Consider the following 56,746-nt stretch of genomic DNA (forward strand, 5'->3'; position numbering starts at 1 on the left):
GTTCCGTATCCGGTACCGACCCCGTCTCCGGCCCCGACCGCTCCTCCGGCCCCGCACCCGATCCCAGTCCCGCCTCCGGCTCCAGCCGCCCCTCCGGCCCCGCACCCGACCCCAGTCCCGCCTCCGGCCCCAGCCGCCCCTCCGGCCCCGCACCCGACCCCAGTCCCGCCTCCGGCTCCAGCCGCTCCTCCGGTCCCGCTCCCGTCTCCCGCCCTGGCCGCTCCCCCAACCCCCCACCGCGCCCCGAAGTCTCCTCCTCCCCCACCACCCGCACCGTCGGCGTGGGCGCCGGATAGGCGACCGGCTGCAGGGCCGCCTCAAGGTCGTCCAGGCCGGGGCGCAGGGACGGGTCCTTGTGCAGGAGGGCGGCGAGGGTTTCGCGCAACGGGCCTGCGGTGGAGGGGAGTTCGGGCTCCTCGTACAGGACCGCGTGCAGGGTTGCCAGCGTCGTGTCGCGGGAGAAGGGGGAGCGGCCGGCGAGGGCCGCGCTCAGGGTGGCGCCGAGGGACCAGATGTCGGACGGTGGGCCCTGGGGGCGGCCGGAGACGCGTTCAGGGGCCATGTAGTCGGGGGAGCCGACCAGCATGCCGACCATGGTGAGGGCCTTCGCGTCCTGGATCGCCGCGATGCCGAAGTCGGTCAGGACCACCCGGCCCCGCCCGCGCGCCTGCTCCGTCTCGACGAGGACGTTGCCCGGCTTGATGTCCCGGTGCAGCACGCCGCGGTCGTGGACCTGGCGCAGCGCCGCCACCAGGCCCATGCCGATCCGGGCCGCCCGGCAGGGGCCCAGCGGGCCCTCCTCCGCCATGATGCGTTCCAGGGAGCGGCCGGCCACCAACTCCATGACGATCCACAGGCGTTCGCCCTCGTCGACCACGTCGTAGACCCGTACGACGTTGGGGTGGTCGATGCGTGCCGACGCTCTCGCCTCGCGCAGGGTGCGTTCACGGCGGGTGCGGGTGTCCTCCGCGTCCAGGCCGTCGATGCGCATTTCCTTGACGGCGACGAGCCGATCGAGCATTTCGTCGACCGCTCGCCACACCCGTCCCATTCCCCCCTGGCCGATACTCTCGACCAGGCGATAACGGCCGGTCACCAGTAACCCTGGAACCCCGCCGCTCCTCTTATTCCCAGCATCGCCCGCATTCCCCACGTTGCCCATATTCCCCGGCAATCCACCGCACCCCCCTCGATGCCGCGTCGGACATCAGCCATTGAAACACAATGGTCACACTTCACGCCGTACCAGCATAGTGCGGAGAAATCTTGTGGTAGCTCTTCAAGTACTGCGAATTCAGGCGCAGGCAAGGGGGGCGAACATGAGTTCTCGTCGCGCGACGGCCATCGCGGGATCGCTGGTCGCGACATCTTTCTCGGCAGTGTTGATCCTTTCCTTCACTGCCAGTGCGGACGACCAGGGACCCGGGAGCAGCAAGGGGGGAAAGGTCATCGACGAGGCACCGGCGGGGGTGAAGCTCACCACTGAACTACCCGAGAAAATCTCGGTGGACAACAGTTCGCAGGCGACCGACATCACCGCCACGGTCAAGAACGAAGGGACCAAGGACAGCGGAAAGATCCAGCTTTTGGTCGTCGGGTTCGACGGCCTGACGGTCAAGAATGTCGAAGGCTGTTCAGCGATCGAGAAAAACGGTCTGCCGGAGGGGTCGAACAGCGGTTTCGCCTGCCCTGTCGACAATCTCGCCGCCGGTGCGTCGAAGTCGTACGCCGTGGACGCGACGTACGACCTGAGCAAGACCGGAAAGATCTGTCTGCCGGTGCAGAGCGGCGACGGCAAGAAGACGTACTGGCAGCAGGGCCCGGTGCCGTTCGGTACGACGAACCCGTCGCCCGACGCCCCGGCCACCCCGCTGCTGCTCGGCACCGACAACACGCCGGTCGCGCCGGGCGCCGACGAGCTGCCCAAAACCGGCCTCGCCCGTGACGTCCTGCCGCTGGGCGCGGCCGGTGCGGCGCTGATCACGGTGGGCGCGGCCGGGCTGTGGTGGTCCCGGCTCGGGCGGCCGGGGCGGCCACAGGAGGGTTGAGCGCCGGCGATGGCCGCATTACCTGACAGTACGTGTCAGGTAATGCGGCCCACACTGTGCGGCATGAACAGCGAACGCGTCCTGAGTAGCGTCCTGAGTGACGAGAAGGAACTCGCCGGATTCCAGACGGGGTTCGTCCAGCGGCCCGACGTGGTCTTCGCCGTGTCCTCGGCGGAGGGCGTGGCGGCCGCCGTGCGCCACGCGGCCGACCGGGACCTGCCGATCGGCATCCACGCCACGGGGCACGGGCTGCCCGGACCGGTCGAGGGTGGTGTCGTGATCTCGACCCGGCGCATGGACGGGGTGACCGTCGACGCCGGGGCCCGTACCGCCCGCGTCGAGGCGGGTGTGCGCTGGGGGCAGGTCGTGGCGGCCGCCGAGCCGTACGGGCTCGCGCCGCTCAACGGGTCGGCGCCGTCCGTGGGCGCGGTGTCCTACACGCTGGGCGGCGGACTGGGCATCCTGGCCCGCGAGTTCGGGTACGCCGCCGACCACGTCCGCTCCCTCGACGTCGTCACCGCGGACGGCCGTGCCCACCACGTCACACCGGGGTCCGACCTGTACTGGGCCCTCCTCGGCGGCGGTCACGCCTTCGGCGTCGTCACCGCGATGGAGATCGGCCTCGTCCCCGTCCGCACGCTCTACGGCGGATCCCTCGCCTTCGACGGACGGGACGTCGAGCCGGCGGCCGTGCTGCGGGCGTACGAGGAGTGGACGCGGACCGTGCCGGACAGGGTGACGTCGTCCTTCGCCGCCGTACCGTATCCGGACCTCCCGGCGCTGCCGCCGCGGTTGCGCGGGCGGTACGTCGCCTCCGTGCGGGTCGCGCACACCGGGCCCGACGGCGACCGGCTCGTCGCCCCGCTGCGGGAGATCGGGCCGGTGCTGTCCGACTCGCTGCGGGAGATGCCGTACGCCGAGAGCCACACCATCCACAGCGACCCCGACTTCCCGCACACGTACTACGGGGACAGCGCGGTGCTCGGCGAACTCGACGTCGAGCTAGTGACCGGGGTGCTCGCCCGTACGGGGCCCGACGCCGGCGCCATGTGTGTCGTACAGGTCAATCATCTGGGCGGGGCGCTGGGCCGGGCCGCGCCGAACTCGGTGCCATATCGCGAAGGGCGCTTCCTGGTACGGCTGTTGACCATGGCGGACCGGGAGCGGGCCCGCGCGATCCTGGACCCCGCGTTCGGGCTGCTGGCTCCCGTCACCCTCGGCCGGGCGGTCAACTTCGCCTTCGGGGCCGGGGACCGGGGGGCGGGGCTGTACGACGCCGGGACGCGAAGGAGGCTCGCCGGGCTGAAGTCGCGGTACGACCCGGCGAACCTCTTCCGCAGGAACTACGGCGTCAGCGGTTGATCAGCTTCCAGGCGGTGGGCAGGGCGCCCATCGCCAGGGCCGCCTTCAGGGCGTCGCCGATCAGGAACGGGGTGAGGCCGGCCGCGATCGCGGCGGAGGCGGACATGCCGGTGGCGAGGGCCAGGTAGGGCACGCCGACGGCGTAGATGATCGCCTCGCCCAGCAGCATCGCGCCGGCCGTGCGCAGCGCGGTGCGGTCGGCGCCGCGGCGGGCCAGGGCGCCGACGACGGTGCAGGCGAGGATCATGCCGAGGATGTAGCCGAAGGACGGGGCAGCGGCGCCGGAGGTGCCCCCGGCGAACCACGGCACGCCCGCGATGCCCGCCAGCGCGTACAGCGCGAGCGAGAGGAAGCCGCGGCCGGCGCCGAGGGCCGTGCCGACCAGCAGCACCGCGAGGGTCTGGCCGGTCACCGGCACCGGGGAGCCGGGCACGGGCACCGCGATCTGGGCCGCGAGGCCGGTGAACGCGGCGCCGCCGACGACGAGCGCGAGGTCGCGGACGCGGGAGGCGGGGATCAGGTCGGCGAGGACCAGCCCGGTGCGGGCGGGGGCGGCGGCTGCGGCTGCGGCTGCGGTGCTCATGGGGACTCCGCGGGTCGGTTAGGGCAGATGGGGACGCGTTGACGCTATCCCAGGGGGTTCCGCCCGATCACCGTCAGTAGTCGACAAAGGGGGTGGCTCGCGCTTCGTGTGCTCCACACAAAGACTGCGGGTTACACCGAGTGCGGGGTGACACCGGTCACGGAGGCGAGGAGGCCTGACTCACGTCGGATCGTGCGGTCACTGAGGGTACACACGACGTCCGGATAGTGGACGCTCATCTCCCCTGAGCGGTGAGGGCACCCAGACTGTGGGCGTTTTTGCCCATCTCACGCATTGGACGAGCCGCGCCCATGCCCAGCACCACCACCACGGAGGAGACGCCCTCGCAGACGGGCGACGTCCCTCTCTCCCACGGTCTCAAGCAGCGCCACCTGTCGATGATCGCCCTCGGTGGCGTCATCGGTGCCGGACTCTTCGTCGGCTCCAAGGCCGGTATCGCCGCCGCAGGGCCCTCGATCGTCGTCGCCTACATCCTCTCCGGCCTCCTCGTGATGCTGGTGATGCGGATGCTCGGCGAGATGTCGGCCGCCCACCCCTCGTCGGGCTCCTTCTCCGCGCACGCCGAGCGGGCGATCGGCCCGTGGGCGGGGTTCACGGCCGGCTGGTCCTTCTGGGTGCTGCTGTGCACGGCTGTCGGCCTGGAGGGCATCGGCGCCGCGAAGATCGTCACGACCTGGCTGCCGCACACCCCCGAATGGGCCTGGGTGGCCCTGTTCATGGTCGTCTTCTGCGGCACGAACCTGGCCGCCGTGAAGAACTTCGGCGAGTTCGAGTTCTGGTTCGCGGCCCTGAAGGTCGGCGCGATCAGCCTGTTCCTCGTCCTGGGCGGGCTGGCCATCGCGGGCGTCCTGCCCGGCACGGACGCGCCGGGCACCGCGAACCTCACCGGTGAGGGGGGCTTCCTCCCCAACGGCAGCGAGGGCCTGATCATCGGCCTGCTGGCCTCCGTCTTCGCCTACGGCGGCATGGAGACGGTCACCATCGCGGCGGCCGAGTCGGAGAACCCGGTCAGCGGTGTGGCGAGCGCGGTGCGCACGGCGATGTGGCGCATCGCCCTCTTCTACGTCGGCTCGATGGCGGTCGTCGTCACCCTCGTCCCCTGGGACTCCCAGGAGATCGTGGACAAGGGCCCGTACGTCGCCGCCCTCGACCACCTCGGCATCCCCGGCGCCGGCCAGCTCATGAACGTGGTCGTGCTGGTCGCCCTGCTCTCCGCCATGAACGCCAACATCTACGGCTCCTCGCGCATCGCCTACTCGCTCGTCCAGCGCGGGCAGGGGCCGGCGGCGCTGGCCCGGGTGTCGGGCGGGGTGCCGCGGATCGCCGTTCTCGCGTCGTCGGTGTTCGGCTTCGGGTGCGTGGTGCTGAGCTACTGGCGGCCGGACGACGTCTTCCCCTGGCTGCTGAACATGATCGGCGCGGTGATCCTCGTCGTCTGGTTCTTCATCGCCGTCTCCCAGTTGCGCCTGCGCCGCCGCCTGGAGCGCGAGGCCCCCGAGAAGCTGGTCGTGCGGATGTGGGCGTTCCCGGTGCTGACCTGGGTGGCGCTGGCGGGCATGGCGGCGATCTTCGTGCTGATGGCCCGGGAGCCGGATACGCGGGTGCAGTTGTACTCGACCGGGGGGATGACCGTGTTCCTGGCGGTGGTCGGGTACGTGTGGCAGAAGGCCCGCGCCAAGGCCTGACGGCACGAAAGCCCCCGTGTGATCCACACGGGGGCTTTTTGCTGTTAGCTTGTTGTTGCAAGCTACTTGCAATAAAAGCTCTGAGGGGACCCTTCATGCCCGTCTACACACTCCCGGAACTGCCCTACGACTACTCCGCGCTCGCGCCCGTGATCAGCCCCGAGATCATCGAGCTGCACCACGACAAGCACCACGCGGCCTATGTGAAGGGCGCCAACGACACGCTGGAGCAGCTCGCGGAGGCGCGGGACAAGGAGCAGTGGGGCTCGATCAACGGCCTGGAGAAGAACCTGGCCTTTCATCTGTCCGGGCACATCCTGCACAGCATCTACTGGCACAACATGACCGGTGAGGGCGGTGGCGAGCCGCTCGCCGCCGACGGTGTGGGCGAGCTGGCGGACGCGATCGCCGAGTCGTTCGGGTCGTTCGCGAACTTCAAGGCGCAGCTGTCCAAGGCCGCCGCGACCACCCAGGGTTCGGGCTGGGGCGTGCTGGCGTACGAGCCGCTGAGCGGGCGGCTGATCGTCGAGCAGGTCTACGACCACCAGGGCAACGTCGGCCAGGGCGCCACACCGATCCTCGTCTTCGACGCCTGGGAGCACGCCTTCTACCTGCAGTACCGCAACCAGAAGGTCGACTTCATCGAGGCGATGTGGCAAGTCGTCAACTGGCAGGACGTGGCGCGGCGTTACGAGGCCGCCAAGTCGCGGGCGGATGTCCTGCTGCTCGCGCCCTGACCCCTGAGTCGTCCTGCCTCGTGATCGTCTTCTCACCCTTCACGAACGGCAGGCGGAATGAAGGAGGCCCCCGCGAGGACGTGACTCGCGGGGGCCTCTCATATGTGGCTACTCATACGGCTACGGCTTGCGGCCCAGTCCGCCGTGCTGGCCGATCGGCTGCGGCTCGGCGTCGCCGGGTTCGGGGCGCCACAGCGGGACGGAGACGACGCCGGGCTCCACCAGCTCAAGCCCCTCGAAGTACGCCTCGATCTTGTCGACCGGGCGCAGGAAGTACGGGACGGCGCCGGTCTCGTTGTAGGCGTCCTGGGCGTTTTCGTAGGCCGGATCGGTGCCCCGGGAGCCCTCGTTGAGGGAGAGGTAGCTCCCCGACGGCAGGCCCGCGAGCAGGCGGCGGACCAGGTCGCGGGCCTGGTCGTAGTCGGCGACATGGCCGAGGATGCCGCTGAGGATCAGGGCCGTGGGGCGGGAGAGGTCGAGAGTGCGGGAGGCCGCCTCGAGGATCTTCTCCGGCTCGTACAGGCTCATGTCCTCGTACGCCGTCGCGCCCTCGGGCGTCGAGGTGAGCAGGGCGCGGGCGTGGGCCAGGACCAGCGGGTCGTTGTCGACGTAGACGATCTTCGACTCGGGGGCGATGCGCTGGGCGACCTCGTGCGTGTTGTCGACGGTCGGCAGGCCCGTGCCGACGTCGAGGAACTGGCGGACGCCCGCCTCCGACACCAGGTACCGGATGCTGCGGCCCAGGAAGGCGCGGCTGCTGCGCGCGATGGTGACGATGCCGGGGAAGACGGCGGTGTAGGCGTCGCCCGCCGCCTCGTCCACGGGGTAGTTGTCCTTGCCGCCCAGCCAGTAGTTCCAGATCCTGGCCGAGTGCGGTACCGAGGTGTCGATCTCCGTCATGCGCCCATGGTGCTACGCCGGGTCGGGCTCGCAGGGCACATTGAGGGAGAGAAGTGCGGCGGATCCGTCGGATTTTACGAGGAGTTCGCTGATCGCCGCGTTGCGCAACCGGGGGAACACGCTGCGGTACCGCCCGGGCGGGATCGACAGCAGGGTGCACAGCACCAGCCGGAAGAGCGTGTTGTGGGCGACCACCAGGACGCGCTCGCCGGGGTGGGCGGCGGCGATGCGGCGCAGGGCGGCGGCACCGCGCTCGGCGGCGGCGGCCGGGTCCTCGGCCCCGGGGAACGGGTGCGCCACCGGGTCCGTGCGGAACGCCTCCGCGGCCTGCGGGTCCTCGGCCGCGAACTCCGCGAGCGTACGGCCCTCCAGTACGCCGAAGTCGCATTCACGCAGGTCGGGTTCGCGGTGCGGGGTGAGGCCGAGGGCGCGGCAGGCCGGGGCGGCGGTGACGACGGCCCGGGACACGGGGGACGTCCAGATCGCGTCGACCGGGTGCGCGGTGGCCCAGCGGGCGAGGGCGTCGGCCTGGGCGCGGCCGGTGTCGGTGAGGGGGATGTCGCTCACGCCGGCGTAGCGGTTCTCGGCGTGCCAGATGGTCTGGCCGTGGCGGGTCAGGAGGAGGGTCGTGGGTGTGCTCATGGGCGGTCCGGGATGCGAGGGTCGTCGGCGGTGCTGGGGCGTTGGCCAGTGCCCGGCGCAGGGGTTGTCCTCGAGGTGGGGACGCTCGCCCGCGCTTGCGGGGTGCCGCCTGCGCCCACCCGTGCCGCCCTAGGCGGCACGAATGCCCGCAGCTTGCGCGGGCCACGCAGGCTGGGGTGTTGCGGCAGCCGTGTGCTCATCACCCCGAAGTATCCCCGTCCAGGCGGGCATACGCGTGCGCCGCGACCGGGGCCGGGAGCCAGCCCCTCGTCGTCAGTTCGTCGATCAGGCGGGCGTAGGGCTCGGCGAAGCGGGCCGTGCGGTCGGGGCGGGGGGTGATGGTCGTGTCGATGTGGACCATGGCCTCCGCTGCTTCCGGCAGACCGGAGACGGCTCCAGTGCCGTACGCCGCCAGCGCGGCCATCCCCAGGGCCGGTTCCGTCTGCTGCGGTACGCGGGCCGGGCGGCCCAGGATGTCGGCGCGCAGTTGGTTCCAGTACGGGCTGCGGGCGCCGCCGCCGGTGAAGGTGAGGGGGCCGTCGAGGGGGGCGCCGAGGTGGTGCAGGTAGTCCAGGCAGAGGCGTTCGGTGAAGGCGACGCCCTGGAGGAGGGCGGCCCACAGGTCGGCGTCCGACTCCGGTTCGCCGAGGACGAGTGCGGAGGCCTCCGGGGCCAGGAAGGGGAAGCGCTCGCCCGGTGACACGAGGGGGTAGGTGATCGCGCCGGACGGCTCGTGCGCGGCGGCCAGCGCGTCCATCGCCGCCGGGTCGGCGCCCGCGAACGCCGCCGTGAGCACGCCCGCGCCCACGCTGGAGGCCCCGCCGGGCAGCCAACCGCCGTCCGGCGCACGGTGGTTGTAGACCACGCCGGCCGGGTCCCGGACGGGGCCGGCGGCCGCGCCCTTGAGGACGAGGGTCGTGCCGAGCACCGAGTTCCAGGAGCCGGGGCGCAGCGCGGCGGAGGCGATCTGGGCCGCGCAGCCGTCGGTCATGCCGGCGACGACGGGGGTGCCGGCGGGGATGCCGGTGGCGTCGGCTGCGGTCGCGGAGACCTCGCCGAGCGGGGTGCCGGGGCGGACGACGTCGGGGATCGCCGTGTCGGGCAGGCCCAGCCCGGTCAGCATGGCCGGCCAGGCGTCCTGCTCCAGGTCGTAGCCGGTCTTCAGGGCGTGGCTGGAGTCGGCCGGGGGCAGCTCGCCGGTGAGGAGGCAGACGGCCAGGTCCGGCTGGTGGGTGATCCGGCCGGCCCCGTAGTTCTCGGTCAGCCACATCGCCTTCGGCAGCGCCCAGGTGTCCTGCACCCCGAGCCCCGCCATCCGCGCCCGCGCGCCCTGGGCCGTAGCCCGCCCGTCGTCGTACATCAGCGCCGGGCTCATCGGCCGCCCCGCCCCGTCCGTCAGCAGCACGGTCCCGGACGTCCCGCACACCGCGAGCCCGCCGACCCGCACGCCCCTCGAGGCACCGAGCGCGGCCCGGGACGCCGCGCACAGACCGTCCCACCACGCCCCCGGCTCCTGCTCGTGCCGCACCCCGTCCCGCCGCCCGCCGAGCGGCGCCGAGCCGCTGCCGAGGACCGTGCCGTCCCCGGTGACCAGCAGGGCCCGGACGCTCTGGGTGCCCAGGTCGATCCCGAGCCAGGCGTCATGCTCGTCAGTCATCCGGACCTCCCGCACATCCCGATCCGTGAAGTTCTCACTCTGCACTGAGATTTTCCGTCGCGCGAGGGATTGACGCTCAACTTCCGCCGTTCCACCCTCTGTTAACGAGTCGACTCGCCGTGTTAACCCCAGCACTTGACCGAGCCCCACGTGGAGGTCACGGATGGACACGCACGCGCACGACCGCCGACGGTTCCTGGCGCTGAGCGCCGCCCTGGCCGCCACGCCCCTGCTGACCGCCTGCGGCGCCGGATTCGGCGGCGACGACGACAAGAGCGACGGCTCGGCGGCGGACGACGTCACCGGCTCCTTCGACTGGAAGCGCGAGCAGGGCACGACCGTCAAGGCGCTGCTCAACAAGCACCCGTACACGGACGCGCTGGTCGCCGACCTGAAGTCGTTCACCGAGAAGACCGGCATCGAGGTCGAGTACGACGTCTTCCCCGAGGACAACTACTTCGACAAGCTCACCGTGGACCTGTCGAGCGGTCGGGCCTCGTACGACGTCTTCATGCTCGGCGCGTACATGGTGTGGCAGTACGGGCCGCCCGGGTGGCTCGAAGACCTCGGCCCCTGGATGCGCAACGCCTCCGCCACCGGCGCCGAATGGGACCAGGCCGACTTCTTCCCGAACCTCCTCCAGGCCGACCAGTGGTCCCTGAAGGCGGGCGCGCCGCTCGGGCAGGGCGGGCAGTACGCGCTGCCGTGGGGCTGGGAGACCAACGTCGTCGCCTACAACACGGACGTGTTCGGCAAGCTCGGGCTCAAGCCCGCCGAGACCTTCGACGAGCTGCGCGAACTCGCCGGGACCATCAAGCGGAAGGCGCCGGGCGCAGGCTTCGACGGGATGTACGGGATCGCCGTACGGGGATCGAGGAGCTGGGCGACCATCCACCCCGGCTTCATGACCATGTACGCCCGCAATGGGCTCCGGGACTTCACAGTCGCCGACGGGAAGCTCACACCGGCCATGAACACCCCGGAGGCGATCGCCTTCACCGAGGACTGGGCCGGCATGGTCAAGCAGGGCGGGCCGCCGTCCTGGACGTCGTACACCTGGTACCAGTGCTCCAGCGACCTCGGCGCGAAGAAGGCCGGGATGCTGTTCGACGCGGACACGGCGGCCTACTTCCAGGCGGTGGAGGGGGCCAGTCCCGCCTCCGGGAAGATCGCCTTCCATCCCGGGCCGAAGGGGCCGGACGGGTCGCTCGCCACCAACATGTGGATCTGGTCGCTCGGCATGAACGCCAAGAGCAAGAAGAAGAGCGCGAGCTGGCTGTTCCTGCAGTGGGCCACCGGCAAGGAGCACCTGCTCAAGGGGGCCGTCACGCACAACCACATCGACCCGGTCCGCAAGTCCGTCGCCGACGCCGCCGCCTACAAGGACAAGATGAAGAACCTCCCCGGCTTCATCGAGACCTTCGAGACCGTCGTCGACCAGACGAAGATCCAGTTCACTCCGCAGGCCCAGTTCTTCGACGCGACGACGAGTTGGGCCGCGGCCCTTCAGGAGATCTACGGCGGCCAGAGCGCGAAGTCGGTCCTGAACGGCCTGGCGGGCGATCTCGCCGACAAGGTGGGCTAGCGCGATGGGATGGCGGCTCGCCCTTCGCCCGTACCTCCTGATCGTCCCCGCCCTGCTGCTGACCTGCGGCATCCTCTACCCCTTCGGGCTCGGCCTCTACTACACGCTGTTCGACTTCTCGGCGAGCAAGCCGCAGCCGGACATGGTGCGGTTCGAGAACTACGAGACCGTCTTCACGCAGGAGGCCTTCTGGAACTCGGCGTGGGTGACGGTGCTGTACGCGGTCGGGGCCGCCGCCGTCGAGACGGTCCTCGGGGTCGCCGTCGCCCTGCTGCTGCACCGCTCCACGCTCGTCGGGCGGGTGCTGGAGAAGATCCTCATCCTGCCGCTGATGATCGCGCCGGTGATCGCGGCGATCATCTGGAAGCTGATGCTCCAGCCGTCGGTCGGGGTGGTGAACCACCTCCTCAGACCCTTCGGGCTGGGCGGAGTCCAGTGGACGGACACCCCGACCGGCGCCCTGCTGTCGTCCATCGCCGTGGACGTGTGGGTCTACACGCCGTTCGTCGCGATCCTCGCCCTCGCCGGACTGCGGTCACTGCCCACCTCACCCTTCGAGGCGGCGGCCGTCGACGGGGCGGGCTGGTGGTACACGTTCCGGCGGCTGACGCTGCCGATGCTGTGGCCGTACGTCCTGGTCGCGGTGATCTTCCGGTTCATGGACTCGCTGAAGGTGTTCGACATCATCTACGCCCTGACGGAGGGCGGCCCGGGCGACTCGACGGTCGTGCTCCAGATCCGGGCCTATCTGGAGGCGATCCGCTTCCAGCGGTACTCGTTCGGCATCAGCTACACGATCGTGCTCTGGGCCGTCGTCTATCTCGCCGCGATGGTGCTGGTGAAGCACCTGGGGAAGATCCAGCGGAAGGCCGCGGAGGTGACTTCCAAGTGACCGTCAGGAAACGGCTGTTGGGGTGGCTGGCCGACGCCGCCCTCATCCTCTACTTCGTCTTCGCGCTGTTCCCGATCGCCTGGATGGTGATCCTGTCCCTGAAGCCGGCCAACGAACTCTTCTCCACCTACTTCTCCTTCTCCCCCACCCTCGACGGCTACCGCACGGTCCTCGGCGACAGCGAGGGCATCCCGTTCGTACGGTTCTTCGTCAACAGCCTGGTGGTGTCGCTGGGCGCTGTCGCGCTGTCCCTGCTCGTAGGCCTTCCGGCGGCGTACGCCTCGGCCCGCTGGCGGTTCAAGGGCTCGGAGAACCTGATGTTCACGCTGCTGTCGTTCCGGTTCGCGCCCGAACTCACCGTGATCATCCCGCTGTTCGTGCTGTACCAGAAGCTGGGGCTCTTCGACACGTACGTCGGCATGGTGTGGGTGCTCCAGCTCGTCACCCTGCCGCTGATCGTGTGGATCATGCGGTCCTACTTCGCCGATCTGACCCCCGAGCTGGAGCAGGCGGCGCTGCTGGACGGCTACACCCGCAAGCAGGCGTTCGTGAAGGTGGCCCTGCCGCTGGTGAAGCCGGGGGTCGCGGCCGTGTCCCTGCTGGCCTTCATCTTCGCCTGGAACAACTTCGTCTTCCCGCTCATCCTGACCTCCAACGAGGCCCAGACCGTGACCGTCGGCGCCCTGTCCTTCCTCGGCGGCGACCGGCCCAAGTACAACCTCACGGCCGCAGCGGCACTCATCTCCGTCGTACCGCCACTGCTGCTCGCGCTGCTGATCCAGCGGTATCTGGTGCGAGGGCTGTCCTTCGGGGCGGTGAAGTCATGATCCGCCTGACCGGTGTCCGCAAGACCTACGGCAAGGTCACCGCACTCGACGGCCTGGAACTGGACGTGAGGGAGGGCGAGTTCTTCTGCCTGCTCGGCCCCTCGGGCGCCGGCAAGACCACGACCCTGAAGACGGTCGCCGGCCTGGAGACCCCCGACGCCGGCACGGTCGAGCTCGGCGGCCGGGACATGCGCGGCGTCGAGCCGTACGACCGTGGCGTGGCGATGTGCTTCGAGAGCTACGCCCTCTACCCGCACAAGTCGGCCTACGACAACCTGGCCTCGCCCCTGCGCTCCCCACGCCACCGCCTCCCCGCCGCGCAGGCCCGGGAGCGGATCGGCGAGATCGCCGAACTCCTCGGCATCTCGGCGCTGCTGGACCGCCCCGTCGGCCGGCTCTCCAACGGTCAGCGCCAGCGGGTCGCCCTCGGCCGCGTCCTGGTCCGCCCGGCCCGGGCCTTCCTCCTCGACGAGCCCCTGTCCCACCTGGACGCCAAGCTGCGCCAGCAGATGCGGGCGGAGCTGAAGGCGATCGGGGCGGTACAGCGCACCACGACCCTCTACGTCACCCACGACTCCGTGGAGGCGCTGGCGCTGGGCGACCGGATCGGCGTCATCCGGGACGGGCGGATCGTGCAGACGGGGACGCGGGAGGAGATCTGGTACCGGCCCCATGACACGGAGGTCGCACGGGCCTTCGGCCGCCCCCGGATCAATCTGCTGCCGGGCGTCGTCGCGGCCGACGGGGGCTTCAGGTCGGCGGACGGCAAGGTCGAGCTGCCGATACCGGCCCCGGCCGCCGCCCCCGGCACGGAGGTGCTGATCGGCGTCCGCCCCCGCGATCTCACCCTCGGCGAGGGCCCCGGCCACGAGCTGACCGGCACCGTCTACGTCACCGAGGTGCTCGGCCGGTCCGTGGAGGTCACCGTCAGACTGGGCGAGCAGCAGGTGGCGCTGGTCGCCCCGCGCGGCGAGGCGGCCGGTCTGCGGCCCGACGTTCCGGTACGACTGTCGGTCCGGCCTGAGAACCTGCTGCTGTTCGAGGCCGACCGGCCGGAGCGTCCAGGACGAAGGATCGGACCATGAACCGGGGATTGACCAACGCACCACAGCAGGGCCCCGCCGCCCGCCAGGCCGCCATGGCCGAACGCGTCCTCGCCGACGGCTCGGCGACGGCCGCGGAGCTGGCCGAGCGGTTCGGGGTGAGCCTGATGACCATCCACCGGGACCTGGACGAGCTCGAACGGCAGGGCATCGTAAGGAAGTTCCGCGGCGGCGTGACGGCCCAGCCCTCCGGCGTCTTCGAGTCCAACGTCCAGTACCGCCTGAAGACCATGCGCGCCGAGAAGACCGCCGTCGCCGACCACGCCCTGAAGCTGATCGAGCCCGGCATGGCGATCATGCTGGACGACTCCACCTCCACCCTGGAGATAGCCCGCAGGCTGCGCCTCGGCGAGATCACCCCCCTCACGGTCGTCACCAACTTCCTGGAGGCCATCAACCTCCTGTCCGACCAGCGAGGCATCCACCTGATGGCCCTGGGCGGCGATTACGACCCACTCCACTCCTCCTTCCTCGGCGTCTCCTGCGTCGAGGCGATCGAGCAGCTGCGCGTGGACGTGTGCTTCGCGTCGACGTCGGCCGTGCGCGGCGGTTACGCCTACCACCAGGAGCAGCACATCGTGTCGGTGAAGCGGGCCATGCTCGACGCGGCCGCCCGCAACATCCTGCTGATCGACCACACCAAGCTCGCCCGGGTCGCCCTGCACCGGGTGGTCCCCCTGTCCCGCTTCGACCTGCTCCTCGTGGACGACGGGGCGTCGGCGGAGGCGCTGCGGGACCTGGACGAGCACAAGGTCCGTTACGAAGTCTGCGCGACGAAGGGCAGCGATGACCGAGCTGGAGCTACGTGACCTGCGCAAGACCTATGCGGCGCGGGGCCGCCCATCGGTGGACGCCGTACGCGGCATGGACCTGACCCTGCGCTCCGGCGAACTGCTCGGCCTGCTGGGCCCCTCGGGCTGCGGCAAGTCCACGACCCTCCGCATGATCGCCGGTCTTGAGACGGTGACCGGCGGGGACATCCTGGTCGGCGGCGCGTCGGTGATCTCCCGCCCGGCCCAGCGGCGCAACATCGGGGTCGCCTTCGAGAACTACGCCCTCTACCCACCTCTCACGGTGGCGGAGAACCTGGCGTTCGGCCTCAAGGCGCGTAAGAAGGCCGACCGGGGAGACGTCGACCGCAAGGTCAAGGAGATCGCCGAACGCGTCGACCTCACCGCCGTCCTCGACGCCCGCCCGGCGGGCCTGTCCAGCGGCCAGAAGCAACGGGTCTCCCTGGCCCGCGCACTCGTCCGCGAACCGGACGTGCTCCTCCTCGACGAACCCCTCTCCCACCTGGACGCGGCCCAACGCGACACGACCCGACGCGAACTCAAACGCATCCAACGCGACCTGGGCCACACCACCATCCTCGTCACCCACGACCAGGAGGAGGCCCTCTCCCTCGCCGACCGGATCGCCGTGATGAAGGACGGCGTGATCCAGCAGCTCGGCACCCCGTACGAGATCTACGACAGCCCCGCCAACCTCTTCGTCGCGGACTTCGTGGGCGAACCGGCCATCAACCTCCTCCCCGGCACCGTGACGGACGACGGCCACGCCCGCCTGTCCGAGGCGGCGCGGATCACGCTCCCCGTGCCGGTGCCGGCCGGCCGCGGGGTGGTCGTCGGCATCCGCCCGGAGGACGTGCACCTCACCGGCCACGAGGGCCTGCCCGCCAAGGTCGTCGCCCACGAGCCCCTGCTGGAGGCCGGCATCGCCACCCTCGCCCTCGACGGCGTCGAAAGCCCCCTCGTCGTCCTCACCGACCCCGAGGTCCGCCTCGCCCACGACGACCTCGTCCATGTCACCGCCGACCCTCACCTCACCCATGTCTTCGACGCCGAGACGGGAGACTCCCTGCGATGACCAACGGGAACCGTGTGCGCGTGGTGGCCGCCGGCGACCACTTCATCCTGCCGTCGCTGATCAAGGAGGCGCTGGCGCACGAACTCACCGGCGACGTCGTCGAGTTGAGGCTCGGCTGGCCCCTCGACCCCTTCGGCCCCGTCGCCGAGGTGACGGAGGCGAGCGACGCCGAGGACGAGCTGATCGACGCGCTCACCGGGGCGCAGGTGCTGGTCACCCAGATGGGCCCGGTGACGGAACGCGTCCTCGACGCCTGCCCGGACCTCCGCCTGGTCGTCGTCTGCCGGGGCGGCCCGGTGAACGTCAACCTCGACGCGGCCAAACGGCACGACGTCCGGGTCTGCTACGCCCCCGGCCGCAACGCCGCCGCCACCGCCGAGTTCACCGTCGGCCTGATGCTGGCGGCCCTGCGCCGCATCCCCCAGGCCCATGACCTCCTCGCCCGCCAGGGCAGTTGGGAAGGAGCCACCTACTACACCTACGAGCACAGCGGCCTGGAGCTGGAGGACCTGCCGGTAGGGCTGATCGGCTACGGGGCCGTCGGAAGCCGGGTCGCGCGCGTGCTGTGCGCCTTCGGGGCGCGGGTCATGGTCCACGACCCGTACGTCCAGGGCGAGATCCACGGCCTGCGCGTACCCGCCCTCGACGAACTCCTCGTCCGGTCACGCGTGATCACGCTCCACGCCCGCCTCACCGCCGAGACCCGGGGCCTGATCGGCGCCCGCGAACTCGCGCTGCTGCCGCCGGGCTCGCTGGTCGTGAACGCGGCGCGCGGCCCGCTGCTGGACGAGGAGGCCCTGTGCACCGCCCTGGAGACCGGCCACCTCTCGGCGGCGGCGCTCGACACCTACGTACAGGAGCCACTACCGCAGCACTCCCGCCTGCACGCCCTCGCCGACCGGGTGGTCCTGACCCCGCACCTGGGCGGCGCGTCCCGCGCGGTGGCGGAGAAGGCGGCGGCGATCGCGGCGGCGGAGGTGGGCCGCTGGGCACGGGGGGAGACCTTGGCACACGCCCTGACCTGAGAACCGTCAGCGCCGGGTGAGGGCCCACCAGCCTCACTGGTCCGACGACACCGGCCGCGAAGGAGCCAAATATTCGGCACGTCGGCCGCAAAAAGCACGGCACAGCCGACCAAGCCAGAGAGGTGGGTTGGAATGTACATCGGCATCGACGTAGGCACGTCCACGGTAAAAGCCGCCGCCTTCGACACCACCGGCCGCGAACTGGCCGTAGAGACAAGCCCCGTCGCCCTCGCCCTGCACGGCGGTCACGTCGAGCAGGACATGGAGGAGGTGTACGCCGCAGTGGTCGGCGTCCTCGACGCGCTCACCGCGCGCATCGCGGAACCGGTCGACCTCGCCGGCCTCACCGGCCAGGGCGACGGCGTCTGGCTGGTCGACAAGGAGGGCCATCCGGTCCGTCCCGCCGCCTCCTGGATGGACGGCCGGGCGCACGAGCTGCTCGACCAGTGGCTGGCGGACGGCACCTTCGAAACCGTCTTCCGCTGTACCGGCAGCGCGATGTTCCCCGGCTGCCCGGGCCCGCTGCTGGCCTGGTTCGACCGTTACGAGCCCGCGGCCCTCGATGCCGCGGCCACGGCGCTCTACTGCAAGGACATGGTCTTCCGCCGGCTGACCGGCGCCCCGGCGACGACCGATGTCTCGGACGCGTCGATGCCGTTCCTCGACCCCCGCACCCGGACCTACGACAACCGGGTCGTGGAGCTGCTGGGCCTCACGCACCGGCGCGGGCTGCTGGCGCCGGTCGGCGACCCGATCGCGACGGCCGAGGCACGCGAGGGCCTGCCACCGGGCACCCGGCTGGCGAACGGCCCGTACGACCTGCCGTCCTGCGCGCTCGGCGCGGGCGTGACCGCCCCCGGCGACGGTCTGCTGATCGTCGGGACCTGCCTGGCCGCCCTCGTCGCCACGACCGACCTGGACCTGAAGGGCGAGCCGGCCGGCCTGTACATCTCCACCGACCGCCCCGGCCACTGGCTGCGCGCCATGCCCGCGATGGTCGGTACGGCGGCCCTGGACTGGGTGCTCACGACGACGGGTGTCCGGCACGAGGAGGTCGACGCCCTGCTCGCCGGGACCCCGCCCGGTGCGAACGGCGTCCGCGTGCTGCCGTACTTCGCCCCGTCGGGCGAGCGGGCCCCCTTCGTCGAACCCCGGCTGCGCGCCGAACTCACCGGCGTCTGCCTGGAGTCCACGAAGGCCGATCTGATCCGCGCCACCTGTGAGGGCATCGGCTTCGCGGCCCGGCACTGCCTTCAGGCGGCGGGGCTGACCGGTTCCGTCGCGGTGTGCGGCGGCGGCACGCGCAGCCCCGCCTGGATGCGGCTGCTCGCGGACGTCCTGGGCCGTCCGCTGCGGGTCGTCGAGGGTGAAGTGGGGGCGCGCGGCGCGGTGCTGGCGGCGGCGGAGCGGTTCGGGGTCGCGCTGGACGCGGCGGCCTGGACCGAGCCGACGGCGGTGGTGGAGCCGGACGCGGCCCGGGCGGCGTACTACGCGGACGCCTACGAGGACCATCTGGCCCGCCTGGCTCAGGCACGGGACCGCACACGCGCGTGAACGCCCCCACGACACAAGGGAGTCACATGCACAGCCGCATGCACAGCCACAAGCACAGCCGCAAGCACTTCAGACGCCGTTCCCTCCTGCTCGCCGCCGCCGCGGCCCCGGCCGCCACGGCCCTCCCCGCGCACGCGGCCGAGCGCGTCCCGGCCGGCCGGGGCCCGGTGGTCATCGGTCATCGCGGCGCCGCGGGCTGGCGCCCCGAACACACGGCGGCCTCCTACACATACGCCGTGCAGACCGGCGCCGACTGGATAGAACCGGACCTCGTCCCGACGAAGGATCACGCCCTGGTCGTCCGGCACGAGAACGAGATCTCCCAGACGACGGACGTGGCGGCGCACCCGGAGTTCGCGGACCGCCGCACCACGAAGACCGTGGACGGGCGCTCGGTGACCGGCTGGTTCACCGAGGACTTCACGCTGGCGGAGCTGAGGACGCTGCGCGCGGTGGAGCGGCTGCCGCAGGTCCGCAACCGCAACACCGTGTTCGACGGCCGGGACCGGGTCCTGACCTTCCAGGAGGTCGTCGATCTGGCGCGCGGGCTGTCCAGGGCCCACGGCCGGACGATCGCCGTCTTCCCGGAGACCAAGCATCCGACCTACTTCCGCGCTCTGGGCCTGCCCCTGGAGCCGCAACTGGCCCGGCTCATCCGGCGCAACAAGCTGGGGCGGCGCGAGTGTGTCGTGCAGTCCTTCGAGCCGACGAGCCTGCAGCGGATCGCGGCCGAGCGACTGGGGGTGCCGCTGTGGCAGGCGCTGGGGACCACGGGTGGGCCGTACGACCTGGTCTCGGCCGGGGATCCGACGACGTACCGGGACATGATGACGCCGACGGGGCTGGCGCGGATCGCCGCGTACGCGGACTGGATCGGGCCGGACAAGTCCTCGCTCGTGGACACGTCGCTGCTCGCGGACGCGCATGCGGCGGGGTTGCGGGTGGGTCCGTACACCTTCCGTGCGGAGAACCAGTTCCTGGCGGAGCGGTTCCGGCGCGGTGGCGGCGCGAACGATTTCGGGGACACGTTCGCCGAGTACGCGCTGTACTACGGGATGGGAGTCGACGCCGTGGTGACCGACTTCCCGGATCTTGCGGTGATGGCGAGAAGAGGCTGAGGAGGGGCTGAGGAGGACGCGGACACTGGACTGCCCGTCCCGCAGGTCGACAAGGCCGGCTACGGCCGTCCCCCCGAGAGGTTCCTCGCGAAGGCGGCCCGCAGCCGGCGGGTGACCCGGGTGCTCCCTACAGGTTGCTGAAGTCCGGGCCCTTCGTCCGCGTCCGCTTGATCTCGTAGAAGCCCGGCACGGAGGCCACGGCGAGGGTGCCGTCCCACAGCTTGGCGGCCTCCTCGCCCTGGGGGGCCGGGGTGACGACCGGGCCGAAGAAGGCGAGTTGTTCGCCGTCGGCGCCGGGGACGGCGATGACGGGGGTGCCGACCTCCTGGCCGACCTTGTCTATGCCCTCCTTGTGGGAGGCGCGGAGCTGCGGCTCGTAGGGGGTGCCGTCCCAGTGCTCCATGAGGGCCTCGGGCAGGCCGACGTCCTTCAGGGCGGCGGCGACGGTCTCCTTGCCGGGGCCCTCGTCCTGGTTGTGGATGCGGGTGCCGAGCGCGGTGTAGAGGTCGCCGAGCACCTCGGCGCCGTGCTCCTCCTGCGCCGCGATGACGACCCGGACCGGTCCCCACGCCTTGGTCTCGAGCAGTTCGCGGTACTCCTCGGGCAGGTCGTCGAGCTTGTCCTCGTTGAGAACGGCAAGGCTCATCAGATGCCACCGCACCTCGATGTCACGGACCTTCTCCACCTCCAGCACCCAGCGGGAGGTCATCCAGGCCCAGGGGCACAGTGGGTCGAACCAGAAGTCGACGGGGGTCTTGTCCGACATGTCTCTCCTCGAAAGGCAAGCGGGTCTCAGCACAAACCTCTGGGGGAACATCCCGGCACCCCCGGCCATTCCCCGATGCCGCGGACCGGGGGCGCATGGCAGGATCGGCCCGTCCGCATACTGAACACCACATCATGAACGCCACATCATGAGCACCACGTCATGAACACCACTTGAGGGAGTGCCATCCGTGCCCGGTGAGAATCTGTCCCGCGACGAGGCCCGGGAGCGGGCCGCCCTGCTGGCCGTCGACGGGTACGACGTGTCCCTCGACGTGCGGTCCGCCCTCGGCGGCTCGGACTCCGGGAGCGGGGCGCCGCGCACCTTCCGCTCCGTCACCACGATCCGCTTCCGGTGCGCCGAGCCCGGCGCGAGCAGCTTCGCGGATCTGATCGCGCCGAGTGTGACGGCCGTCTCCCTCAACGGCCGGGACCTGGACCCGAGCGAGGTCTTCGACGGCTCGCGGATCACGCTGGAGGACCTGGCCGCCGACAACGAGCTGGTGGTCGACGCCCAGTGCGCCTACTCCCGCACGGGCGAGGGCCTGCACCGCTTCGTCGACCCGGAGGACGGCGAGGTCTACCTCTACACCCAGTACGAGCCGGCCGACTCGCGCCGGGTCTTCGCGAACTTCGAGCAGCCGGACCTCAAGGCGCCGTTCCGCTTCGAGGTGCGGGCGCCGCAGGGGTGGACGGTGTGGAGCAACGGGGCGGGCGAACTCACGGACGGGACCTGGAGGTTCGCGGAGACGAAGCCGATCTCGACGTACATCACCTGCGTGGTGGCGGGCCCGTACCACTACGTCACGGACTCGTACTCCCGCACCTTCTCCGACGGCACGACCCTCGACATCCCCCTGGGCGCCATGTGCCGCGAGGGCCTCGCCCCCTACTTCGACGCCGACGACATCTTCCTGGTCACCAAGCAGGGCCTGGATTTCTTCCACGACCACTTCGACTACCCGTACCCCTTCGGCAAGTACGACCAGGCGTTCGTGCCCGAGTACAACCTCGGCGCGATGGAGAACCCGGGGATGGTGACCTTCCGGGAGGAGTACATCTTCCGCGGCAAGGTGACTCGGGCGTCGTACGAGGGCCGGGCCAACACCATCCTGCACGAGATGGCGCACATGTGGTTCGGCGACCTGGTCACCATGGTGTGGTGGGACGACCTGTGGCTGAAGGAGTCGTTCGCGGACTTCATGGGCACCTTCGCGAACGTCGGCGCGACCCGCTTCAAGGACGCCTGGATCACCTTCGCCAACCGCCGCAAGGCATGGGCGTACCGCGCCGACCAGCTCCCCTCGACGCACCCGATCACCGCCGACATCCGCGACCTGCAGGACGCCAAGCTCAACTTCGACGGCATCACCTACGCCAAGGGCGCATCCGTGCTCAAGCAGCTCGTGGCGTACGCCGGGCAGGACGCGTTCCTGGAGGGCTCGCGGCGCTACTTCAAGCGGCACGCCTACGGCAACACGCGGCTCGGCGATCTGCTGTCGGTGCTGGAGGAGACCAGCGGGCGGGACATGGCGACGTGGGCGCGCTCGTGGCTGCAGACGGCGGGCGTGAACTCGCTGACCCCGCAGGTGCTGCTGGACGCGGACGGGCACGTGGCCGAGCTGGCGGTGCTGCAGGAGGCTGCCGAGTCCCACCCCGACCTGCGTCCGCACCGGGTGGCCGTCGGCCTGTACCGGCGCGGCCGGGAGGGCGCGCTGGAGCGGTACGCGCAGGCCGAGACGGACGTCGACGGCCCGCGGACGGTGGTGGCGGAGCTGATGGGCGCCCAGGCGCCGGAGCTGGTGCTGGTCAACGACGACGACCTGACGTACTGCAAGACCCGCTTCGACGACACCTCACTGGCGACGCTGCGGGCCGCGCTCGGCGACATGACCGACCCCCTCGCCCGTGCCCTGTGCTGGTCGGCGCTGTGGAACATGACGCGGGACGCGCTGCTGCCGGCGCGGGAGTTCATCGATCTGGTGCTGCGGTTCGCGGGCCGGGAGTCCGACATCGGTGTGCTGCAGATGCTCCAGGCGTGGGCGGAGTCGGCGCTGACGCACTACGTGGCGCCCGAGTGGCGCAAGCAGGGCTCCCGGCTGCTCACGCAGGGCGCGTCGGCCGAGCTGTACGCCGCCGAGCAGGGCAGCGAGCACCAGTTGGCGTGGGCCCGGTTCTTCGCCCGGGTGACCGACGAGCCCGGTTTCGAGCTGCTGTCGGGCCTGCTCGACGGCTCGGCGACGGTCGAGGGTCTGGAGGTCGACCAGGAGCTGCGCTGGGCGCTGCTGGACACGCTGGCCACGCACGGCGTCGTCGGCGAGAAGGAGCTGGCCGCCGAGCTGGCCCGGGACGACACCGCCTCCGGCAAGCGCCACCAGGTGCGTTGCCTGGCCGCACGCCCCTCGGAGGCGGTGAAGGCGCAGGCGTGGGCACAGGTGGTGGAGTCGGACACGCTGTCGAACGCGCTGGTCGAGTCGACGATCGCGGGCTGGGGCCGGCCCTCGCAGCGGGAACTGCTCGCGCCGTACGCCGAGAAGTACTTCGCGGCCATCGAGCGGGTGTGGTCCGAGCGGTCCATCCAGATCGGCATGGACGTGGTGCGGGGCCTGTTCCCGGCGCTGCAGCAGTCGCAGGCCACGCTGGACGCGACGGACGCGTGGCTCGCCGCCCACGAGGACGCGGCACCGGCCCTGCGCCGTCTGGTGCTGGAGGCACGGGACGATCTGGCGCGGACGTTGCGGGGCCAGGCCTGCGACGCGGCGGCGACGGCGTCAACCGCCTAACACCTTTGGCCAAAGATCACGGCCCTGCGTGACCGTTACGGAATTCAGGCAACAGCAGCCGTAACCCCTGGTCCCACCCGATCGGACCAGGGGTTTTCCCTGCCTACTCGGCATCCGAACACCCGTCCTTTAGCGCTGGATTGTCCGTATTCGCCGACGGACGTGTAACAGCGGTTAGCGAGCGGATCGGGCACGGAAGCCTCCGGGTCATGAACCACAACACCCCGCTCTCCCCCCTCTCCCCCCGCCCGCTGCGCCACCTCTCCGAGGTGCAGCGCCGTGTCATGACGACCGCTCAGCTCAAGTCGCACGGGATCGCGCCCGCCGAGATGAGCGAGCAGTGCCGCCCCGGCGGCCCCTGGCAGCAGCTCCTCCCCGGCGTCTACCTCCTCCACCCCGGCCCGCCGACCAGCGAGGAGCGCCTGCACGCGGTGCTGATGTACGCGGCGCGGGAACGCACCCCCGCAGTACCCTCCCAGCCCGACGCGAGCAAGGGCCGTGCCGCCCCCGCCTACACCGACGCGATGATCACGGGCCTGGCGGCACTGACCCTGCACGGCTTCTCGGCGACCCCGCCCCTCACCGCCCTGGACACCATCGACGTTCTGGTCCCCCGTATGCGCCGGCTGCGCTCCACGGGCTGCGCCCGCATCCTGCGCACCGCCGCGCTCCCCACGCCCCAGCAGGTCACCGGCCTCCCGGTGGCGCCGGTCCCGCGCGCCCTGGCCGACGCGGTCGCCGAACTCACGGACGCGAGCGCCGTACGCCGCCTGCTGACCGAGGCCGTTCGCGCCGGGCACTGCGAACCGGCCTCGGTGGTACGGGAGCTGAACCAGGCGAAGCTCCTCTCCCGGCCCCATGTGGTGGACGCGGTGGACTCCCTGCTCGCCGAGGGCCGTGCGATCGCGGAGGACCGGCTGTACGCGATGGTCCACGAGTACGGCCTGCCCGACCCGGTCTGGAACGTGGACCTGCGCCTGCCGGGCGGCCCCCACCTGGGCGGCCTGGACGCGTACTGGCCGGAGCAGGCGGTGGCGGTGGAACTGGACACCCGCGCCCCGCGGCAGGACGAGGATGCCCTGTGGTCGGAGTACGCCCGCAAGCGCGAGCACCTGGAGCGGCTCGGCATCACGGTCGTGTACATCACGCCGAAGAAGCTCAGGGACGGGCTGGAGCAGCAGGCCGCCGTGGTCCGCACGGCCCTGATGGCGGCGGCGGACCGGGATCCGGCCGCGTATGTCGTGGTGCTGCCGCGGTAGTGACGGACCGCGAAGGCAGCACCAGGAGGGGAGAGGAGGGGCCGCCGGGCCTGAAGCCGGCGGCCCCTCCTCGTGTCGTCGGCCGGGAACAGGCCCTAGGTTGACCCGGATGAAATTCCGAGGCGTGTTACTGGTGCCGTTCCTGCTCCCGTTGGCCTGGGGCCTGATCACCGTGGCGAGTGGCAGGGCGGTCCCCGTCGCCCCGAAGTGCCCCGGCCTCCGGTGTGGCGTCCCGGGTCGCCTGGTGGCCGTCTCCGGCGGGTGCCGCCGCCAGCGCGGGGGCGGCGAGGCCCACCGACAGCGCCACCGCCGTCGCCGCCACCAGGGTCGTGCGTGCCGTGCGTACGGTCATGTCTTCTTCCCCCTTGTCGTCGTTCACTTCGAGCGCGGTCGGGGGTGGAGACTCTGGGGTTCGTGCTCAGGTTGAGACGCTTCGCACCGGTTGAGCCGGATTCGGACAACCGCGGCACGCCACGCTCACCTGCCGCAGAACTCGGCCTCCACCACCCCGTCGGCGTCCCCGGACCAGTCCCCGTTGAAGTTGAACGCCAGGGCGTGGCGCCCATCCGCCGTCGTCACCGCGTCCGTGTTCGAGCCGTGGATGCCCCCGTCGTGGCCCCAGACATGGACTCCGCAGCTCAGTGTGCGGTCGACGAGGCCGAGACCGTAGCCGTTCGTGCCCCTGGACCGGACCGTCGTCTTCATCTCCTCGAGCTGCTCGGGCGGGAGCAGCCTGCCGCGCAGCAGAGCGGTGTAGAAGCGGTTCAGGTCAGCCGAGCTGGAGATCATCTCGCCGGAGCCGTAGGCCAGCCGGGGGTTCAGCTCGGTGACGTCGTACGTCGGCCCCGTCGCCGTCCTGGCCAGCTTGGAGTAGGCCCGGCTGCTGGGCCGCGGCACCGTCACGCGGGTGCCCGGGACGGACGTGGCGGTCAGGTGCAGCGGCTTGATGATGCGCTCGCGGATCGCGTCGCCGTACGCACGCCCCGTGGCCTTCTCGATCACCCGGCCGGCCAGCGCGTAGTTGGTGTTGGAGTAGTGCCACGAGGTGCCCGGCGCGAAGTACGGCTCGTGGGTCATGGCGATGGCGATGAAGTACTCGGGTTCCTTCCGGTCGTAGCGGTGCTGAAGGAAGCCCTCGGCGGCCATGTACGTCTGTTGGAAGACCGGGTCCGCCAGATAGTCGTAGATGCCGCTGGTGTGGTTCAGGAGCCGGCGCAGGGTGATCCGGCTGCCGTCGTGGCCGTTGCCCCGGACCAGGCCCGGCAGCCACTCCTCCACCGTGTCGTCCAGCGACAGCTTCCCCTCCGCCTCCAGTTGGAGCAGCACCGTCGCCACGAAGGTCTTGGTGATGCTGGCGACCCGGTAGCGATCGTGCGGCGAGCGCGGCTTCCCCGTCTCCAGGTCGCCCACGCCCGCCGTCGCCGACCAACCGCGGCGGCCGTCCCGCACCGTGGCCGTGACGCCGGGCACGCCGTCGGCGACGGCTGCCTCCATGGCCCGGCGGGTGGCCTCGTGCCCGTCGCCGCCGCCGTCGGCCGACGCGACCGCCGGTGCCGCCAGGGCCAGCGACAGCGCGGTGGCCGTCACCGCTGCCATCGTCGTGCGTACCGTCATGTCTCCCCCATCGCGCATCTCGCTGTCTGCTCGATCGACGAGAACGACCCGGGGTGCGAGACGAAGGTTGAGGAGGTGTACGGCGGTTGAGTGGCTTTCAGCCCTTCTTCAGGACCAGCTCCGTGTTGCGGTCGCCCCGCTCGCCCGCGAGCTTCGTGCTGGCGCCGGGTGCGTTGAGGGACAGCTCGCGGTAGAGGGCGGCCAGGCCTGTCTGGGAGAGGTCCGTGAAGTCGGTGCGGTGCGGGGCCGAGGACTCGATCAGGGTGGTGAAGAGGGAGATCGTGCCGTCCTGGTTGTCCACCACCTCGATGATCCGGGCGAGTTGGGGGAAGTCGACGTGGGAGGCGGTGGAGATCTCCCAGAAGGCGTGCTTGCCGGAGGTGGAGTGGGGGGTGATGACGTTCCTGTGGATGTGGCCGTTCACCCAGGCCAGGACGTTGCGGTGGCTCGCGAGGAGCTGGACCAGCTCGGCTCCGCCGACGCGGCGCTCGTTCGGGCGGGCCGGGTCGCGGCGCAGGTTGTCCATCGAGCCGCTGGTGTGATGGCTGAAGACGATCGCGTACGCGTCCTTGTTGTCGCGCAGGGTCTTGTCCAGCCACTTGAACTGGGCCGCCCCGATGGACCCCACGTAGTGCCCGCCGGGGTCGGTGGTGTCGAGGCTGATGCCGATGACGTCGTCGGAGATGCGGAAGCTGTAGTACTGGGTGCCGGCGTCCAGGTTGGCCGTCGAGTAGCCGTGGCCGACCGGGCCGTGGCCGCGGTGGGCCGGGTTCAGGTGGGCCCGGACGTAGTCGCGAGGCGTGAACGGGGCGCGGCTCTCGTCCGGCGTGACCGAGCGCATCGAGCGGGCGTGGGCCTTGAGGAAGTCCTTGAAGACGGTGCCCCTCGGGTCCTTGTCCTGCTTGAGGGAGTCCTGGAGCTTCTTGGCGTCCGCGGCCGAGGCGTTCATGAGCTTCTTGCCGCCGACGGCCAGGTCGGTGAGGTAGGAGTCGCCGTGCGAGGCGTAGGTGCCGAGCGGCATCGCGTCGTGGTTGCCGACCGTCGAGTACCAGGGGATGTTCAGGCCGGGGCTGCGCACTTCGCGGATCGCGGCGGCCAGGAAGCCCTCGATGTGCGGGAAGCCGAGCCGCTTGTCGGCGTCGCGGACGCTGTCGTCGGCCTGCCAGTACAGCTTCAGGCCGCTGCTCTGGACGCCCTCGTACTGGCGCGGGTCACCGGTGTTGGGGGCGACCCGGCCGCCGCTCATCACCGTCAGGAACCACTCCAGCTCGGATTTGCAGTTGTTGTCCGTGTTGTCGCCGGTGGTCATGGCGAAGTGGAGCGGGGCGCCGGTGACGGGGGCGCCCCGCAGCGCGTTGATCCGCTCCACGAGCGCCACCGCACCGGGCACGGTCAGCGCCTCCTGCGGCCGCCAGGCGTGCACGTCCGTCGAGCGCAGGTACTCCAGGCGGAGTGGATGCTGGGTGTCGATCAGGTGCAGGTCGGTGAGCTGGACGAAGGCGGCCAGCGTCGTACGGCGGCTCTCGCGGCCCGACTTGGCGGCCGCCAGGTTCTCGCGGACGACGCGCTGCCAGCCGGGCCCGTCGCCGAGCCGGCGGTAGCCGCCGCTGCCCTGCGGGGTGGCGACGCCCGCGACGGTGGTGCCGCGGGTGTACGGGGCGAGCGCGACCGGCACCTTGCGGGAGGCGCCGACCGGGGCCTCGGCGGCAGCGGCGTCGGCCTTGGGGGCGGTCGTGGCGGCCTCACTCTCCGTGGGCCGCAGGGCGTAGCCGGCGCCCGCGGAGAGGGTCACCGCTCCGGTGGCGGCGAGCAGGGTACGGCGGTGGATCCCCAGCGCGGAGCCGGCGACAGAGCGTATGCGCGACATGGCGCGATCTCCCCGAGTGCGAACGCGTCGGCAGTGGTCGCGGGGCGGTCGCGGATGCGAACACCCCGCTCACTGAGGATCGTTGGCACCGGGGATGACCTGCGCATGAACAGGGCGGCAACGCGCAGCGCCGATCACCGTACGTGGATCTTGGACTACCTTCCGCGTCCACGGCCGCTCCTCGAACGGCCGGGGCGTGGTCACTCAGTGTTCATCTTCGGGGGTAGTGCAGCTTTTCCGGCCGGCGGTCGTTCCCGCCACAGCGCCAGTCCCTTGTCGACCATCGGGACGCGGGTCAGCCCGGTCACGTCGTCCAGGGGATGCCAGGCGGCCATGTCGGTGGAGCCGTTGGCCTCGTAGCGGAGGTCGCCGCCCACGATCCGGCCCTCGTAGACGAGCGCCACGCCATGATGGTCGACTCCCCGGCGGACGGGGCCCGGGATCAGGCGCCGGACGGAGTCGAGGCCCAGCAGCTCGGTGGGCTCGAAGCGGTAGCCGGTCTCCTCCTCGACCTCCCGCACGACCGTGTCGTACGGATCCTCGCCGTGCTCCATGCCGCCGCCGGGCAGCACCCACTCGAAGCCGCCGCCGGGTGCGGGGGAGCGGGCGAGGAGGAGTTGTCCGTCACGTACGCATATGGCGTAGGCCGCCACCCTCAAGTTCTTCCGCACATGGGGACGTTACCCAGGGACGTCCGCATAGGGATTTCCCCATCCTTCCATTTCGATTCGGTCAACTCTTCCCAAACAACCTTCCCTTGCACAAGGCTGTGCGATCGTCCGGGATCACATACCGGACGCCCTGATGCTCCTTTACCTGCAAGGGATGCCGATGACCCTCACCCCGCAGCGCGATCAGAAGCCGGGCGCGAGACGCACGGCCCGCATAGCCGTGGCCGCCGGTCTCGTCGCCGCGCTGTCCGCAGCCGGGCCGATACCCATGGCCCTGGCCGCGGACCCCGCGCCGGCCGCGACCGACCCGAGCGTGAAGTCCGCGCACGACAAGCTCGGTTCGGACGACGCCGATCTGCTCGCCGAAGCGAAGGCGGCCGGCGACAAGAACGTCACGATGATGGTCGCGACCGCGCCCGGCGCGACCGAGAAGGTCGCCGGGCAACTGGACGCGGTCGGCTCTGTGGGCCGTACCTACGACAAGCTCGGCTACGTCCGGGCCACCGTCCCCACCGGCAAGGCCGACAAGGCCATCGCCGCCGCCGCGAAGCTCTCCTCGGTGCACGGCATCGACCTGCGCGAGGAGATACCGCTGGACGACCCCACCGTCGACGCCAAGGGCACGAAGGGCGCGGCGACCGCCGCCACCTCGTACTCCGGCCCGAGCAAGAAGACTCCGGCCGAGAACCCGTACAACCCGTCCTTCGAGACGGGCGCCGTCGACTTCGTGAAGAAGAACCGGAAGGCCGACGGGCGCGGCATCACCATCGGCATCCTCGACAGCGGTGTGGACCTCGGGCACCCCGCGCTGCAGAAGACCACCACCGGTGAGCGGAAGATCGTCGACTGGGTCACCGCCACCGACCCGATAGTCGACAGCGACCGCACCTGGCGCCCGATGGTGACCTCCGTCTCCGGGCCCACCTTCACCTACGGCGGCAAGACCTGGACGGCGCCCGCGGGCTCGTACCAGGTGAGCACCTTCCTGGAGTCGTACACCACCGGCGGCGACGCGGCGGGCGACGCCAACCGCGACGGCGACAAGACCGACTCCTGGGGCGTCCTCTACGACGCCGCGAAGGGCACCGTCCGGGTCGACCTCAACAACAACCACGACTTCGGTGACGACACCCCGATGAAGCCGTACAAGGACGGCTTCCAGATCGGGTACTTCGGCACCGACGACCCGGCCACCGACGTCGCCGAGCGCCAGCCGTTCGTCGTGGAGATCCGCAAGGACGTCCCGATGGACCCGTTCGGCGGGGACTGGGTCGGCCAGAAGCGCGACTTCGTCAACATCGGCGTCATCGAGTCCGAGCACGGCACCCACGTCGCCGGCATCACCGCCGCCAACAGCCTGTTCGGCGGCAGGATGAACGGCGCCGCCCCCGGCGCGAAGATCGTCTCGTCGCGCGCCTGCACCTGGTCCGGCGGCTGCACCAACGTCGCCCTCACCGAGGGCATGATCGACCTCGTCGTCAACCGCGGCGTCGACATCGTCAACATGTCCATCGGCGGCCTGCCGGCGCTGAACGACGGCAACAACGCGCGCGCCGAGCTGTACACGCGGCTCATCGACACCTACGGCGTCCAGCTCGTCATCTCCGCCGGCAACTCCGGCCCCGGCGCCAACACCATCGGCGACCCGAGCCTGGCCGACAAGGTGATCTCGGTCGGCGCGACCGTCTCCAAGGAGACGTGGGCCGCCAACTACGGCTCCGTCGTGGAGAGGGACTACGCGATGATGCCGTTCTCCTCGCGCGGCCCGCGTGAGGACGGCGGCTTCACCCCGACGCTCTCCGCGCCGGGCGCCGCGATCAACACCATCCAGACCTGGCTGCCGGGCGCCCCGGTCGCCGAGGCGGGCTACTCCCTCCCGGCCGGCTACGGCATGCTCCAGGGCACCTCGATGGCGTCCCCGCAGGCCGCGGGCGCGTCCGCGCTGCTGCTGAGCGCCGCCAAGCAGAAGAAGATCGACCTCACCCCGGCGAAGCTGCGCACCGCGCTGACCTCGACGGCCGAACACATCAAGGGTGTCCAGGCGTACGAGGAGGGTGCCGGCCTCATCGATATCGAGGACGCCTGGGACTCGATCCGCGACGGCGCCACCGCCCACGAGTACACGGTGAAGGCGCCGGTCGACACCGCGATCGACCAGTTCCTGAAGACCCCCGGATACGGCACGGGTCTGTACGACCGTGAGGGCGGCCTGAAGGCGGGTCAGAAGAAGACGTACGAGGTCACCATCACCCGTACCTCCGGCCCGGACAAGGCGATCCGCCACGAGCTGGACCTGGAGAACAACAAGGCGCGCACCTTCCGGATCGTGGGCTCCGACGAGGTCAGGCTCCCGCTGAACAAGCCGGTGACCGTCAAGATCGAGGCCAGGTCGAAGCACGCGGGCATCAAGAGCGCGATCCTGGAGGTCGACGACCCGCGCACCGAGGGCGTCGACAAGCAGATCCTGTCGACGGTCGTGGTCTCCTCGCCGGTCGACCACACCTTCTCCGGCTCGGGCAAGGTCCAGCGCAACAGCACCCGTTCGTACTTCGTGACCGTCCCCGAGGGCGCGAAGACGCTGGAGGTCGCGATGAGCGGGCTGGCGAAGGGAAGCCAGACCCGGTTCATCGCCATCCACCCCTACGGCGTCCCGGCCGACTCGACCTCGACGATCAACTGCTACCCGAACTACTCCAACCCCTCCAGCGCCCCCTGCCGCCCCGACCTGCGCTCGTACGCCGACCCGCAGCCCGGCGTCTGGGAGATCGAGGTCGAGTCGCGCCGTACGTCGCCGCTGCTCGACAACCCGTACAAGCTGAACGTCACCGTCCTCGGCGCGGCCTTCGACCCGGAGACCGTGACCGTGCCCGAGGCCAAGGTCGGCACCCCGGCCGCCGCCTCCTGGCAGGTGACCAACAACTACGCCGCCATCGACGGCAAGCTCGCGGGCGGCCCGCTCGGCTCGTCGAAGACGGCGCGCCCGACCATCACCGAGGGCGTGACGCAGACCACCACGGTCGACGTGCCCGAGGGCGCCACCTCGCTCGACGTCGCCATCGGCAACGTCTCCGACGCGGCCGCCGACCTCGACCTGGTCGTCTACGACGCGGCCGGCACCGAGGTCGGCAGCTCCGCCGACGGTGACTCGGAGGAGGCGGTCAAGGTCGCGAACCCGGCCGCCGGGACGTACACCATCGAGGTCATCGGCTACGCGGTGCCGGCCGGTTCGACGGCGTACGACTACCTGGACGTGTTCTTCTCCCCCGCGCTCGGCACCGTCACGGTCGACGAGTCGCCGGTGAAGCTGGGCACGGGCGAGTCGGCCACGGTCTCCGGCAGCGTCACCGCGCTGGCGGCGGCGCCGGAGGGCCGTGAGTTCTTCGGCCAGGTCCAACTGCTCAACGCGCGCGGCACGGTCGCGGGCGTGGGCAGCGTGAAGATCGAGAAGGTCACGCCGTAGCCGGTTGAACTCTTCTCGGAGGGGCGGGCGTCCGTGCGGGCGCCCGCCCTTCGTCATGCGCAGGTGAGTTCGCGGGCCTCGGGCAGCGAGGCGGTGATCCAGGCCCGCTCGGGCGCGATGTTCTGTTCCCCGACCGCCCAGAAGTCGGGTTGGCGCTCGCCCTGCGGGATGCCGATGAGCACCGGGTCGCCCTCGCGCACGCCGGGGACGAGGTTCTCGTCCACCACGAAGGTCAGCTCCTCCTCGCCCTTGTCCGGCTTGTAGTAGCGGGTCATGTGCAGGGTGACACGCATCGACGTCGTACCGGGGAGCAGTTCGACGGAGGTGGCCCTCCCTTCGGCCACCAGTCGGGAACAGGCGAGGTAGCGGGGGCTGCCGAAGGCGGTACCGCCGCCGGACTCCTGCTGGGGAGAGGCGGCCTTGTCCGCGGTACTCGCCCCCTCGTCGGCGCCCGCGCCGCCCCCGGCCTGCGTCAGCAGCCAGCCCATGCCGGCCAGCACGGACGCGGCGGCGGCCACGGCGAGGCTCCCGAGGCCGACGGCGAAGAGGCGGCGCCGGGCGCGGGAGGGCCGTCGTACGGGGGCGGGCCGGGGCTCCGGGGCCGGTGGCGGCGGCGGTGGCTCGGCGAGCGCGTCGCCGATCAGCCCGAGCTGCTCCCGCAGCAGCGCCACGTCGGCCACGGCCGACCGGTGCTCGGCCAGCAGGGCGGCGTCCGCGCGGGCCTCCTCCGGCAGGGGTTCGCCGGTGATCGCGGCCATCAGCGCGTCGACGCCACGGCTTTCGTTCTCGGCGGTCACGTCACACCACCTCGTCCTCGTGCAGGCGGGCGCGCAGGGCCCGTACCGCGGTGTGCAGCCTGCTCTTGACCGTGCCCTCTGGGATGCCCAGCTCCTCGGCGATGTCCCGCACCGGGAGATCGCCGTAGAAACGCAGGACGAGGACCTGACGCTGGGCGTCGGGCAGCTCGTCCAGGCCCTGGGCGACGGCGAGGGAGAGCAGGCTGGTGTCCTCGCCGGAGGGGTGGGCCGCCGGTTGGCGCAGGGAGGCGAGCCGCTCGCCGAGCCGCTCCTGCCGCTTCTTCGCCCGGTGCCAGTCCATGGCGAGGTTGGAGGCGACGACCGCCGCCCACGCCGACACGTCCCGCGGCGCCTCGCGTCCGCTCGCGGCCCGCTCCAGCAGCCGCAGGCGGACCTGCTGTACCCCGTCCGGCAGGTCCGCCTGCGGCACCCCGCCGAGCGCGAGCACCGCCCGCACCCGACGCTCCTGGGCCGCGTCCAGCGGATCGTCCTCCTGGACACGGCGGGCCTTTCTGCGCAGCACAAGCCACCCCCTCACCGCGTTTCTTCTACGACGCCGCCGCGCGGGGAAACGTTCGGCGGAACCCCGGTGAATCGTCGCGAGTCGTACGTCACACCACCGCGCGGGGCAGCACAGCTTGCGGCCAGGGACCGCCGTAGGGTGAATTCCTCCAGCTCAGCGGGGGTGTGGGCGGAGTTCCGCAACCGGTGACAGCGACGACGTGTCCCAGACCTCGGGCATGGAGCGCAAAGAATTGGACAGGCGGACCCAGGTCGGCCGCATGATGGAAACGCCGCGGACACACACGAACACGTAGAAGGAGTCGCCGTGAGGGTCGGAATCGTCGGAGCCACCGGTCAGGTCGGCACGGTCATGCGCAGGATCCTCGCGGAGCGTGAGTTCCCGGTCACCGAGCTGCGCCTGTTCGCCTCGGCCCGTTCGGCGGGGACGGTCCTGGACGGCGTGACGGTGGAGGACGCCGCGACGGCCGACTACTCCGGCCTGGACATCGTGCTGTTCTCGGCGGGCGGCGCGACCTCGAAGGCGCTGGCGCCGAAGGTCGCCGCCCAGGGCCCCGTGGTGATCGACAACTCCTCGGCCTGGCGCCGCGACCCCGAGGTCCCGCTGGTCGTCTCCGAGGTGAACCCGCACGCGATCGCCGACCGCCCCAAGGGCATCATCGCCAACCCGAACTGCACCACGATGGCCGCGATGCCGGTGCTCAAGCCGCTGCACGCCGAGGCGGGGCTCCAGGCTCTCGTGGTCGCCACCTACCAGGCCGTCTCCGGCTCCGGTCTGGCCGGTGTGGACGAGCTGTTCGAGCAGGTCAAGAAGGTCGGCGACGACGCTCCGAAGCTGACGCACGACGGCTCGGCGGCGGAGTTCCCCGCGCCGAACAAGTACGTGGCGCCGATCGCGTACAACGTGCTGCCGATGGCCGGCTCGATCGTGGACGACGGTCTGAACGAGACCGACGAGGAGCAGAAGCTGCGCCACGAGTCCCGCAAGATCCTGGAGATCCCGGAGCTGCTGGTCTCCGGCACCTGCGTGCGCGTCCCGGTCTTCTCCGGCCACTCCCTCCAGATCAACGCCCGCTTCGACCGCCCGATCAGCGTGGAGCGCGCCAAGGAACTGCTGGCCGGCGCCCCCGGCGTGGCCCTCACCGACGTCCCGACCCCGCTCCAGGCGGCCGGCCAGGACCCGTCCTACGTCGGCCGCATCCGCACCGACGAGACGGTCGCCCACGGCCTCGCCCTGTTCGTCTCCAACGACAACCTCCGCAAGGGGGCTGCGCTGAACGCCGTGCAGATCGCGGAGCTGGTGGCGGCGGAGCTGAAGGGCTAACGGTCACCGCCCCTCAGCTCCTGCGCACCTCGTAGAGGAAACAGCCGTACTCGACGGCCCGGACGTGGACGAGTGCCACGGCCGGGTCGTCGAACGCGTTCCGGAACGCCTCGTCGTCGGGAGCGTCGACGAGCCGGCCGCCCAGGATGCGTCCGTCGGCGGAGTAGCGGCGGACGGTCCGGTGGGCGTTCGCGAAGGGGTGGCTGTCGCTGTCCCCGTCCGGCCCCGCGCACTCCTCGGCGTGGATGAAGACGGGGCCCTGTTCGTCGTAGGCACCGGGATCCACGCCGGTCTCGGCCGCCCAGCGGCGCAGGGGCGCGTACGACACGAGCGCGATCCGCTCCCTGGGCCCGCTCCGGCGCAGACAGCACCGCAGCGGCGCCCCGCCCTCCTCGTCGGTGAACGGGGACAGGGGGCGGCCCGCGTCGTCGGCGGTGCGCAGTTCCTTCAGGACCGGCGGTGCGATGGGGCGCGCGGTGTACGTCGTCATGTCCCCCACCCTCGCGCCCGCGGGACCGGACCGCCGGCGGGATCCGGACCTCGCGTCCGGCCCCGGTAGCCCGCGGTAGCCCCGCCCGGTAGAGGGGTATCCCCATGAGTTGCCCTCAAATCCCCGTGCGACGCCCCGCTCGTCGCCCGACCCCGATGTCCCGTGGAAGGATGGCCGAACCGACACATAACGAGGAGATGACCGCGTGCCTGGCACAAACCTGACTCGCGAAGAGGCGCAGCAGCGGGCGAAGCTGCTCACCGTTGACTCGTACGAGATCGATCTCGACCTCTCCGGCGCGCAAGAGGGCGGCACCTACCGGTCCGTGACCACGGTGCGCTTCGACGTCGCCGAGAACGGCGCCGACTCCTTCATCGACCTCGTGGCCCCGACCGTCCACGAGGTGACTCTCAACGGCGACTCGCTCGACGCGGACGAGGTCTTCAAGGACTCCCGGATCGCCCTGCCGGGCCTGCTGCAGGGCCGCAACGTGCTGCGGGTCGTCGCAGACTGCGCGTACACCAACACCGGTGAGGGCCTGCACCGCTTCGTCGACCCGGTCGACCAGCAGGCGTACCTGTACACCCAGTTCGAGGTGCCCGACGCCCGGCGCGTCTTCGCGTCCTTCGAGCAACCCGATCTGAAGGCCACCTTCCAGTTCACCGTGACGGCCCCGGAGGGCTGGACGGTCATCTCCAACTCGCCCACCCCGGAGCCCAAGGACAACGTCTGGTCCTTCGAGCCGACGCCGCGTATCTCGACGTACATCACGGCGCTCATCGTCGGCCCGTACCACTCCGTGCACAGCGTGTACGAGAAGGACGGCCAGTCCGTGCCGCTCGGCATCTACTGCCGTCCCTCGCTCGCCGAGTTCCTCGACTCGGACGCGATCTTCGAGGTGACCCGGCAGGGCTTCGACTGGTTCCAGGAGAAGTTCGACTACCCGTACCCGTTCAAGAAGTACGACCAGCTGTTCGTGCCGGAGTTCAACGCGGGCGCGATGGAGAACGCGGGCGCGGTGACCATCCGCGACCAGTACGTGTTCCGCTCGAAGGTGACGGACGCGGCGTACCTGGGGCGGGCCGAGACCATCCTGCACGAGCTGGCCCACATGTGGTTCGGCGACCTGGTCACCATGGAGTGGTGGAACGACCTGTGGCTGAACGAGTCGTTCGCCACCTACACCTCCATCGCCTGCCAGGCGCACGCCCCGGGGACGCGCTGGCCGCACGCCTGGACGACGTTCGCCAACCAGATGAAGACGTGGGCGTACCGCCAGGACCAGTTGCCGTCCACCCACCCGATCATGGCGGAGATCCGCGACCTGGACGACGTCCTGGTCAACTTCGACGGCATCACCTACGCCAAGGGAGCCTCCGTCCTCAAGCAGCTCGTGGCGTACGTCGGCATGGACGAGTTCTTCAGGGGTGTCCAGGCGTACTTCAAGCGCCACGCCTACGGCAACACGCGCCTGTCGGACCTGCTCGGCGCCCTGGAGGAGACCTCCGGCCGCGACCTGAAGACCTGGTCGAAGCTGTGGCTGGAGACGGCCGGCATCAACATCCTGCGCCCCGAGATCGAGACGGACGAGCGTGGGGTCATCACCTCCTTCGCGATCCGCCAGGAGGCCCCGGCGCTGCCGGCCGGCGCGAAGGGCGAGCCCACACTGCGCCCGCACCGCATCGCGGTGGGCCTGTACAACCTGGACGACGCTTCCGGAAAGCTGCTGCGCGACGAGCGCATCGAGCTGGACGTGGACGGCGAACTGACCACGGTGCCGCAGCTCGTCGGCAAGGGCCGCCCGGACGTGATCCTCCTCAACGACGACGACCTGTCGTACGCCAAGGTCCGCCTGGACGAGAAGTCCCTCGTCTTCGTCACCGAGCACCTCGGCGACTTCGAGGCCTCCCTCCCGCGGGCCCTGTGCTGGGCGTCGTCCTGGGACATGACCCGCGACGCGGAACTCGCCACCCGCGACTACGTCTCCCTGGTCCTGTCGGGCATCGGCAAGGAGTCCGACATCGGCGTCGTGCAGTCGCTGCACCGCCAGGTGAAGCTGGCGATCGAGCTGTACGCCGCCCCGGCCGCCCGCGAGGCCCTGCTGACCCGCTGGACGGACGCCACGCTGGCCCATCTGCGCGAGGCGGAGCCGGGCAGCGACCACCAGTTGGCCTGGGCGCGGGCCTTCGCGGCGACGGCCCGCACGCCGGAGCAGCTCGACCTCCTTCAGGCCCTGCTGGACGGCTCCGAGTCGATCGAGGGCCTGGCCGTCGACACGGAGCTGCGCTGGGCGTTCGTGCAGCGCCTCGCGGCGGTCGGCCGCTTCGAGGAGGCGGAGATCGCGGGCGAGTACGAGCGGGACAAGACGGCCGCCGGCGAGCGCCACGCAGCCACGGCCCGCGCCGCCCGCCCGACCCCGGAGGCCAAGGCCGAGGCCTGGTCGTCGGTCATCGACTCCGACAAGCTGCCGAACGCCGTCCAGGAGGCGGTGATCAGCGGTTTCGTCCAGACCGACCAGCGCGAGCTCCTGGCGCCCTACACCGACACCTTCTTCGAGGTCGTCAAGGGCATCTGGGACGCCCGCTCGCACGAGATCGCCCAGCAGATCGCGGTCGGCCTGTACCCGTCCCTGCAGGTCTCCGAGGAGACCCTGCGCAAGACGGACGCCTGGCTCGCCTCGGCCGAACCGAACGCGGCCCTGCGCCGACTCGTCTCCGAGTCGCGGGCGGGTGTGGAGCGGGCCCTCAGGGCCCAGGCGGCGGACACGGCGGCAGAGCGGTAACGGCCGTCGCGCGTACGTGAATGGGGGCGCCCGGTCTCAGACCGGGCGCCCCTGCTGTACGCGCAGAGCAAGCGATCACCCGAACCGGCACAGCCACCCTCAAGCAAGCCGCTCAGCAACAGCCCCCAGAGCCGACAGCACCCTCCCCACCGCAACCCGCGCCTCGCTCCCCCTCCGCACGGCCGCCACCACATGCCGAACCGGCCGATCCGCTCCCACTTCCCGCATGAGCACCCCGCCCCTCGACACCGCAGCCATCCGCGGCACCAGCGCCACCCCCATCCCCGCCTCCACCATCGCCAGAATCGCCGTCCAGCCCGCCGCCGAATGCCCCTGCCGAGGGCTGAACCCGGCCGCCTCGCACGCCCCGCGCGTGATGTCCGACCACGGCCCGCTCCCGCCGAAGATCCAGTCCTCCCCGGCGAGATCGGCCAGCTTCAGCCCTTCCGCGGCGGCCAGCGCGTGCCCCACAGGGAGGGCGACGTCCAGCGGGTCGGCCAGCAACGGCACCCGGGTGAACCGCGCGTCCCCCACCGCCGGCGCCTGTGCCGCGAGCGACAGGGCGAGGTCCACCTCCCCGCCGGCCAGCAGCTCGTACGCCTCCGCGGCCTCGGCCTCCCGCACCCGTACGACCACCCCGGGCGCCGTCTGCCTGAGCGCCCGCACGGCCGGTACGACCAGCGCGGGCACCGCCGTGGAGAAGGCCCCGACCCGGACCTCCCCGGCCTCGCCGTGCCGGTACGCCGCCAACTCCGCGTCCGCCCGCTCCAGTTGCTCGAACACGGCCTCGGCGTGCCGCAGCACCAGCCGCGCCGCGTCCGTCAGCCGCACCCGCCGCCCCTGCGCCTCCAGCAACGGCACCCCGACCTGCTTGGCGAGATTCGTGAGCTGCTGCGACACCGCCGACGGCGTCATCCGCAGCGCCTCGGCCGTAGCGGTCACGGTCCCCCGTTCCCGCAGCGTCCGCAGGATCTGCAGTTTCCGGATGTCCCAGTCGACCATGGCGGCAACCTACGTCACCGGCGCGCCGCCGCCCCCAGCACCACTCCCCCGAGGATCAGCGCCATGCACAGCGCCTGCGCCCAGCCGGTCGCCTCGCCGAGCACCGCCCAGGACAGCAGGGCCACGCACACCGGCTGGAGGTAGTAGACGATCCCGGCCCGGCTCGCCCCGACCAGCGCGATCGCCCGGTTCCAGGCGAAGAAGGCGAGGGCGGAGGAGGCGACCGAGACGTAGAGGATCGGCAGGACGGTGCCGGGCGTCGGGTCGAAGCCGCCCTGCATCGCCAGGCTCACGCCCTGCGCCGGCAGCAGCAGGACCGTACCGAGGAGGAAGGTGGTGAACAGGAAGGCCGTGCCGCCGAGTTCGGCGGGCCGTCGTCGCAGCAGACCGCTGTACGCCCCGAAGCAGCACGCCGCCGCCACCATCCACAGGTCCCCCGCGCCGAAACGGGTCCCGCCCGCCCCGCCTGCGATCAGCAGCACGACACCCCCACCGGCCACCAGCAGCCCCGTGACCCGACGCGCACCCAACCGCACCCCGCCCGCGCGCTCGAACACGGCCATCAGCACCGGCGAAGCGGCCATGATCATGCCCATGTTGGCGGCGGGTGTGGTCAACCCGGCCTGGTTGACGAGGGTGTTGTAGGCGGCGACGCCGAGCAGCGACGCGAGGACCACGAACCCGAGGTGACGGCGGATCGACTCCCGCTGCCGCCAAGCCTGCCGCGCACCGAACGGCGCCACCACGACCAGCGCCACCACCCACCTCCAGAACGCGTGCTGCACCGGCGGCACGCTGTCGTGCAGTGCGCGGGCGGTGACGAAGCTGCCGGACCAGACGACGGTCGCGAGGGCGGCGAGGGCGATCCCGAGGACGGGGACAGGGACGACGACGCGGACAGGTGCAGGCACGAAAGTCCTTTCGATGGACGGTGATGACAGCCCGTCCACCGTCGCAGCGAGCCATCTGTCGCGTCCATCGAAAGTTTTCGAGGATTCTCTTCAGGAAAACTGAAGGGTGAGCGCGGCCTCGATCCCCGCGGCGTCCGCGTCGTCCGCCGCCCAGGCCACGTATCCGTCGGGCCGCACCAGCACGGTCGTACGGCGGTCGCCCGCCCAGCGCTCCACGGTCAGCCACTCCTTGCGGGCACCCTGACCGTCGTACGCTCCGCTCGCGGCCTTCGGCGTGATCAGCACGAACCGGCCGCCGCGCAGCGCCTCGTACAGGCGGCCGCTCTCCAGGGCCACGTCCGGGACGCGGGTGCCGACGAGGCGGTGGGAGCCGCGCGGGGCGGGGTAGCGGTAGCCGATGCCCGAGATCTGGGCCAGAGCCTTCGCCTGGGCGGGCCGGGTCACGTTGACGAATGCAGAGACCAGGCCGCGTACGGCACGCAGTACGGGGCTCTGCGCCCGGGCCAGCCGGACCAGCCCGCCGCTGCTGCGCAGCACCGCCTTGCCGACCGGGTGGCGCTCGGCCTGGTAGGTGTCCAGCAGCCCTTCGGACGCCCGGCCCCCGAGGACCGCGGCGAGCTTCCAGCCGAGGTTGGCCGCGTCCTGGAGGCCGGTGTTCATGCCCTGACCGCCGGCCGGCGAGTGCACGTGCGCGGCGTCGCCGGCCAGGAAGACCCGGCCGGCCCGGTACCGCGGCACCTGGCGCTCGTCGCTGTGGAACCGCGAGAGCCAACGGGCGTCGTGCATGCCGTAGTCGGTGCCGAGGGCACGCCGGGTGACCTCCTTGACCTCGTCGAGGTCGAGCGGGGCGTCGTCGGGGACCTCGTGGCGGCGGTTCCAGCCCATGACGCGGTACCAGCCGTCGCCGAAGGAGGCGATCATCGCGAAGGCGTCGCCCGCGCCGTTGACGGTGAGCACGCTGTCCGGGCGCTCGGCGAGCCGGACGTCCGCCAGGAACAGGGAACGGATGACGGAGACGCCGGGGAAGGGCAGCCCTAGGGCCTCGCGCACGGCGCTGCGGTGGCCGTCGGTGCCGACGACGTAGGCCGCGCGGTGGGTGACGACCGCGCCGTCCGGGCCGCGCACGTCGAGGTCGACCCCGCCGTCGTCCTGCCGCAGACCGACGACCTCGCTCTCGAAGCGGAACTCCACCCCCGCCTCCCGCGCCCGCCGCTCCAGCAGCCGCTCGACCTCGTACTGCGGGGTGATGAGCAGGAACGGGAAGCGGGACGGCAACGTGCCCAGGTCTAGGGAGAGGCGACGGAAGAGGCGCAGCTCGGTGATGGTGCTGCCGGTGGCGAGCAGTTGGTCGGCGAGCCCGCGGGCGTCCAGTTGCTCCAGGGTGCGGGCGTGCACGCCGAAGGCGCGGGAGAGGTTGCTGATCTTGCGGGGGCGCTTCTCGACGAGGGTGACGGGGACGCCGGCGGCGGCGAGGTCACCGGCCAGGAGGAGGCCGGTGGGGCCGGAGCCTACGACGATCACGGGGCGGCTGGTGTTGGGGGTGGTGTTGGTGCTGGTGCCGTTCATGGTGGCCTCCTGGGTGCCAACACTTGTTGGCCAACGAATGTTGGTCAACGCTTGTTGGCAACAATAGAAGTCCGGGATCGAGGCGTCAACGCTTGTTGGCCTACGATTGTTTGCCCACACTTGTTGACCTACAGTTGTCGGCATGGACGAGAGCCGCCCCCAGCACCCACCCCGCCGCTCCGACGCCACCCGCACCGCGATCCTCGACGCGGCCCGCGAGCGCTTCGCGGCGGACGGATACGAGCGCGCGACCATCCGCGCCATCGCCAAGCACGCGAACATCGACCCGTCGATGGTGATGCGCTACTACGGCAACAAAGAGGGCCTGTTCGCGGCGGCCATGGCCATCGACCTGAAGCTGCCGGACCCGGGGTCGCTGAACCGGGACGAGGCCGGCCGGGCGCTCGTGACGCACTTCCTGGACATGTGGGAGGAGAGCGAGGTGCTCACGGCCCTGCTCAGGGCCGGCGCGACCAACCAGGCCGGCGCCGAGCGCATGCGGGGCATCTTCGCGGACCAGCTGCTGCCGCTGGCCCGCCGGGTGTGCCCGGACCCCGAGCAGGCCCCCGCGCGGGCCGCGCTGGCCTCGTCACAGTTGCTCGGGCTGGCCCTCACGCGCTACGTCCTGCGCTTCCCGCCCGCCGTGGCACTGGCCCCCGAGGAGGTCGTGGCATGGCTGGCACCCACGGTGCAGCGGTATCTGACCGCGCCGCACCCGGCCTGAGAACACGTCGAGGGCGCCGACCAGGTCGGCGCCCTCGACGAAAGGATGGGGCGGAAGAGCCTCGCTCAGGCCTTCGCCTTCACCTTGGCCTTCGGCCGGCGGTCCGTGGAGCGGTCCAGGACCATCACGAGGCCCGTGATGACCGCGAAGATCACGATCGGGGCAATGACGAACTGGGCCAGCGTCTCCATGACGCTCAGGCCCTGCCCGGGGTCGTCGCCGTCGTCCCGCGTGAGCGCGAGCGCGGGGGACGACATCAGCAGCATCATCAGCGTCGTACCGGCGGCCAGGGCGCCGGCGCGCAGGGCGTTCTTCTTGTCCACGGGGCCAAAAGTATCGAACGACGGGAAGGGCCGCGCGCCCGGGGTGCCGTCTGAGGCGCGGGCCGCCCCACCGGGCCCACCGTCACCCCCGCCGCGCAGCCCCTTCCCGCAGCACCTCCACCAGCCCCCACACCCGAGCCGTCCCCGCCAGTTCCTCCAGCGTCACCGGCCGCCCCTCCGCGTCGGCGATCGGCAGCCGCCAGTTCGGGTACTGGTCCCACGTCCCCGGCAGGTTCTGCGGCCGCCGGTCGCCGACGCCGTCCGGGAGCCAGACGCCGATCATGCGGGCCGGGGTGCGCAGCAGGAAGCGGTGGACGGCCTGGATCTCGGCCTCCTCCTCCGAGGCGCAGTGCCCGCCGTGCGAGCCCCGCAGCAGGCCGAGCCGGGACAGCAGCTCCAGCCACTCGCCCGTGTCGGCCGCGGCCTCGGCGCGCTCCTGTTCCAGGGGACGGGTCAACAGGCCGAGGCCGTCGCGGAGTTCGACGTGTTCGCCGGTGAGGCGGGCCGCGGTGGGCGGCAGGTCGTGGGTGGTGGCGGTGGCGAGGCAGTCGGCGCGCCAGGACTCCGGCGGCAGGGGGCGGCCGTCGCCGTCCCAGTCCCGTTCGAACCACAGCACCGAGGTGCCGAGCACGCCCCGTGAGCGCAGCGTCTCACGCACGCCCGGCTCCACCGTGCCGAGATCCTCCCCGATCACCACCGCCCCGGCCCGGGAGGCCTCCAGCACCAGGATGGCGAGCATGGCCTCGGCGTCGTAGCGGACGTACGCCCCCTGCGTCGGCGGCCGCCCCTGCGGCACCCACCACAGCCGGAACAGCCCCATGACATGGTCGATGCGCAGGGCGCCGGCGTACCGGCACAGCGCGCGCAACAGCCGCCGGTACGGCTCGTAGCCCGACTCGGCCAGCCGGTCCGGGCGCCAGGGCGGCAGCCCCCAGTCCTGGCCGCGCGCGTTGAAGGCGTCCGGCGGCGCGCCCACCGACATCCCGGCCGCGAAGTAGGCCTGCTGCGCCCAGGCGTCGGCGCCCCCGGGATGTACCCCGACCGCCAGGTCGTGCACGATCCCGACCGGCATCCCCGCCTCCCGCGCGACCCGCTGTGCGGCGGCGAGCTGGGCGTCGGTGAGCCAGGCGAGCCGGGAGTGGAAGTCGACCCGGTCCATCAACTCGCCGCGCGCGCGGGCCGTTTCGGGTGAGCGCGGGTCCCGCAACCCCTGGGGCCACCGCTGCCAGTCCGATCCGTGCACCTCGGCGAGCGCGCACCACGTGGCGTGGTCCTCCAGCGCGTCCCCCTCCCGCGCGAGGAAGTCGGCGTACGCCGCCCGCCGCCCCGGCCCGAGCGGCACCTCGCGCACCAGCTCCAGCGCCTCCCGCTTGGCCTGCCACACCGCGTCCCGGTCGATCAACTCCCCCTTGTCCAGCACCGCTTCGCGCAGCCGCCCGGCCCGCTCGCGCAGTGCCCGCACGCGCTCGTGGTCGTCAACATGCGCAAACTCGGGCACGTCCTCGACCCGCAGATGGACGGGGTCGGGGAAGCGGCGGGAGGACGGGCGGTAGGGGGAGGGATCGGTCGGGGCGCCGGGTACGGCCGCGTGCAACGGGTTGACCTGCACGAATCCGGCGCCGAGCGCGCGGCCGGCCCAGGTGGCGAGTTCGGCGAGGTCGCCGAGGTCGCCCATGCCCCAGGAGCGGCGGGACAGCAGGGAGTAGAGCTGGACGAGCAGGCCGTACGAGCGTGAGGTGGGCGTGGGCAGGCGGGTCGGGGCGACGACGAGATGGCTGGTCGCCGTACGGCCGTCCGGTGCGGTGGCCGTCAGCCGGTGGACGCCGAGCGGGAGTTGGCCGGCGTCGGTGCGCATCTCGCCCTGCTCGGTCTCGATGTGCAGCCGGGTGCCGGACGGCAGCGCGGCCAGCGCCTCGGGCTCGCTCCGGCCCCAGCACACCACCGTCGGCGGCAGCAGCCGCTCCCGCAGCTCGCGCTCGCGGGCGGCGAGCGCGGCACCGACGGCGGCGGGTGTGCTCGCGTCCACGTCGAGGGCGGCGAGGGCGAGGGTGAGCGCGGTGGCGGAGGCCGTGACCGTACGGTCCGCGGACGGCTGGTAGGAGGGGGCTACACCGTGCAGCTCGGCGAGCCGGCACAGATCGTCGGAGGGGAGGTTCTCGGAACCTTCGGGACCCTCGGCAGGGGCTTCGGCCGACCGCTGAGCTGTCATCTAGGGCCTCGTGGAGTCCATGTACATGTCCATGTCCATACCGGTGTCCATACCCAGATCCGTGCCGGTGTCGATGTCCATGTCCCAGACGGCCGTCTCGCTGGTCAACGGAGCGGCGTCGGCGAGCGGCGGCTCGCTGGTGAGGGGCTCGGCGTCCGGAAGGGGCGGCTCACTGGTGAGGGGGGCTTCGGCGCAGGCGCCCTCGGCGCTGAAGACGCAGTACTGCATCTCGTGGTCGAAGGGCGCCTCAGGTTTGGACAGGGCCGATGCTGTGGGCACGGGGGCCTCCTTGTCGGGTTCGTTAACGCGGGTTACCGCAGCCCTACCCAGCAGACGCGATGGCAGACGTACAGATGGCAACAAGGTGCCTCTCGTCACATTCCGCTCCTCGCGGTGAACGCTCCAGTGATCACTATTCACTCAGTACATGTACTCGGTGCATAATGCTCGGCATGAGCACCCGTCACATCCTGCTGGGCCTGCTCGCCCCGGGACCGAGCCACGGTTACGACCTCAAGCGACGCCACGACGAACGCTTCCCACAGGCCCGTCCGCTGGCCTACGGGCAGGTCTATACGACCTTGCAGCGGCTGGTCCGCGACGGGCTCGCGGAGGTCGACGGCATCGACTCGGACGGCGGGCCGGAGCGGACCGTGTACCGCTCGACGCCCGAGGGGACGCGCGAACTGGCCAGGTGGGCCGGGGAGATCGCGCCACCGGCGCCGTTCGTGACGAACGAGATCTTCGCCAAGGTCGTCGTGTCGATCCTGTCCGGCGGCGACCCCGCGGCCTATCTGCGCGCCCAGCGCACCGCCCATATGAACCGGATGCGGGAGCTCACGGCGGTCAAGACCGCGCCCGGCTGCGATCTCGCGACCGTGCTCTCGGCGGACTACGCCCTCAACCACCTCGACGCCGACCTCCGCTGGATGACCACCACGGCGGACCGGCTCACCACCCTGACCGCGGAGGTCGATGCAGTATGAGCAACCAAGGGGGGAGCCCGGTGCCGCTGCTGGCGGCCCGTGACCTCGTCAAGGCGCACGGCAGGACCGAGGCCCTGCGCGGCGCCTCGGTCGAGCTGGCACCGGGCGAGATCCTCGCCGTCACGGGCGCCAGCGGCAGCGGGAAGTCCACGCTGCTGCACTGCCTGGCCGGCATCGCCCGCCCGGACTCCGGCGCGGTGACGTACGCCGGGGAGCGACTGGACCAACTGCCCGAGCGGCGGCTGAGCGAGCTGCGGCGCACGGAGTTCGGCGTGGTCTTCCAGTTCGGGCAGCTCATTCCCGAGCTGACGGCGCTGGACAATGTCGCGCTGCCGCTGCTGCTCGCCGGTGCCCACCGGTCCAAGGCGCAGGCGGCGGCCGGTGAGTGGCTGGAGCGGTTCGGGGTGCGGGGGCAGGAGGAGCTGCGGCCGGGCGAGATGAGCGGCGGCCAGGCCCAGCGGGCGGCGCTGGCCCGCGCCCTGGTCACCGGCCCGAAGGTCGTCTTCGCGGACGAGCCGACCGGGGCGCTGGACTCCCTGGCGAGCGAGCAGGTGATGACGGCGCTGGCGCACACGGCCCGCGAGTCGGGCACGGCGGTCCTGCTGGTCACCCACGACGCGCAAGTAGCGGCGTACGCGGACCGGGAGGTGCGGCTGAGCGACGGGACCGTGGTGCCGCAGGGGGTGACGGCGTGAGCTCGCGGGACAAAAGGGTGCCGTACAAGCGGGATGAAAGGGTGCAGTTCAAAAGGGCGTACAGCGCCGCGTCGGCCGATCTCCGGCTGGCGTGGCTGCTCACCCGGGGGTCGGACCGCCGCGAGTGGTGGCGTGTGCTCCTCACCGCCGTCGGCGCGGCGCTGGCGACCGGGCTGGGGCTGGTGATCGCCGCGCTGCTGCCGCTGGAGGGCCAGTACAGCATGCCCGTGGGCGGCGGTCTGCTCGACCAGCCCGGTACCCGGATCGGCGTGATCGTCGCGCTGGCGCTGCTGCTGGTGCCGGTGCTCGGGTTCCTCGGCCAGTGCGCCCGGATCGGCGCCGTGCACCGGGACCGCAGGCTGGCCGCGCTGCGTCTGGCGGGGGCGACGCCCGCCCAGGTGCGGCGCATCGCGGCGTGGGAGTCGGGGCTGGCGTGTCTGGCGGGTTCGGGGACGGCCACGGTGTTCTCGGTGCTGACCCTGCTGCGGCTGTGGCGCAGCCCCGACCCCCTGGCCTGGGCGGGCATCGCCGTGGTCGCCGCCGGGGTGCCGCTGCTGGGCGCGGCCGTGAGCGCGCTGGCGCTGCGCCGGGTGGTGGCCTCGCCGCTGGGGTGGATACGGCGGGTGCGGCCGGCCGAGGGTCCGGGGCGGATGTTCCGGGTGGCGACCGGGGCGCTGGCGCTGGTGCTGGTGTACATCCTGACCACCCGCTTCCACGAGACCCCCTTCGAGTTCGCGCTCGCCCCGTTCACCGTGCTCGCCGTGTGCCTGCTGATCGGCGCGGTGGCGGTGTGGATGACCGGGGTCTCCTCCCGCCGCCTGGGCGAGCGGCTCACGGCCCGCGCCAAGAGCCCGGCGGTACTGATCGCGGCGGGACGGCTGCGTGACGACCCGTGGGCGGCGGCCCGTACGCACGCCGCGGTGCTGCTGGTGACGGTCGTGGCGGCGGCCTTCATGGGCATACGGCAGGCGATGCTGTCGACCCTGCAGGCCCACCACGAGCAGCTCGCCGAAGACGTCGCCTACTACGAGAACGGCCTGGACCTGACCGGCGCCGCGATCCTCGTCGCCCTCGCGCTCGTCCTGACCGCGCTCGCCGTCGGCACCGCCGAGTCCGTCGCCACCCGGCGCCGGGGCCTGGCCGCCCAGACGGCGGCCGGGGTGCCGTACGCGGTGCTCGCCAGAGCCACCCTGCTGGAGACCGCGCTGCCGCTGGCCCCCGCGGTCGCGGTGGCGGGCCTCGGCGGCATGACGATCGGCGTCTGGTACGCCTCGCTCACCGTCGAGGGGGCGACACTCGGCCTCCCGATCGCCGTGCTGCTGGTGACGGTCGCCGTGTACGCGGCCTGTCTGCTGGCCGCGGCCACCTCACTGCCGCTGCTGCGGCGGTCGGTGCGGCCGGCGGAGCTGCGGTACACGTGATCACGGGCACCGCGTGATCGTCCGACCCCGGGGGTACGGGGGACCCCCGGGGCCGGATCGCACACTCCCCGAGTATGCGAAGACCCGGATCGTCAGGCGGAAATGCCGTCGATCCGGGCCATGGCGTCGTCCGCGCCGAACGGCTGCAAGTACGGCAGCCAGCGCGGATCCCTATGCCCGGTGCCGATGATGCGCCAGGCGAGACCGGTGGGTGGAGCGGGTTTGTGGCGCAGCCGCCAGCCGATCTCGACCAGATGTCGGTCGGCCTTCACGTGGTTGCAGCGGCGGCAGGACGCCACCACGTTGTCCCAGACGTGCTTGCCCCCGCGGCTGCGCGGGATGACGTGGTCGACGCTGGTTGCGACGCCACCGCAGTACATGCACCGGCCCCCGTCGCGCGCGAAGAGCGCCCTGCGGGTAAGAGGAACGGGTCCCCGATAGGGAACCCGGACGAATCGCTTGAGCCGGACCACGCTGGGTGCGGGGACTGTGACGGTTGCGCTGTGCATGAAGGCGCCGGACTCCTCGAGGCATACGGCCTTGTTCTCGAGGACGAGGACGAGCGCGCGGCGGAGCGGTACGACGCCGAGTGGCTCGTACGACGCGTTGAGGACCAGGACATGCGGCACGGATGCCTCCTTGGGCGTCGGCGGCGCGTGGCTCGCGCCGGGACGATCTGTAGTCAGTCTCCCCTCTTGCCTGGTGAAAGCGCCACCATGTCCCGGTAACGGGCTGGGAGTGTTTTCGACCACATCTGATTCATCCCCCGGACGGGCAACGGTTCATCCCACCAGTTCACCCCCGGGTGGGCACAGTTCCTCCCTCGAACATCGCGGCGATCCACACACGATGCCCCGATAGTGTGGTGGGCCTGCCCCGCCGGTGACCTTTTCGTGACCTTGACCATCGACCGGTGGGGCGGGCCGCTGCACTGGAGGTACCTGCCGTGTCCCTGTCCGCCTTCCTACTGGCCGCCGGTTCGACGCCGTCGCCGTCTCCCTCGGAGACGCAGACCCCGGCGGTGCCCTCGATCCAGGAGGCCCAGGAGAGCGCGACCCAGGCCGCGAGCTGGGTCGAGCAGAACTGGGCGACCTGGCTCGCGATCGGCCTGCGGGTCCTGCTGATCCTGGTGATAGCGGCCGTGCTGAGAGTGGCGGTGCGGCGGGCGATCACCAAGCTCATAGACCGGATGAACCGCACCGCACAGGCGGTGGACGGCACGGCCCTCGGCGGCCTGCTGGTCAACGTCGAGCGCCGTCGCCAGCGCTCGCAGGCGATCGGCTCGGTCCTGCGCTCCGTGGCCAGCTTCCTGATCATGGGCACGGCGGCCCTGATGGTCCTGTCCACCTTCGAGATCAACCTGGCCCCGCTGCTGGCCTCCGCCGGTGTCGCGGGCGTGGCCATCGGCTTCGGCGCCCGCAACCTGGTCACCGACTTCCTCTCCGGGGTCTTCATGATCCTGGAGGACCAGTACGGCGTCGGCGACTCGATCGACGCGGGCGTGGCCTCCGGCGAGGTCATCGAGGTCGGCCTGCGCGTGACCAAGCTGCGCGGCGAGAACGGGGCGATCTGGTACGTCCGCAACGGCGAGGTCAAGCGCATCGGCAACCTCTCGCAGGGCTGGTCGACGGCCCATGTGGAGGTGACGCTGCGCCCCGAGGAGGACCTGGTGCGGGTCAAGGCGCTGCTCACCGAGGCGGGCGAGACGATGGCCAAGGAAGAGCCGTGGAACGAGATGCTGTGGGGGCCGGTCGAGGTGCTCGGCCTGGACAGCGTCCTGCAGGACTCGATGGTGCTGCACGTCGCCGCGAAGACCATGCCGGGCAAGGCCCTGGGCATCGAACGCGAACTGCGCTGGCGCCTCAAGCAGGCCCTCGACGCGGCCGACATCCCCATCATCGGCGGCCCCGCCCTCCCGGCGGACGACGCGGCCACTCCGGACCCGACAGCGGGCGTGTCCGCTCCGTCGGCGTACTCCAACCCCATGTCGCCGGAGTCCCGGGCGGCCACCCCGCTGTCGCCGCCGAGCGTGACGAAGTGACGAAGTAGGGGCGCGGGCGACGCCCGTCGGCGCTCGTCGTCGCCGTACAGCCGATGGTTGTGCGGACCGTGATCCGCGGTTGTTTGATCCCTCTCTGTCCGGCTGGCTTGGATGGCACGCGGGTCCCGGGCTGCGTCTGGGGCCGGGTCCGGCGGCGGTCGTGGCGAGCGGAGTGGTGGGCGGTGGCGGGTGGGCGGGCGCTGGGGCGGCGGTTCCGGTGGCTGTGGGGGGCGTACGCGGTCAGTGTCTTCGGGACGTGGCTGGCGTTCGACGCGTTCTCCCTGATCGCCGTCGTCGTGCTGCACGCCGGGGTGACCGAGGTGGCGCTGCTGTCGGCCTCGGGGCTCGCGGTGGGGGCGGCGCTGGCGGTTCCGCTCGGGGCGTGGGTGGAACTGCGGCCGAAGCGGCCCGTGATGGTCGCCGCGGATCTGGTCCGGTGCGCGGTGCTGCTCAGCCTCCCGGCCGCGTTCGCCCTGGACGCGCTCGGCCTCGGGCAGCTTCTGGTGGCGTCGGTGGTGGTGGCCGCCGCGGACATCACGTTCAACGCGGCGAGCGGCGCGTATCTGAAATCCCTCCTCCCGCCGGAGGACCTGCTGGTGGCGAACGGCCGCTTCGAGGCCACGATGTGGACGGCCACGGCCATCGGGCCACCGCTCGGCGGGACGGCGATCGGTGTGTTCGGCCCGATGGCGACGGTGCTGGCGAACGCGGTCAGCTTTCTTCTCTCGGCACTGGGGATCCGGGCGATCGGGAGTACCGGGGAGATCGGGAGTACCGGGAGTACCGGGGGTAGCGGGGACAGCGAGGGTAAGGAAAGGCAACAGATCCGCCCTGACGCCCCATCAGGCCCACGGGCGAGCGACCTTCGCGCGGGCTGGCGGCACATCCTCACCCACCCGATCCTGCGCCCGCTGTTCCTCAACACGGTCCTGGTCAACTCCCTGATGATGGTGTCGGCCCCGCTGCTCGCCGTCCTCATGCTCGGCCCGCTCGGCTTCACCCCCTGGCAGTACGGCCTCGCCTTCGCCGTGCCGTGCCTGGGCGGCCTGCTGGGCTCCCGGCTGTCCCGGCGCCTGGCGGCCCGCCACGGCCGGCACCGGATCCTGCTCGTCGCGGGCACCCTGCGCGCGTGCTGGCCCGTCGGCCTGGCCTTCATCGGCCCGGGCACGCCCGGCCTGCTGCTCGTCATGGCCGTCGAGTTCGGCCTGATCACCTGCGCGGGCGTCTTCAACCCGGTGCTCGCCACCACGCGCCTCGAACTGACCCCGCCGGACCGGGTGACCCGCACCCTGTCGGCCTGGTCGATCACCGTCAAGACGGTGACCGCGGCCATGACCGCGCTGTGGGGCCTGCTCGCGACGCTGACCGGCCCGCGCGCGGCGATCGCCCTCGCCGGGATCCTGCTCCTGGCGACACCGCTGCTGCTCCCCCGACAGGAGCAGGCGGCGCGGCACGGCGCCCTCAAGTAACGACTGGGTTGCTGGTATAGACCTCTCTTGACGCCGCCTCCTCGTCGGACTACGTTCCTCGACATCCGGATAGGAAACCTTCCTAACAGTGATCCCGGATGGACTTCCGTCGTAGATCGCTGGGAAGCTGGTCAGCCGAAAGGCAGGTGTCGACTCCATGGCAGGAACCGCCGGTACGCCGGGCACCCCACGCGTCCTGCGCGCCATGAACGACCGTGCCGCCCTGGACCTCCTCCTGGAGCACGGGCCGTTGTCCCGCACGCGGATCGGCAAGCTCACCGGCCTGTCCAAGCCGACCGCCTCCCAGTTGCTGGCCCGCCTCGAGGCCGCCGGCCTCGTCCTGGCCACCGGCACGACGGAGGGCCGCCCCGGCCCCGGCGCCCAGCTCTACGAGGTCAACCCGACCGCCGCGTACGCCGCGGGGCTCGACGTCACCCCCGAACGCATCCTCGCCGCCGTCGCCGACATCACCGGCCGCACGGTCGGTTCGTACGAACTGCCCACCCCCGGCAGACGCACGGGCCGGCCCGTCGTCCGGCAGGTCACCGACGCCCTGGACGGCGCGGTGAAGGCGGCGGGCCTCGCCCGCGACGACGTCCGCCGGCTCGTCATCGGCACCCCCGGCGCCTTCGACCCCAACACGGGCCGGCTGCGCTACGCCTCCCACCTCCCCGGCTGGCACACCCCGGCCCTCCTGGACGAACTCGCCGCCGCGCTGCCGATGCCGGTCGAGTACGAGAACGACGTCAACCTCGTGGCGGTGGCCGAGCAACGGCTCGGCGCGGCCCGCGGCCACGAGGACTTCGTACTGCTGTGGAACGAGGGCGGACTCGGCGCCGCCCTCGTCCTCGGCGGCCGGCTGCACCGCGGCTGGACCGGCGGCGCGGGCGAGGTGGGTTTCCTGCCGGTTCCCGGCACGCCCCTGGTCCGGCAGGTGACCAGAGCCAACAGTGGCGGCTACCAGGAGCTGGCCGGCTCCCAGGCCATCCCCCGGCTCGCCGCCGAACTCGGCATGACCGACATCCCCTCGACGCCGTACGCCGAGGCCGCCGCCACCCTCGTCGCACGGGCCGCCGCCGAGGACACCGTCCTCAACCGGCTGCTCCTGCACACCTACGCGACCCGGCTGGCCACCGGTCTGGCCTCCCTGGTCTCCGTCCTCGACCCCGAACTGGTCGTCCTCAGCGGCGCCTGCCTCACCTCCGGCGGCGAAGTGCTGCGCGCGCTCGTCCAGGACGAGCTGGAGGAACTGGCCGCGTCCCGGCCCCGGCTCGTCGTCGGCGACGTCCGTGAACATCCGGTGCTGCGGGGCGCGCTGGAGAGCGCGCTGGCGACCACACGCGACGAGGTCTTCGACACCGCGCGCTGACCGCCCACCCCCGCGGCCCAGCCCTTTAACCCACCCCTCAGCTCACCCCCCACCTTCCCTCACCCACCCCTGTCTCGCCCTTGGGAGACCTCGCCATGCCCGGAAAGTCCAGGAAAGTCACGTCCATAGCGTCCCGCAGGACAGCCGCCGCCCTAGCCGCCTCCGCCTCGCTGGCCCTCCTCGCCACGGCCTGCACCGGCCAGTCGGAGTCGGGCGCCACCGACGACCCCGACGCCAAGACCACGATCACCTTCTGGCACGGCTGGAGCGCGCCCGGCGAGGTCAAGGCGATCCAGGAGAACGTCGGCCGGTTCGAGAAGGCCCACCCCAACATCACCGTGAAGGTCGTCGGCAACATCAACGACGACAAGCTCAACCAGGCGCTGCGCGCGGGCGGTTCGAACGGGCCGGACGTGGTGTCGTCGTTCACGACCGCCAACATCGGCAAGTTCTGCTCCTCCGGCGCCTTCCTCGATCTCAAGCCCTTCATCGAGAAGTCGAAGCTCGACCTCGACAAGACCATCCCGAAGCCGATGCTGGACTACACCCAGTTCGAGGGCACCCGCTGCGCCCTGCCCCTGCTGGGCGACGCCTACGGCCTCTACTACAACAAGGACGCTTTCGAGAAGGCGGGCATCACGTCCCCGCCGAAGACCTGGTCGGAGTTCGCGAAGGTCGCCGAGAGGCTGACCGTGAGCAAGGGTGACAGTTACCAGCAGCTCGGCTTCATGCCGACGTACCACGGCTACGAGACGGTCGTGGACCACTACATGTCCCAGTGGGACCACGCCTACTTCGACGCCGACGGCAAGTCCAACATCGCCAAGGACCCGGCCTTCGCCGAGATGTTCACGTACCAGAAGAAGCTCATCGACGACCTCGGCGGCTTCGCGAAGCTGGAGAAGTACCGCAACACCTTCGGCGACGAGTGGGGCGCCAAGCACCCGTTCCACACCGGCCAGGTGGCCATGCAGCTCGACGGCGAGTGGCGGCTCGGCATGGCTCAGGACGCCGGCGTCGGCTTCGAGATCGGCACCGCTCCGATGCCCGTCGCCGACGACGAGGCCGACGAGTACGGCAAGGGCTTCCTCTCCGGCACGATCATCGGCATCGCGCCGCAGAGCGAGAAGCAGAACGCGGCCTGGGAACTGGTGAAGTACCTGACCACCGACACCGAGGCCGTCGTGTCCTTCGCCAACGCCATCCACAATGTGCCGTCCACCTTCGCGGCCCTGAAGTCGCCCGAGCTGAAGGTGGACCCCGCCTTCAAGACGTTCCTGGACATCGCCCAGCACCCGCACTCCAACACCCCGCCGGCCTCCGTCAACGGCTCCACGTACCAGACGACGCTGCAGGACTTCGGCTACCAGTACGAGTCGGGCAAGGTGAAGGACCTGAAGGCCGGTCTGGAGAAGACCGCCCGGCAGATCGACACCGACATCGAGCAGGCGAAGTAGCGTCCCGGTGTCCGCGCACACGCTCCGTTCGAAGCGCCGCAGGTCGGCGCTTCGAACGGTGGCCTTCCTGTCCCCGTGGCTCATCGGGTTCGGCGTCTTCTTCGCCTATCCGCTGGTGTCCACCGTGTACTTCTCCCTGATGAAGTACGACGGCTTCGGCACACCGGCGTTCCGCGGCCTGGGCAACTGGGCCTACGTCTTCAACGACTACCCGCTGTTCTGGCCGGCCCTGCGCAACACGCTCTGGCTGGTCCTGGTGATGGTGACCTGCCGGGTCGTCTTCGGACTCGGCATCGGACTGCTCATCACCAGGATCAAGACCGGCGCGGGCGTCTTCCGCACCCTCTTCTACCTGCCGTACCTCGCCCCGCCGGTGGCCGCGACCCTGGCCTTCGTCTTCCTGCTCAACCCCGGCACCGGCCCGGTCAACTCCCTCCTCGGCGACCTCGGGCTGCCGGCGCCCGGCTGGTTCACGGATCCCCTCTGGTCCAAGCCGGCCCTGACCGCGCTGGCGCTGTGGGGCGTGGGCGACCTCATGGTCATCTTCATGGCCGCGCTGCTCGACGTGCCGAAGGAGCAGTACGAGGCGGCGGAGCTGGACGGCACATCGGCCTGGCAGCGGTTCCGGTACGTCACGCTGCCGAACATCTCGCCGATCGTGATGTTCGCCGTGGTCACGGGCGTGATCCAGACGATGCAGTACTACACACAGCCGCTGGTGGCCGGGAAGGTCGCCTCCGGCATCATCGGCGGCTCCGGCCAGCAGTTCGAGCCGGGCTACCCCGACAAGTCGACCCTGACGCTCCCCCAGCTCGTCTACAACCTCGGCTTCCAGCGCTTCGACTACGGCTCGGCCTGTGTGATCGCACTCGTCCTGTTCGCTCTCGCCATGGCGTTCACCGCGCTGCTGATGCGGCGCCGGGGCGGACTGATCCAGGCAGGTGACTGACCATGACCCAAGTGCTGGACAAGCCCGTGGAGTTGACGGAGCCGACCGTCGCCGAGCGCACGGCCCGCCGCAAGGCGCTCCTGGAATGGATAGCGGTCCACTCCCTCGGCGTCGCGGCGGCGCTCTTCTTCACCCTGCCCTTCGTGTTCGTCGTGCTGACCTCGCTGATGAGCGACCAGCAGGCGCTCACCCGCGACCTGGTCCCGGACACCTGGGAATGGGGCAACTACACCAAGGTCTTCGACACCCCCGGCTTCCTGACCTGGTGGAAGAACACGCTGATCTACGCGGGCCTGGGCACGGTCCTGACCGTCGTGTCCTCGGTCCCGGTGGCCTACGCGCTCGCGAAGTTCCGCTTCCGCGGCCGCAATGCGGCCCTGATGCTGGTCATCTCGATGATGATGCTGCCGCCCCAGGTGGTCATCATCCCGATGTACCTGTTCTGGGCGAAGCAACTGGACCTCTCGGGATCCCTGTGGCCCCTGATCATCCCGATGGCGTTCGCAGACGCGTTCTCGATCTTCCTGCTGCGTCAGTTCCTGACCACCATCCCCAACGAGTACCTGGACGCGGCGAGGGTGGACGGCTGCGGTGAACTGCGCACGCTCCTGCGCGTGGTCCTCCCCATGGCGAAGCCGGGTATCGCCGCGGTGGCCCTCTTCCAGTTCTTCTACGCCTGGAACGACTACTTCGGCCCCCAGATCTACGCCTCCGAGAACCCGGGCGCCTGGACCCTCTCCTACGGCCTGGAGTCGTTCAAGGGCGCCCACCACACCGACTGGAACCTCACCATGGCCGCGACCGTTCTGGTCATGGCCCCCGTCATCGTCGTGTTCTTCTTCGCGCAGAAGGCGTTCGTAGAGGGCGTCACGCTCACCGGAGTAAAGGGTTGAACAACCTATGAAACTCACCGTGGTCGGCGGCGGCTCGACCTACACCCCCGAACTCATCGACGGCTTCGCCCGCCTCCGGGACACCCTCCCCATCGAGGAACTGGTCCTGATGGACCCGGCGGCGGACCGCCTGGAACTGGTCGGCGGCCTGGCCCGCCGTATCTTCACCCGACAGGCCCACGACGGCCGGATCACCACGACCACCGACCTGGACGCGGCGGTGGACGGCGCGGACGCGGTCCTCCTGCAACTGCGCGTGGGCGGCCAGGCGGCCCGTGAACAGGACGAGACGTGGCCCCTGGAATGCGGCTGCGTGGGCCAGGAGACGACGGGCGCGGGCGGCCTGGCGAAGGCCCTGCGCACGGTCCCGGTCGTCCTCGGCATCGCCGACCGCGTCCGCCGCGCCAACCCCACCGCCTGGATCATCGACTTCACCAACCCGGTCGGCATCGTGACCCGGGCCCTGCTCCAGGAGGGCCACAAGGCGGTCGGGCTGTGCAACGTGGCGATCGGCTTCCAGCGCAAGTTCGCCAAGCTGCTCGGCGTCTCCCCCTCCGAGGTGCACCTGGACCACGTGGGCCTCAACCACCTCACCTGGGAGACCGGGGTACGCCTCGGCGGCCCCGAGGGCGAGGACGTCCTGCCGAAGCTCCTGACCGACCACGGCGACACGATCGCCGCGGACCTGCACCTGCCGCGGGCAGTCCTGGACCGCCTCGGCGTCGTCCCGTCGTACTACCTGCGCTACTACTACGCGCACGACGAGGTGGTGCGCGAACTGCGGACCAAACC

At 71.2% G+C, this 56,746-nt stretch carries 49 protein-coding genes (2 of these 49 cut by a window edge); 29 read left to right on the forward strand and 20 right to left on the reverse strand.

Features of this window, described 5'->3' with window-relative positions; all coding sequences use genetic code 11:
* Window positions 1-1,051, reverse strand: partial view of a protein kinase domain-containing protein gene (locus ACP4J3_RS14370; RefSeq protein WP_426534433.1) — the beginning only. It extends 1,319 nt beyond the left edge of the window; only the first 1,051 of its 2,370 coding nucleotides appear in the window; its start codon is at window positions 1,049-1,051; its stop codon lies beyond the left edge, outside the window.
* Window positions 1,052-1,319: 268 nt separating this feature from the next.
* Here ACP4J3_RS14370 and ACP4J3_RS14375 point away from each other — a divergent pair, with 268 nt between their 5' ends.
* On the forward strand, window positions 1,320-2,048 hold the full coding sequence (locus ACP4J3_RS14375) for a hypothetical protein (protein WP_426534144.1): 729 nt from the start codon (window positions 1,320-1,322) through the stop codon (window positions 2,046-2,048).
* Between the two features lie 63 nt (window positions 2,049-2,111).
* Entirely contained in the window at window positions 2,112-3,410 is a 1,299-nt protein-coding gene (locus tag ACP4J3_RS14380) for an FAD-binding oxidoreductase (protein ID WP_426534146.1), read from the forward strand.
* Here ACP4J3_RS14380 and ACP4J3_RS14385 read toward each other — a convergent pair.
* Window positions 3,400-3,993 (reverse strand): biotin transporter BioY, encoded by a 594-nt coding sequence (locus tag ACP4J3_RS14385; RefSeq protein WP_426534148.1) that lies wholly within the window; start codon window positions 3,991-3,993, stop codon window positions 3,400-3,402. The genes ACP4J3_RS14380 and ACP4J3_RS14385 overlap by 11 nt on opposite strands.
* Before the next feature lie 311 nt (window positions 3,994-4,304).
* Here ACP4J3_RS14385 and ACP4J3_RS14390 point away from each other — a divergent pair, with 311 nt between their 5' ends.
* Both ACP4J3_RS14390 and ACP4J3_RS14395 read left to right on the forward strand, forming a co-directional pair.
* Window positions 4,305-5,699, forward strand: a complete 1,395-nt coding sequence (locus ACP4J3_RS14390) for an amino acid permease (RefSeq protein WP_426534150.1) — start codon at window positions 4,305-4,307, stop codon at window positions 5,697-5,699.
* 95 nt (window positions 5,700-5,794) lie between these two features.
* A complete protein-coding gene (locus ACP4J3_RS14395; protein ID WP_426534152.1) occupies window positions 5,795-6,436 on the forward strand; it encodes a superoxide dismutase in 642 nt (213 codons plus the stop codon).
* 120 nt (window positions 6,437-6,556) lie between these two features.
* Here the strand turns inward: ACP4J3_RS14395 and ACP4J3_RS14400 are convergent, their stop codons facing one another.
* The 3 genes from ACP4J3_RS14400 to ACP4J3_RS14410 form a co-directional block, all read right to left on the reverse strand.
* Window positions 6,557-7,336 (reverse strand): SAM-dependent methyltransferase, encoded by a 780-nt coding sequence (locus tag ACP4J3_RS14400; protein ID WP_426534154.1) that lies wholly within the window; start codon window positions 7,334-7,336, stop codon window positions 6,557-6,559.
* Between the two features lie 12 nt (window positions 7,337-7,348).
* Window positions 7,349-7,978: a histidine phosphatase family protein gene (locus ACP4J3_RS14405; RefSeq protein ID WP_426534156.1), complete on the reverse strand. Its 630-nt coding sequence runs from the start codon at window positions 7,976-7,978 to the stop codon at window positions 7,349-7,351.
* Between the two features lie 199 nt (window positions 7,979-8,177).
* Window positions 8,178-9,635: an FGGY-family carbohydrate kinase gene (locus ACP4J3_RS14410; RefSeq protein WP_426534158.1), complete on the reverse strand. Its 1,458-nt coding sequence runs from the start codon at window positions 9,633-9,635 to the stop codon at window positions 8,178-8,180.
* Between the two features lie 163 nt (window positions 9,636-9,798).
* On the opposite strand from ACP4J3_RS14410, the gene ACP4J3_RS14415 reads away from it, so the two are divergent.
* The 9 genes from ACP4J3_RS14415 (at window position 9,799) to ACP4J3_RS14455 (ending at window position 19,605) form a co-directional block, all read left to right on the forward strand.
* Window positions 9,799-11,220, forward strand: a complete 1,422-nt coding sequence (locus ACP4J3_RS14415) for an ABC transporter substrate-binding protein (RefSeq protein WP_426534160.1) — start codon at window positions 9,799-9,801, stop codon at window positions 11,218-11,220.
* A gap of 4 nt (window positions 11,221-11,224) precedes the next feature.
* Window positions 11,225-12,112 (forward strand): carbohydrate ABC transporter permease, encoded by an 888-nt coding sequence (locus ACP4J3_RS14420; protein WP_426534162.1) that lies wholly within the window; start codon window positions 11,225-11,227, stop codon window positions 12,110-12,112.
* Window positions 12,109-12,939: a carbohydrate ABC transporter permease gene (locus tag ACP4J3_RS14425; protein WP_426534164.1), complete on the forward strand. Its 831-nt coding sequence runs from the start codon at window positions 12,109-12,111 to the stop codon at window positions 12,937-12,939. The genes ACP4J3_RS14420 and ACP4J3_RS14425 overlap by 4 nt, the downstream gene beginning before the upstream one ends.
* Window positions 12,936-14,024: an ABC transporter ATP-binding protein gene (locus ACP4J3_RS14430; protein ID WP_426534166.1), complete on the forward strand. Its 1,089-nt coding sequence runs from the start codon at window positions 12,936-12,938 to the stop codon at window positions 14,022-14,024. The genes ACP4J3_RS14425 and ACP4J3_RS14430 overlap by 4 nt, the downstream gene beginning before the upstream one ends.
* The gene (locus ACP4J3_RS14435) at window positions 14,021-14,851 is read left to right on the forward strand and encodes a DeoR/GlpR family DNA-binding transcription regulator (protein WP_426534168.1); all 831 of its coding nucleotides are present in this window, start codon (window positions 14,021-14,023) and stop codon (window positions 14,849-14,851) included. Before ACP4J3_RS14430 ends, ACP4J3_RS14435 begins: the two co-directional genes overlap by 4 nt.
* Window positions 14,829-15,908 carry an ABC transporter ATP-binding protein gene (locus tag ACP4J3_RS14440; RefSeq protein WP_426534170.1) on the forward strand — a complete coding sequence of 360 codons (1,080 nt, stop codon included), beginning with the start codon at window positions 14,829-14,831 and terminating at the stop codon, window positions 15,906-15,908. Before ACP4J3_RS14435 ends, ACP4J3_RS14440 begins: the two co-directional genes overlap by 23 nt.
* Entirely contained in the window at window positions 15,905-16,933 is a 1,029-nt protein-coding gene (locus tag ACP4J3_RS14445) for a 2-hydroxyacid dehydrogenase (RefSeq protein WP_426534172.1), read from the forward strand. The genes ACP4J3_RS14440 and ACP4J3_RS14445 overlap by 4 nt, the downstream gene beginning before the upstream one ends.
* Before the next feature lie 132 nt (window positions 16,934-17,065).
* The gene (locus ACP4J3_RS14450; RefSeq protein ID WP_426534174.1) at window positions 17,066-18,487 is read left to right on the forward strand and encodes an FGGY family carbohydrate kinase; all 1,422 of its coding nucleotides are present in this window, start codon (window positions 17,066-17,068) and stop codon (window positions 18,485-18,487) included.
* A gap of 26 nt (window positions 18,488-18,513) precedes the next feature.
* Window positions 18,514-19,605: a glycerophosphodiester phosphodiesterase family protein gene (locus tag ACP4J3_RS14455; protein ID WP_426534176.1), complete on the forward strand. Its 1,092-nt coding sequence runs from the start codon at window positions 18,514-18,516 to the stop codon at window positions 19,603-19,605.
* A gap of 127 nt (window positions 19,606-19,732) precedes the next feature.
* Here ACP4J3_RS14455 and ACP4J3_RS14460 read toward each other — a convergent pair whose 3' ends face one another.
* On the reverse strand, window positions 19,733-20,371 hold the full coding sequence (locus ACP4J3_RS14460; protein ID WP_426534178.1) for a DsbA family protein: 639 nt from the start codon (window positions 20,369-20,371) through the stop codon (window positions 19,733-19,735).
* Between the two features lie 190 nt (window positions 20,372-20,561).
* Between ACP4J3_RS14460 and pepN (ACP4J3_RS14465) the strand changes: the two genes are divergently transcribed.
* Entirely contained in the window at window positions 20,562-23,153 is a 2,592-nt protein-coding gene (gene pepN, locus ACP4J3_RS14465) for an aminopeptidase N (protein WP_426534180.1), read from the forward strand.
* A 209-nt stretch (window positions 23,154-23,362) separates the two neighbouring features.
* Window positions 23,363-24,412: a hypothetical protein gene (locus ACP4J3_RS14470; RefSeq protein ID WP_426534182.1), complete on the forward strand. Its 1,050-nt coding sequence runs from the start codon at window positions 23,363-23,365 to the stop codon at window positions 24,410-24,412.
* Window positions 24,413-24,539: 127 nt separating this feature from the next.
* Here ACP4J3_RS14470 and ACP4J3_RS14475 read toward each other — a convergent pair whose 3' ends face one another.
* The 4 genes from ACP4J3_RS14475 to ACP4J3_RS14490 all read right to left on the reverse strand — a co-directional run bounded on the left by ACP4J3_RS14475 (window position 24,540) and on the right by ACP4J3_RS14490 (window position 28,564).
* Window positions 24,540-24,764, reverse strand: a complete 225-nt coding sequence (locus ACP4J3_RS14475) for a hypothetical protein (protein WP_426534184.1) — start codon at window positions 24,762-24,764, stop codon at window positions 24,540-24,542.
* A gap of 125 nt (window positions 24,765-24,889) precedes the next feature.
* Window positions 24,890-26,026: a serine hydrolase domain-containing protein gene (locus ACP4J3_RS14480; protein ID WP_426534186.1), complete on the reverse strand. Its 1,137-nt coding sequence runs from the start codon at window positions 26,024-26,026 to the stop codon at window positions 24,890-24,892.
* 97 nt (window positions 26,027-26,123) lie between these two features.
* Complete coding sequence (locus ACP4J3_RS14485; RefSeq protein WP_426534188.1) at window positions 26,124-27,893, reverse strand: TIGR03767 family metallophosphoesterase; 1,770 nt, start codon at window positions 27,891-27,893, stop codon at window positions 26,124-26,126.
* A 200-nt stretch (window positions 27,894-28,093) separates the two neighbouring features.
* Window positions 28,094-28,564, reverse strand: a complete 471-nt coding sequence (locus tag ACP4J3_RS14490) for an NUDIX hydrolase (protein WP_426534190.1) — start codon at window positions 28,562-28,564, stop codon at window positions 28,094-28,096.
* A gap of 160 nt (window positions 28,565-28,724) precedes the next feature.
* On the opposite strand from ACP4J3_RS14490, the gene ACP4J3_RS14495 reads away from it, so the two are divergent.
* Window positions 28,725-32,024 carry a S8 family serine peptidase gene (locus tag ACP4J3_RS14495; RefSeq protein ID WP_426534192.1) on the forward strand — a complete coding sequence of 1,100 codons (3,300 nt, stop codon included), beginning with the start codon at window positions 28,725-28,727 and terminating at the stop codon, window positions 32,022-32,024.
* Between the two features lie 53 nt (window positions 32,025-32,077).
* On the opposite strand, the gene ACP4J3_RS14500 is transcribed toward ACP4J3_RS14495, so the two are convergent.
* Together ACP4J3_RS14500 and ACP4J3_RS14505 are read right to left on the reverse strand one after the other, a co-directional pair.
* Window positions 32,078-32,821, reverse strand: coding sequence for a hypothetical protein (locus tag ACP4J3_RS14500; RefSeq protein ID WP_426534194.1), 744 nt, complete (start codon window positions 32,819-32,821; stop codon window positions 32,078-32,080).
* A 1-nt stretch (window position 32,822) separates the two neighbouring features.
* Window positions 32,823-33,344 carry an RNA polymerase sigma factor gene (locus tag ACP4J3_RS14505; RefSeq protein ID WP_426534196.1) on the reverse strand — a complete coding sequence of 174 codons (522 nt, stop codon included), beginning with the start codon at window positions 33,342-33,344 and terminating at the stop codon, window positions 32,823-32,825.
* A 306-nt stretch (window positions 33,345-33,650) separates the two neighbouring features.
* Between ACP4J3_RS14505 and ACP4J3_RS14510 the strand changes: the two genes are divergently transcribed.
* Complete coding sequence (locus ACP4J3_RS14510; RefSeq protein WP_426534198.1) at window positions 33,651-34,667, forward strand: aspartate-semialdehyde dehydrogenase; 1,017 nt, start codon at window positions 33,651-33,653, stop codon at window positions 34,665-34,667.
* Window positions 34,668-34,680: 13 nt separating this feature from the next.
* Here ACP4J3_RS14510 and ACP4J3_RS14515 read toward each other — a convergent pair whose 3' ends face one another.
* Window positions 34,681-35,157 (reverse strand): DUF1203 domain-containing protein, encoded by a 477-nt coding sequence (locus ACP4J3_RS14515; protein ID WP_426534200.1) that lies wholly within the window; start codon window positions 35,155-35,157, stop codon window positions 34,681-34,683.
* Between the two features lie 205 nt (window positions 35,158-35,362).
* On the opposite strand from ACP4J3_RS14515, the gene pepN (ACP4J3_RS14520) reads away from it, so the two are divergent.
* Window positions 35,363-37,939: an aminopeptidase N gene (gene pepN, locus ACP4J3_RS14520; protein WP_426534202.1), complete on the forward strand. Its 2,577-nt coding sequence runs from the start codon at window positions 35,363-35,365 to the stop codon at window positions 37,937-37,939.
* A gap of 99 nt (window positions 37,940-38,038) precedes the next feature.
* Here the strand turns inward: pepN (ACP4J3_RS14520) and ACP4J3_RS14525 are convergent, their stop codons facing one another.
* From ACP4J3_RS14525 to ACP4J3_RS14535, 3 genes are all read right to left on the reverse strand, one after another.
* Complete coding sequence (locus ACP4J3_RS14525) at window positions 38,039-38,941, reverse strand: LysR family transcriptional regulator (RefSeq protein ID WP_426534204.1); 903 nt, start codon at window positions 38,939-38,941, stop codon at window positions 38,039-38,041.
* Window positions 38,942-38,955: 14 nt separating this feature from the next.
* Entirely contained in the window at window positions 38,956-39,852 is an 897-nt protein-coding gene (locus ACP4J3_RS14530; protein WP_426534206.1) for a DMT family transporter, read from the reverse strand.
* A gap of 90 nt (window positions 39,853-39,942) precedes the next feature.
* Window positions 39,943-41,418, reverse strand: coding sequence for an FAD-dependent monooxygenase (locus ACP4J3_RS14535; RefSeq protein ID WP_426534208.1), 1,476 nt, complete (start codon window positions 41,416-41,418; stop codon window positions 39,943-39,945).
* Window positions 41,419-41,560: 142 nt separating this feature from the next.
* Between ACP4J3_RS14535 and ACP4J3_RS14540 the strand changes: the two genes are divergently transcribed.
* Entirely contained in the window at window positions 41,561-42,142 is a 582-nt protein-coding gene (locus tag ACP4J3_RS14540; RefSeq protein ID WP_426534210.1) for a TetR family transcriptional regulator, read from the forward strand.
* 65 nt (window positions 42,143-42,207) lie between these two features.
* Here the strand turns inward: ACP4J3_RS14540 and ACP4J3_RS14545 are convergent, their stop codons facing one another.
* The 3 genes from ACP4J3_RS14545 to ACP4J3_RS14555 form a co-directional block, all read right to left on the reverse strand.
* Window positions 42,208-42,465, reverse strand: a complete 258-nt coding sequence (locus tag ACP4J3_RS14545; RefSeq protein ID WP_426534212.1) for a hypothetical protein — start codon at window positions 42,463-42,465, stop codon at window positions 42,208-42,210.
* 82 nt (window positions 42,466-42,547) lie between these two features.
* Window positions 42,548-44,674, reverse strand: a complete 2,127-nt coding sequence (gene malQ / locus ACP4J3_RS14550; protein ID WP_426534214.1) for a 4-alpha-glucanotransferase — start codon at window positions 44,672-44,674, stop codon at window positions 42,548-42,550.
* Complete coding sequence (locus ACP4J3_RS14555) at window positions 44,675-44,953, reverse strand: hypothetical protein (protein WP_426534216.1); 279 nt, start codon at window positions 44,951-44,953, stop codon at window positions 44,675-44,677.
* Between the two features lie 173 nt (window positions 44,954-45,126).
* On the opposite strand from ACP4J3_RS14555, the gene ACP4J3_RS14560 reads away from it, so the two are divergent.
* Genes ACP4J3_RS14560 through ACP4J3_RS14570 form a run of 3 tightly spaced genes read left to right on the forward strand, consistent with a single transcriptional unit; the run spans window position 45,127 to window position 47,776 of the window.
* Entirely contained in the window at window positions 45,127-45,660 is a 534-nt protein-coding gene (locus ACP4J3_RS14560) for a PadR family transcriptional regulator (RefSeq protein WP_426534218.1), read from the forward strand.
* Window positions 45,657-46,355 (forward strand): ABC transporter ATP-binding protein, encoded by a 699-nt coding sequence (locus ACP4J3_RS14565; protein ID WP_426534220.1) that lies wholly within the window; start codon window positions 45,657-45,659, stop codon window positions 46,353-46,355. The genes ACP4J3_RS14560 and ACP4J3_RS14565 overlap by 4 nt, the downstream gene beginning before the upstream one ends.
* Before the next feature lie 41 nt (window positions 46,356-46,396).
* Entirely contained in the window at window positions 46,397-47,776 is a 1,380-nt protein-coding gene (locus ACP4J3_RS14570; protein WP_426534435.1) for an ABC transporter permease, read from the forward strand.
* 92 nt (window positions 47,777-47,868) lie between these two features.
* On the opposite strand, the gene ACP4J3_RS14575 is transcribed toward ACP4J3_RS14570, so the two are convergent.
* Window positions 47,869-48,405: an HNH endonuclease gene (locus tag ACP4J3_RS14575; RefSeq protein ID WP_194045963.1), complete on the reverse strand. Its 537-nt coding sequence runs from the start codon at window positions 48,403-48,405 to the stop codon at window positions 47,869-47,871.
* A gap of 317 nt (window positions 48,406-48,722) precedes the next feature.
* On the opposite strand from ACP4J3_RS14575, the gene ACP4J3_RS14580 reads away from it, so the two are divergent.
* The 7 genes from ACP4J3_RS14580 to ACP4J3_RS14610 all read left to right on the forward strand — a co-directional run.
* A complete protein-coding gene (locus ACP4J3_RS14580; protein ID WP_426534222.1) occupies window positions 48,723-49,817 on the forward strand; it encodes a mechanosensitive ion channel family protein in 1,095 nt (364 codons plus the stop codon).
* Window positions 49,818-49,999: 182 nt separating this feature from the next.
* Window positions 50,000-51,286: an MFS transporter gene (locus ACP4J3_RS14585; RefSeq protein ID WP_426534224.1), complete on the forward strand. Its 1,287-nt coding sequence runs from the start codon at window positions 50,000-50,002 to the stop codon at window positions 51,284-51,286.
* Window positions 51,287-51,443: 157 nt separating this feature from the next.
* Complete coding sequence (locus tag ACP4J3_RS14590; protein ID WP_426534226.1) at window positions 51,444-52,655, forward strand: ROK family transcriptional regulator; 1,212 nt, start codon at window positions 51,444-51,446, stop codon at window positions 52,653-52,655.
* A gap of 95 nt (window positions 52,656-52,750) precedes the next feature.
* Window positions 52,751-54,112, forward strand: coding sequence for an ABC transporter substrate-binding protein (locus tag ACP4J3_RS14595; protein ID WP_426534228.1), 1,362 nt, complete (start codon window positions 52,751-52,753; stop codon window positions 54,110-54,112).
* A 7-nt stretch (window positions 54,113-54,119) separates the two neighbouring features.
* Window positions 54,120-55,061, forward strand: a complete 942-nt coding sequence (locus tag ACP4J3_RS14600) for a carbohydrate ABC transporter permease (protein WP_426534230.1) — start codon at window positions 54,120-54,122, stop codon at window positions 55,059-55,061.
* 2 nt (window positions 55,062-55,063) lie between these two features.
* Window positions 55,064-55,954 carry a carbohydrate ABC transporter permease gene (locus ACP4J3_RS14605; RefSeq protein WP_426534232.1) on the forward strand — a complete coding sequence of 297 codons (891 nt, stop codon included), beginning with the start codon at window positions 55,064-55,066 and terminating at the stop codon, window positions 55,952-55,954.
* Between the two features lie 7 nt (window positions 55,955-55,961).
* Window positions 55,962-56,746: the 5' portion of a 6-phospho-beta-glucosidase gene (locus ACP4J3_RS14610; RefSeq protein ID WP_426534234.1), read on the forward strand. It continues 481 nt past the right edge of the window; only the first 785 of its 1,266 coding nucleotides appear in the window; it begins with the start codon at window positions 55,962-55,964; its stop codon lies beyond the right edge, outside the window.

This window comes from Streptomyces sp. UG1, from assembly GCF_049974585.1.
Classification (GTDB): domain Bacteria; phylum Actinomycetota; class Actinomycetes; order Streptomycetales; family Streptomycetaceae; genus Streptomyces.

Excerpts from the sequence above, each read along its gene's own strand:
- ACP4J3_RS14375 (WP_426534144.1), top strand. The coding sequence starts at position 1,320 with ATGAGTTCTCGTCGCGCGACGGCCATCGCGGGATCGCTGGTCGCGACA.
- ACP4J3_RS14380 (WP_426534146.1), top strand. The coding sequence starts at position 2,112 with ATGAACAGCGAACGCGTCCTGAGTAGCGTCCTGAGTGACGAGAAGGAA.
- ACP4J3_RS14385 (WP_426534148.1), bottom strand. The coding sequence starts at position 3,993 with ATGAGCACCGCAGCCGCAGCCGCAGCCGCCGCCCCCGCCCGCACCGGG.
- ACP4J3_RS14390 (WP_426534150.1), top strand. The coding sequence starts at position 4,305 with ATGCCCAGCACCACCACCACGGAGGAGACGCCCTCGCAGACGGGCGAC.
- ACP4J3_RS14395 (WP_426534152.1), top strand. The coding sequence starts at position 5,795 with ATGCCCGTCTACACACTCCCGGAACTGCCCTACGACTACTCCGCGCTC.
- ACP4J3_RS14400 (WP_426534154.1), bottom strand. The coding sequence starts at position 7,336 with ATGACGGAGATCGACACCTCGGTACCGCACTCGGCCAGGATCTGGAAC.
- ACP4J3_RS14405 (WP_426534156.1), bottom strand. The coding sequence starts at position 7,978 with ATGAGCACACCCACGACCCTCCTCCTGACCCGCCACGGCCAGACCATC.
- ACP4J3_RS14410 (WP_426534158.1), bottom strand. The coding sequence starts at position 9,635 with ATGACTGACGAGCATGACGCCTGGCTCGGGATCGACCTGGGCACCCAG.
- ACP4J3_RS14415 (WP_426534160.1), top strand. The coding sequence starts at position 9,799 with ATGGACACGCACGCGCACGACCGCCGACGGTTCCTGGCGCTGAGCGCC.
- ACP4J3_RS14420 (WP_426534162.1), top strand. The coding sequence starts at position 11,225 with ATGGGATGGCGGCTCGCCCTTCGCCCGTACCTCCTGATCGTCCCCGCC.
- ACP4J3_RS14430 (WP_426534166.1), top strand. The coding sequence starts at position 12,936 with ATGATCCGCCTGACCGGTGTCCGCAAGACCTACGGCAAGGTCACCGCA.
- ACP4J3_RS14435 (WP_426534168.1), top strand. The coding sequence starts at position 14,021 with ATGAACCGGGGATTGACCAACGCACCACAGCAGGGCCCCGCCGCCCGC.
- ACP4J3_RS14440 (WP_426534170.1), top strand. The coding sequence starts at position 14,829 with ATGACCGAGCTGGAGCTACGTGACCTGCGCAAGACCTATGCGGCGCGG.
- ACP4J3_RS14445 (WP_426534172.1), top strand. The coding sequence starts at position 15,905 with ATGACCAACGGGAACCGTGTGCGCGTGGTGGCCGCCGGCGACCACTTC.
- ACP4J3_RS14450 (WP_426534174.1), top strand. The coding sequence starts at position 17,066 with ATGTACATCGGCATCGACGTAGGCACGTCCACGGTAAAAGCCGCCGCC.
- ACP4J3_RS14455 (WP_426534176.1), top strand. The coding sequence starts at position 18,514 with ATGCACAGCCGCATGCACAGCCACAAGCACAGCCGCAAGCACTTCAGA.
- ACP4J3_RS14460 (WP_426534178.1), bottom strand. The coding sequence starts at position 20,371 with ATGTCGGACAAGACCCCCGTCGACTTCTGGTTCGACCCACTGTGCCCC.
- ACP4J3_RS14470 (WP_426534182.1), top strand. The coding sequence starts at position 23,363 with ATGAACCACAACACCCCGCTCTCCCCCCTCTCCCCCCGCCCGCTGCGC.
- ACP4J3_RS14475 (WP_426534184.1), bottom strand. The coding sequence starts at position 24,764 with ATGACCGTACGCACGGCACGCACGACCCTGGTGGCGGCGACGGCGGTG.
- ACP4J3_RS14480 (WP_426534186.1), bottom strand. The coding sequence starts at position 26,026 with ATGACGGTACGCACGACGATGGCAGCGGTGACGGCCACCGCGCTGTCG.
- ACP4J3_RS14485 (WP_426534188.1), bottom strand. The coding sequence starts at position 27,893 with ATGTCGCGCATACGCTCTGTCGCCGGCTCCGCGCTGGGGATCCACCGC.
- ACP4J3_RS14495 (WP_426534192.1), top strand. The coding sequence starts at position 28,725 with ATGACCCTCACCCCGCAGCGCGATCAGAAGCCGGGCGCGAGACGCACG.
- ACP4J3_RS14515 (WP_426534200.1), bottom strand. The coding sequence starts at position 35,157 with ATGACGACGTACACCGCGCGCCCCATCGCACCGCCGGTCCTGAAGGAA.
- ACP4J3_RS14525 (WP_426534204.1), bottom strand. The coding sequence starts at position 38,941 with ATGGTCGACTGGGACATCCGGAAACTGCAGATCCTGCGGACGCTGCGG.
- ACP4J3_RS14535 (WP_426534208.1), bottom strand. The coding sequence starts at position 41,418 with ATGAACGGCACCAGCACCAACACCACCCCCAACACCAGCCGCCCCGTG.
- ACP4J3_RS14540 (WP_426534210.1), top strand. The coding sequence starts at position 41,561 with ATGGACGAGAGCCGCCCCCAGCACCCACCCCGCCGCTCCGACGCCACC.
- malQ (WP_426534214.1), bottom strand. The coding sequence starts at position 44,674 with ATGACAGCTCAGCGGTCGGCCGAAGCCCCTGCCGAGGGTCCCGAAGGT.
- ACP4J3_RS14560 (WP_426534218.1), top strand. The coding sequence starts at position 45,127 with ATGAGCACCCGTCACATCCTGCTGGGCCTGCTCGCCCCGGGACCGAGC.
- ACP4J3_RS14565 (WP_426534220.1), top strand. The coding sequence starts at position 45,657 with ATGAGCAACCAAGGGGGGAGCCCGGTGCCGCTGCTGGCGGCCCGTGAC.
- ACP4J3_RS14590 (WP_426534226.1), top strand. The coding sequence starts at position 51,444 with ATGGCAGGAACCGCCGGTACGCCGGGCACCCCACGCGTCCTGCGCGCC.
- ACP4J3_RS14595 (WP_426534228.1), top strand. The coding sequence starts at position 52,751 with ATGCCCGGAAAGTCCAGGAAAGTCACGTCCATAGCGTCCCGCAGGACA.
- ACP4J3_RS14605 (WP_426534232.1), top strand. The coding sequence starts at position 55,064 with ATGACCCAAGTGCTGGACAAGCCCGTGGAGTTGACGGAGCCGACCGTC.